51 protein-coding genes (2 of these 51 cut by a window edge) are annotated in these 57,671 nt (G+C 53.3%); 29 read left to right on the top strand and 22 right to left on the bottom strand.

The window, feature by feature from the left end; genetic code table 11:
- On the top strand, positions 1–35 hold the end of the coding sequence (locus FEM03_RS14705) for a hypothetical protein (RefSeq protein WP_138087038.1). It extends 418 nt beyond the left edge of the window; only the last 35 of its 453 coding nucleotides appear in the window; its start codon lies off the left edge, out of view; its stop codon occupies positions 33–35.
- Positions 36–83: 48 nt separating this feature from the next.
- Here the strand turns inward: FEM03_RS14705 and FEM03_RS14700 are convergent, their stop codons facing one another.
- The 4 genes from FEM03_RS14700 to FEM03_RS14685 all read right to left on the bottom strand — a co-directional run bounded on the left by FEM03_RS14700 (position 84) and on the right by FEM03_RS14685 (position 4,312).
- The gene (locus FEM03_RS14700; protein WP_138087037.1) at positions 84–794 is read right to left on the bottom strand and encodes a phosphoribosylformylglycinamidine synthase subunit PurQ; all 711 of its coding nucleotides are present in this window, start codon (positions 792–794) and stop codon (positions 84–86) included.
- A 54-nt stretch (positions 795–848) separates the two neighbouring features.
- Positions 849–3,287, bottom strand: coding sequence for a phosphoribosylformylglycinamidine synthase subunit PurL (gene purL / locus FEM03_RS14695; protein WP_138087036.1), 2,439 nt, complete (start codon positions 3,285–3,287; stop codon positions 849–851).
- A gap of 74 nt (positions 3,288–3,361) precedes the next feature.
- The gene (locus tag FEM03_RS14690; protein ID WP_138087035.1) at positions 3,362–3,805 is read right to left on the bottom strand and encodes a hypothetical protein; all 444 of its coding nucleotides are present in this window, start codon (positions 3,803–3,805) and stop codon (positions 3,362–3,364) included.
- A 60-nt stretch (positions 3,806–3,865) separates the two neighbouring features.
- Complete coding sequence (locus tag FEM03_RS14685) at positions 3,866–4,312, bottom strand: hypothetical protein (protein WP_138087034.1); 447 nt, start codon at positions 4,310–4,312, stop codon at positions 3,866–3,868.
- A gap of 146 nt (positions 4,313–4,458) precedes the next feature.
- Between FEM03_RS14685 and ppk2 the strand changes: the two genes are divergently transcribed.
- Positions 4,459–5,370 (top strand): polyphosphate kinase 2, encoded by a 912-nt coding sequence (gene ppk2 / locus FEM03_RS14680; RefSeq protein WP_138087033.1) that lies wholly within the window; start codon positions 4,459–4,461, stop codon positions 5,368–5,370.
- 52 nt (positions 5,371–5,422) lie between these two features.
- Here ppk2 and FEM03_RS14675 read toward each other — a convergent pair whose 3' ends face one another.
- The 11 genes from FEM03_RS14675 to FEM03_RS14625 form a co-directional block, all read right to left on the bottom strand.
- A complete protein-coding gene (locus FEM03_RS14675; protein WP_138087032.1) occupies positions 5,423–5,770 on the bottom strand; it encodes a hypothetical protein in 348 nt (115 codons plus the stop codon).
- 161 nt (positions 5,771–5,931) lie between these two features.
- Positions 5,932–6,564: a toxin-antitoxin system YwqK family antitoxin gene (locus FEM03_RS14670; RefSeq protein ID WP_138087031.1), complete on the bottom strand. Its 633-nt coding sequence runs from the start codon at positions 6,562–6,564 to the stop codon at positions 5,932–5,934.
- A 66-nt stretch (positions 6,565–6,630) separates the two neighbouring features.
- Positions 6,631–10,221, bottom strand: a complete 3,591-nt coding sequence (gene uca, locus FEM03_RS14665) for an urea carboxylase (protein ID WP_138087030.1) — start codon at positions 10,219–10,221, stop codon at positions 6,631–6,633.
- 39 nt (positions 10,222–10,260) lie between these two features.
- The gene (locus tag FEM03_RS14660; RefSeq protein WP_166442875.1) at positions 10,261–10,584 is read right to left on the bottom strand and encodes a DMT family transporter; all 324 of its coding nucleotides are present in this window, start codon (positions 10,582–10,584) and stop codon (positions 10,261–10,263) included.
- Positions 10,581–11,213, bottom strand: a complete 633-nt coding sequence (locus FEM03_RS14655) for an urea amidolyase associated protein UAAP2 (protein ID WP_138087028.1) — start codon at positions 11,211–11,213, stop codon at positions 10,581–10,583. Before FEM03_RS14655 ends, FEM03_RS14660 begins: the two co-directional genes overlap by 4 nt.
- Complete coding sequence (locus tag FEM03_RS14650; protein ID WP_138087027.1) at positions 11,210–11,935, bottom strand: urea amidolyase associated protein UAAP1; 726 nt, start codon at positions 11,933–11,935, stop codon at positions 11,210–11,212. Before FEM03_RS14650 ends, FEM03_RS14655 begins: the two co-directional genes overlap by 4 nt.
- A gap of 35 nt (positions 11,936–11,970) precedes the next feature.
- Positions 11,971–12,489: a nickel-responsive transcriptional regulator NikR gene (gene nikR, locus FEM03_RS14645; RefSeq protein WP_138087026.1), complete on the bottom strand. Its 519-nt coding sequence runs from the start codon at positions 12,487–12,489 to the stop codon at positions 11,971–11,973.
- Between the two features lie 93 nt (positions 12,490–12,582).
- Positions 12,583–13,482: an ABC transporter ATP-binding protein gene (locus FEM03_RS14640; protein ID WP_138087025.1), complete on the bottom strand. Its 900-nt coding sequence runs from the start codon at positions 13,480–13,482 to the stop codon at positions 12,583–12,585.
- Complete coding sequence (locus FEM03_RS14635; protein WP_138087024.1) at positions 13,479–14,981, bottom strand: ABC transporter permease; 1,503 nt, start codon at positions 14,979–14,981, stop codon at positions 13,479–13,481. The genes FEM03_RS14640 and FEM03_RS14635 overlap by 4 nt, the downstream gene beginning before the upstream one ends.
- A gap of 38 nt (positions 14,982–15,019) precedes the next feature.
- Positions 15,020–16,009, bottom strand: a complete 990-nt coding sequence (locus FEM03_RS14630; protein WP_138087023.1) for an ABC transporter substrate-binding protein — start codon at positions 16,007–16,009, stop codon at positions 15,020–15,022.
- 150 nt (positions 16,010–16,159) lie between these two features.
- Entirely contained in the window at positions 16,160–18,001 is a 1,842-nt protein-coding gene (locus FEM03_RS14625; protein WP_166442874.1) for a SulP family inorganic anion transporter, read from the bottom strand.
- Positions 18,002–18,423: 422 nt separating this feature from the next.
- Between FEM03_RS14625 and FEM03_RS14620 the strand changes: the two genes are divergently transcribed.
- Positions 18,424–18,756 carry a PHP domain-containing protein gene (locus FEM03_RS14620; RefSeq protein ID WP_138087021.1) on the top strand — a complete coding sequence of 111 codons (333 nt, stop codon included), beginning with the start codon at positions 18,424–18,426 and terminating at the stop codon, positions 18,754–18,756.
- A gap of 27 nt (positions 18,757–18,783) precedes the next feature.
- Here FEM03_RS14620 and FEM03_RS14615 read toward each other — a convergent pair whose 3' ends face one another.
- The 5 genes from FEM03_RS14615 to FEM03_RS14595 form a co-directional block, all read right to left on the bottom strand.
- The gene (locus tag FEM03_RS14615; RefSeq protein WP_206171018.1) at positions 18,784–19,947 is read right to left on the bottom strand and encodes an MFS transporter; all 1,164 of its coding nucleotides are present in this window, start codon (positions 19,945–19,947) and stop codon (positions 18,784–18,786) included.
- 197 nt (positions 19,948–20,144) lie between these two features.
- A complete protein-coding gene (locus FEM03_RS14610; protein WP_138087019.1) occupies positions 20,145–20,639 on the bottom strand; it encodes a hypothetical protein in 495 nt (164 codons plus the stop codon).
- A gap of 166 nt (positions 20,640–20,805) precedes the next feature.
- Complete coding sequence (locus FEM03_RS14605) at positions 20,806–21,306, bottom strand: hypothetical protein (protein WP_138087018.1); 501 nt, start codon at positions 21,304–21,306, stop codon at positions 20,806–20,808.
- Between the two features lie 169 nt (positions 21,307–21,475).
- The gene (locus FEM03_RS14600) at positions 21,476–21,880 is read right to left on the bottom strand and encodes a hypothetical protein (protein WP_138087017.1); all 405 of its coding nucleotides are present in this window, start codon (positions 21,878–21,880) and stop codon (positions 21,476–21,478) included.
- Between the two features lie 589 nt (positions 21,881–22,469).
- Positions 22,470–22,949 carry an RNA pyrophosphohydrolase gene (locus FEM03_RS14595; protein ID WP_240772789.1) on the bottom strand — a complete coding sequence of 160 codons (480 nt, stop codon included), beginning with the start codon at positions 22,947–22,949 and terminating at the stop codon, positions 22,470–22,472.
- Positions 22,950–23,193: 244 nt separating this feature from the next.
- Between FEM03_RS14595 and FEM03_RS14590 the strand changes: the two genes are divergently transcribed.
- Entirely contained in the window at positions 23,194–23,856 is a 663-nt protein-coding gene (locus FEM03_RS14590) for an HAD family hydrolase (protein WP_138087015.1), read from the top strand.
- 2 nt (positions 23,857–23,858) lie between these two features.
- On the opposite strand, the gene FEM03_RS14585 is transcribed toward FEM03_RS14590, so the two are convergent.
- A complete protein-coding gene (locus FEM03_RS14585; RefSeq protein WP_138087014.1) occupies positions 23,859–24,917 on the bottom strand; it encodes an NHL repeat-containing protein in 1,059 nt (352 codons plus the stop codon).
- A 223-nt stretch (positions 24,918–25,140) separates the two neighbouring features.
- Between FEM03_RS14585 and FEM03_RS14580 the strand changes: the two genes are divergently transcribed.
- Positions 25,141–25,863 carry an N-acetylmuramoyl-L-alanine amidase family protein gene (locus FEM03_RS14580; protein WP_138087013.1) on the top strand — a complete coding sequence of 241 codons (723 nt, stop codon included), beginning with the start codon at positions 25,141–25,143 and terminating at the stop codon, positions 25,861–25,863.
- Between the two features lie 32 nt (positions 25,864–25,895).
- Here the strand turns inward: FEM03_RS14580 and FEM03_RS14575 are convergent, their stop codons facing one another.
- Positions 25,896–29,522, bottom strand: coding sequence for a PVC-type heme-binding CxxCH protein (locus tag FEM03_RS14575; RefSeq protein WP_138087012.1), 3,627 nt, complete (start codon positions 29,520–29,522; stop codon positions 25,896–25,898).
- Between the two features lie 191 nt (positions 29,523–29,713).
- On the opposite strand from FEM03_RS14575, the gene trpE reads away from it, so the two are divergent.
- The 24 genes from trpE to FEM03_RS14450 form a co-directional block, all read left to right on the top strand.
- Positions 29,714–31,222: an anthranilate synthase component I gene (trpE, locus tag FEM03_RS14570; RefSeq protein ID WP_138087011.1), complete on the top strand. Its 1,509-nt coding sequence runs from the start codon at positions 29,714–29,716 to the stop codon at positions 31,220–31,222.
- A 532-nt stretch (positions 31,223–31,754) separates the two neighbouring features.
- Positions 31,755–33,257 carry a lipopolysaccharide biosynthesis protein gene (locus FEM03_RS14560; RefSeq protein WP_166442872.1) on the top strand — a complete coding sequence of 501 codons (1,503 nt, stop codon included), beginning with the start codon at positions 31,755–31,757 and terminating at the stop codon, positions 33,255–33,257.
- A gap of 123 nt (positions 33,258–33,380) precedes the next feature.
- Positions 33,381–34,130: an FkbM family methyltransferase gene (locus FEM03_RS14555; RefSeq protein WP_166442871.1), complete on the top strand. Its 750-nt coding sequence runs from the start codon at positions 33,381–33,383 to the stop codon at positions 34,128–34,130.
- 6 nt (positions 34,131–34,136) lie between these two features.
- Complete coding sequence (locus FEM03_RS14550) at positions 34,137–35,267, top strand: glycosyltransferase family 4 protein (protein WP_138087007.1); 1,131 nt, start codon at positions 34,137–34,139, stop codon at positions 35,265–35,267.
- Positions 35,268–35,329: 62 nt separating this feature from the next.
- Positions 35,330–36,568, top strand: coding sequence for a glycosyltransferase family 4 protein (locus tag FEM03_RS14545; protein WP_138087006.1), 1,239 nt, complete (start codon positions 35,330–35,332; stop codon positions 36,566–36,568).
- A 50-nt stretch (positions 36,569–36,618) separates the two neighbouring features.
- Positions 36,619–37,539, top strand: coding sequence for a glycosyltransferase family 2 protein (locus tag FEM03_RS14540; RefSeq protein WP_138087005.1), 921 nt, complete (start codon positions 36,619–36,621; stop codon positions 37,537–37,539).
- 47 nt (positions 37,540–37,586) lie between these two features.
- Positions 37,587–40,472 carry a hypothetical protein gene (locus FEM03_RS14535; RefSeq protein ID WP_138087004.1) on the top strand — a complete coding sequence of 962 codons (2,886 nt, stop codon included), beginning with the start codon at positions 37,587–37,589 and terminating at the stop codon, positions 40,470–40,472.
- 72 nt (positions 40,473–40,544) lie between these two features.
- The gene (locus FEM03_RS14530) at positions 40,545–41,813 is read left to right on the top strand and encodes a glycosyltransferase family 4 protein (protein WP_138087003.1); all 1,269 of its coding nucleotides are present in this window, start codon (positions 40,545–40,547) and stop codon (positions 41,811–41,813) included.
- Positions 41,814–42,605 (top strand): FkbM family methyltransferase, encoded by a 792-nt coding sequence (locus FEM03_RS14525; protein ID WP_138087002.1) that lies wholly within the window; start codon positions 41,814–41,816, stop codon positions 42,603–42,605. It begins immediately after the preceding gene.
- A complete protein-coding gene (locus FEM03_RS14520; RefSeq protein WP_206171017.1) occupies positions 42,550–43,605 on the top strand; it encodes a glycosyltransferase family 2 protein in 1,056 nt (351 codons plus the stop codon). The genes FEM03_RS14525 and FEM03_RS14520 overlap by 56 nt, the downstream gene beginning before the upstream one ends.
- Before the next feature lie 37 nt (positions 43,606–43,642).
- On the top strand, positions 43,643–44,398 hold the full coding sequence (locus FEM03_RS14515) for a class I SAM-dependent methyltransferase (RefSeq protein WP_138087001.1): 756 nt from the start codon (positions 43,643–43,645) through the stop codon (positions 44,396–44,398).
- Entirely contained in the window at positions 44,287–45,264 is a 978-nt protein-coding gene (locus FEM03_RS14510; protein WP_138087000.1) for an FkbM family methyltransferase, read from the top strand. The genes FEM03_RS14515 and FEM03_RS14510 overlap by 112 nt, the downstream gene beginning before the upstream one ends.
- A gap of 11 nt (positions 45,265–45,275) precedes the next feature.
- Entirely contained in the window at positions 45,276–46,460 is a 1,185-nt protein-coding gene (locus FEM03_RS14505; RefSeq protein WP_166442869.1) for a glycosyltransferase family 4 protein, read from the top strand.
- 66 nt (positions 46,461–46,526) lie between these two features.
- Positions 46,527–47,840: a hypothetical protein gene (locus tag FEM03_RS14500; RefSeq protein WP_138086998.1), complete on the top strand. Its 1,314-nt coding sequence runs from the start codon at positions 46,527–46,529 to the stop codon at positions 47,838–47,840.
- Positions 47,841–47,915: 75 nt separating this feature from the next.
- Positions 47,916–48,839: a glycosyltransferase family 2 protein gene (locus tag FEM03_RS14495; protein WP_138086997.1), complete on the top strand. Its 924-nt coding sequence runs from the start codon at positions 47,916–47,918 to the stop codon at positions 48,837–48,839.
- A 42-nt stretch (positions 48,840–48,881) separates the two neighbouring features.
- Complete coding sequence (locus FEM03_RS14490; RefSeq protein ID WP_206171016.1) at positions 48,882–50,075, top strand: glycosyltransferase family 4 protein; 1,194 nt, start codon at positions 48,882–48,884, stop codon at positions 50,073–50,075.
- The gene (locus tag FEM03_RS14485) at positions 50,072–51,286 is read left to right on the top strand and encodes a glycosyltransferase (RefSeq protein WP_138086995.1); all 1,215 of its coding nucleotides are present in this window, start codon (positions 50,072–50,074) and stop codon (positions 51,284–51,286) included. Before FEM03_RS14490 ends, FEM03_RS14485 begins: the two co-directional genes overlap by 4 nt.
- A gap of 9 nt (positions 51,287–51,295) precedes the next feature.
- Positions 51,296–51,868, top strand: a complete 573-nt coding sequence (locus FEM03_RS14480) for a YdcF family protein (protein ID WP_138086994.1) — start codon at positions 51,296–51,298, stop codon at positions 51,866–51,868.
- Positions 51,865–52,410, top strand: a complete 546-nt coding sequence (locus tag FEM03_RS14475) for an LbetaH domain-containing protein (RefSeq protein ID WP_138086993.1) — start codon at positions 51,865–51,867, stop codon at positions 52,408–52,410. The genes FEM03_RS14480 and FEM03_RS14475 overlap by 4 nt, the downstream gene beginning before the upstream one ends.
- Before the next feature lie 64 nt (positions 52,411–52,474).
- Positions 52,475–53,314 carry a glycosyltransferase family 2 protein gene (locus tag FEM03_RS14470; protein ID WP_138086992.1) on the top strand — a complete coding sequence of 280 codons (840 nt, stop codon included), beginning with the start codon at positions 52,475–52,477 and terminating at the stop codon, positions 53,312–53,314.
- A 5-nt stretch (positions 53,315–53,319) separates the two neighbouring features.
- Positions 53,320–54,072, top strand: a complete 753-nt coding sequence (locus FEM03_RS14465; protein ID WP_138086991.1) for a glycosyltransferase — start codon at positions 53,320–53,322, stop codon at positions 54,070–54,072.
- A 45-nt stretch (positions 54,073–54,117) separates the two neighbouring features.
- Complete coding sequence (locus FEM03_RS14460; protein ID WP_138086990.1) at positions 54,118–55,335, top strand: glycosyltransferase family 4 protein; 1,218 nt, start codon at positions 54,118–54,120, stop codon at positions 55,333–55,335.
- A 55-nt stretch (positions 55,336–55,390) separates the two neighbouring features.
- A complete protein-coding gene (locus FEM03_RS14455; RefSeq protein ID WP_138086989.1) occupies positions 55,391–56,815 on the top strand; it encodes an MraY family glycosyltransferase in 1,425 nt (474 codons plus the stop codon).
- An 11-nt stretch (positions 56,816–56,826) separates the two neighbouring features.
- Positions 56,827–57,671: the 5' end (the start) of an O-antigen ligase family protein gene (locus FEM03_RS14450; RefSeq protein WP_138086988.1), read on the top strand. The gene runs 1,609 nt beyond the window's last position; the window shows 845 of its 2,454 coding nt (coding positions 1–845); the start codon lies at positions 56,827–56,829; its stop codon lies beyond the right edge, outside the window.

Here is a 57,671-nt window from a genome sequence, read left to right as displayed (position 1 = left end):
TCAACGATGTCCGCACCACCATCATGGTCCCCTGATTCTGATTCAGGGCGCATTGAACGTCCCACCCGGTGGTGAATCAAGAATCAGCCAATCGCTGCCCGCACGCTCTTGAAAAGGTAGTGCCCCCAGCCGTGCTCGGCTCCTGTCCAGTCGGCATCGTAGTGATGTTGTTTTATCATGAAACGCTCCGGATGCGGCATTAATCCAAACACTCTTCCCGTCTCATCCTGCAAACCGGCAATCTGATGACTGCTCCCATTGACATCGGCATCATAAAGAAGCGCAGCCTGCCCGTTTTTTACATAGTCACCCGCCACATCATCCATCCCGACAAAGCGGCCCTCCGCATGCGCCACCGGAAGTTCGAATTCATCAGGCAGTTCACTGAGATAAGGGCTCTGCGCATTCTTTTTCAACCCCGCCCAGCGGCAGATAAACCGGCCACTGGTGTTGTGAATCAAACTTCCCTCGGGCAACAATCCCATCTGGGTCAAAATTTGAAAGCCATTGCAAATGCCAAGCGCATAGCCACCCTTTTCAACATACTTTTTCAGACCATCGCCGAGCTTTTCTTTTGCCGTGAGTTTCGCAAAACGACCGGACATCACATAATCGCCATAGCTGAATCCGCCCGAGAACACCACCAGTTGGATGCCCTCCAGCGATTCGGGTTCCAACAGTGCGCTTGGCAGGACCTGCGTCTCAAATCCCACCTCCTGCAACGCAAGAGCGGTTTCGGCATCACAGTTCGTGCCGGGAAATTTTAGCAGAAGAGCTTTGGGAGCGATGGACATGTCGTTTCGTTTGAGAAATTTTTGAAATGGTGAGCTTGGGAAAATCGATCAACATCAATAAAAAGCTTTCAGACCGTCCTTCCACAAAGGTTTCAATTCCTCCATCGGCGCATCAATGAAGTCCATGTCGCCGTTGGTGATCAATAGACGTTTTTCGTCGGTGGTCTCACCGATCAGAGTAAAGCCCAACTCGGATGCAAAAGCCGCCTTCTCCGGATCGACTTCAAAAATAATCCGTCCAGGTGTTTCACCAAACAAATGCTCTGCAGGTGGCGTATCGTCCAAGGTAGGAATGTCCGCGAGATCCACCGCGATGCCTGACTTGCCCGAGAACGCCATTTCTGCCAGCGCCACAGCAAGACCACCTTCACTCACGTCGTGAGCCGATAGAATCACTCCCTTGCGCACCAACTCATAATAACGGCGATAGTCTTCCAGCGACGTTGCTTCCTCAAACACCGGCCCTTGCGTGAACTCCAGAGCCTCTTCATCGCCCTCGGCCGACCCTTTGACCAGCACCCGTGCCAACACACTGCCCGCCAGACCACTCGAAGCCTGACCCAACAGGAACAACTTGCTCCCCACCTTGCGAATGCTCGATCCCACGATGTGTTTCGAGTCCTCCATGATACCAAACCCACTCACCAGCAAGGTCACCGGAATCGATACCGGCCCCTCATCCGTCTTGAAGTAGTTGTAGAACGAATCCTTGCCCGAAACAAACGGCGCGCCATAAATCTCTGCCGTTTGCGCCATGCCCTTGGTCGTTTCCACCAGAGCCCCAAGCTCTTCTGGTGCATCCGGATTGCCCACACAGAAATTGTCCAAAATGGCAATCCGCTCCGGATTGGCCCCCATCGCCACCAGCTGCCGCACGCATTCGTCCACCGTTGCCCGACCCATCAGATGAGGCATCGTCTTGCCCCACTCGGGCAGGAGCGCCACGGACAGAGCCACCAGTTGTTCGCTGCCATGAATGCGGATCACCGATCCATCCTGGGGCGCATCACCACTCGCGCCTGCCAGTGGTTTCAGCAACGTGTTGCCCTGCACCTCGTGGTCATATTCACGAATGATCGGTTCACGTGAAACAATCGCAAAATCTGCCAGCAGAGCTTTCAAAATTTGGTTACCCGACTCCGGCCCATTCTCAAAACCATAGTCCAATTCAAACTCCACCCCACTGCCCACCTCAGTGCTCCATTCCGACGTCATGTGACGGCGCGGAGCCTCATGCAAATGCTTGTTGTCCAACCGGCAAACCACCTCGCCGTGATGCTTCACCGTCAGAATTCCCGTGCCATCTGCCTTGGCAAGTATGCAGATTTCGGTTTCAAAAATGTCCGCCAGCTTTTGCATCTCTGGCAGATCCTTTTCCTCAATCGCCATCACCATCCGCTCCTGACTCTCGCTGATGAACACCTGCCAGCTTTCCATCTCTCCCACCTTTAATGGCGCATTTTCCAACCAGACTTCCCCACCCACCTCGCTCAACATTTCCCCGGCAGCACTGCTAAAACCACCTGCACCGCAATCGGTCACAAACTGAATCAAGCCTTTTTCACGCGCAGCAAGAATAAAGTCGGCCACCTTCTTTTCTTCAATCGGGTTGCCAATCTGCACTGCCGTCTGGTCTTCTTCATGACTCGAAGTCGTCAGCGAGACACTCGAGAAAGTTGCCCCCTTCAGTCCATCCTTGCCAGTCCGTCCGCCTGCGGCGATCAGCAAATGCCCCGGCTTTACCTCCTTCTCAATGTCCTTGATCGGAATCACCCCCATCGTTCCGCAAAACACCAGCGGATTGTAAATGTAGGTATCGTCAAACTGAATGGCTCCGCTCGTCGTCGGAATGCCCATGCGATTGCCATAATCCCGCACTCCACGAACCACCCCGCGCATGACGCCCAGCGGATGGATCACGTCCTTGGCTTTGATGTCTTCCTGCTTCGTGTCCGGCGGACCAAAACAAAATACATCCAATGACGCCACCGGTTTCGCCCCTTTGCCCGCCCCGAGAATATCCCGGATCACCCCGCCCAACCCAGTGTTGGCTCCGGCATAAGGTTCAATCGCACTCGGGTGGTTGTGCGTCTCCGCCTTCAAACACACCGCCAGTTCATCGTCCAGCTTCACAAAACCCGCGTTGTCTACAAAAGCTGACAACACAAAATCCGGTTTCTTCTCACGAATCCGACCCGTCACATCTCGGACATAAGTTTTATACAAACTGTCCACCACCTCCGTTTTGCCATCAATCGTGTGGGTGATCTTCGCCCCAAAAATCCGGTGTTTGCAATGCTCACTCCAGGTCTGAGCAATCACCTCAAGTTCCACATCCGTCGGCTCCCGCTTCTCCTCAGCGAAAATTGCCTGCACCGCCAGCATGTCCTCCTTCGAAAGGCTCAGCTTCAACTTCTGGCTCAGCGCCAGCAATTCCTCGGCATTCAGGTTGAGGATCGGAACGTGTCGAAAAACGGCTTTGGAAGTGAACATACGCGAGCCTATCCCCTATGCCACGCCACGCCCTCCGGTCAACGAAAAGCCATCAGAATCACCCTCCGCGCACCTCATTGCACCGGCACCACCCCCGCAGGCAGCGTCGGATACTTCTTCAACAATCCCTGCCGCCACGTGGTGTAAGCCGCATCCGCATCATCCGCCGTCATCACCTCCTCAGGAATCCCCGTCATGATCGACCACTTTCCCTCTTTCTTGCGCAACAAATACAGCAATCCTTCCCCCATCCAGCTCTTGTCCCTCGTCTCTGGTTGGGCAGAAAACCACGCCCACTCCCCGCCCTTTTGCACAAACACCTCGTTCATCAAAATGTCTTTGCCCAGATCTTTCGCCATGCCCGTCACCAGAGGCAGCGATTTCACCACCTTCAGGATCGCCGCCCGATCCGGGTCCCCTACTTTCAGCAATACTGGCTCGGCTGAAATCGCGCTGACCACACTCCAAAACGTCACACAAAAAATCCCGACTCTCAACCAACGTGTTTGGCTTATCATGACGGCTATGATGGTCGATGTGTTGTCTTTATTCAACCCAAGCCATTAATCGATGTTTACTCACGCAGCCCGCAACACTTCCGAATTCTGCACCGCCGGATTCACGATGTCCCGCTCAAACACCGCTGGATCAGCCCCTTCACCAAAAACATAGATCCGCGTCCGCAACGCCAGTTTCTTCAACTCAAACCCCGGATTCTCCAACTTTCGATAATAGCTCAATATCGCCTCCTTCTCCAAATCCAGGGCCCCGCCCTTCATGCCATAATCCAAAATGAATGCCGATCCGCTCCACAAGGGATCGCTGTCCTTGTGCGACTTCTGACTGATTCGGTCCACAAGCACCTCGTGAACAAAAGCATCCAGAGCCGATTCACCCCCCTCATAATCAAAGACATAGCGCATCGACTTGCGAAAATGCAGCGGTTTCGCCGGAGGTGCATAAAGAAGCGATTGCGCGTCAGCTTCGGTTTCGAAAATATTGGTGATTTCGTAGGTGGTCGTCAAAGCAGATCAAAAATGGGATGAACCTCCATCCTTGAGCAAAACCCCGTCTTCGCAAGCAGATTCCTCCACCCAAGCCTCTGCAATCCGCATCTCCTGCAACAAAAACGTCACAAGCAATCCTCCGCTGATTCGCTCATGTTGCACCCATGACGACACCCATCGACCAGGAAATGTTTGCCCGCCTCCACGCTGAGGCCATCGACAGCTTTGATGAAGAACTGGAAATGGAATTCGACGACCTCGCCGGATTTCCACCCGGCGATCCCGCCGCCAGCGAGGCCGATTCCAACTTCCGTCGCTTCTACTTCCGCGAACTCCTTCGCCTGCAATGCGAACTGGTCAAACTGCAGGACTGGGTGATGCACTCCAAACACAAGCTGGTCGTTCTCTTCGAAGGTCGCGATGCCGCAGGAAAAGGCGGCGTCATCAAACGCATCACCCAACGCCTCAATCCCCGTGTCTGCCGCGTGGCCGCCCTCCCCGCGCCCACCGAACGCGAACGCACCCAGTGGTATTTCCAACGCTACGTCGCCCACCTCCCCGCCGCTGGCGAGATCGTCCTCTTCGACCGCAGTTGGTATAACCGCTCCGGCGTCGAACGCGTGATGGGATTCTGCACGGAAGAGGAGTCCGAAGAGTTTTACCGTTCGGTTCCCGAGTTCGAAAACATGCTCACCCGTTCCGGCATCCAGTTGGTGAAATACTGGTTCTCCATCACCGATGATGAACAGGAATTCCGTTTCCAGAGCCGCATTCTTGACCCACTAAAACATTGGAAACTCAGCCCCATGGACCTCGAAAGCCGCCGGCGCTGGGAGGACTACACCAAGGCCAAGGAGATCATGCTCGAACGCACCAGCCTGCCCGAAAACCCCTGGGTCGTGGTGCCCGCCGTGGACAAAAAACGCGCCCGACTCAACTGCATCGCCCATCTTCTCAGCAAGGTGCCTTACACCGAAGTCACCCGCCCGCTCATTCAACTTCCTTCGCGTGAGCGGCACGACGACTACCACCGCAAACCAGTGCCTGAGGAACTCATTGTCCCACAGGTTTACTGAAATTCAGATCAGTTGCGCAAAGCATCTTCATCTCTGAGCAACCGGTGAAACACTACTCTTTGTCCGCTTCGGCGGACTTCGGCGCTTTTGCGTTTGGTTTTGGTTTGGATTGAGTTTTGGGCTTCGTTTTTGGCTTCGCCGTTTTGGCGGCTTTCTTTTTGGAAGTCGCCACTTTCTTTTTCTGAGAGCGGCTCGCTTCCTTCAGGTTTTTTTCCGCCTCTTTCGCCGATTTCTTGGCGTCCTTAAGCGTTTTCTTTGCCTTCTTTAGCCCCTCTTTGGCTTGCTCAGCCAGTTCAATTTTTTCGGCCAGCAGAAGTTCGGCATCCGCCACATTGGCGACCGCTACGGGTTCAGTTTTCGCCACTTTTTTATCCGCTGGCGACTTTTTCTTGTTACTCATGATCAATTCTGCGTGTTGTAGGATCATCAGACGGGGTCACCCCGATGAATCACTTGGTTGGTTGGTGTGTGACAAATTCGTAACACACGCCATCCCCCCTGTGCAACATCGCCAATGTGACATTTACAGATGCCTGGTGCCGCTCAATTGACCAGCTGCACTCACTCCTCTTCCGGTGCATCGGCAGGCGGGGGCGTCACCTTCTTCACCTCTCCGCTCCCTTCAGGCGGTCTGATCCCCTTCACGAAAACTCCATCCTTGAATTCTCCATCCCACATCAACTGACCCGCATCATTGTAATCGAGCACATGCCCCTGCCAGAAAAACTTCTCATCATAACGCGCTTTGAACTGAATCTTTCCACTGTCAAACCACTTTACATAGCTCCCATAAGCAATGTCCGCCCGGCCAAATTCCTTGCCTGACCGTTGCGATGCAAGCTCCCTCATCACTCCGTTGGGCCACCACGACCAAAAGAACGCCGGTTCGCCACGCACCCAGAGCCACTGACGATGCATCTGATCCAGATTGTCTCGATACCAACGGCGGTCCCATCCATGTTTCTGACCGTTCTCAAACTGGGTCTCCGCCCTCAATTTGCCACTCTCCTTGTCCACCTTGTTCTGAGTTCCCGTGAACGGTTTTTCTGCCCCTTTTTCATAAAACAATCCATCCGCACGCTCCTCCAAGCTTGGGCCATGGACAAGCTTCGGCCCCTTCGGACCGCCCTCTCCACAGGCAGACAAAGCGACCACCAACCCCAGCAAAAGCGCGACAAATGAAAACTTACTCATTTCGCACCATTGCTCAGGACCTCCGGCGCGCAAGCGTCAAGAACCGACAAGACATCCTTGCTTCGATCAAGACGCAATCACCACCATCGTCTGTCCCGGCGAAACTGACTGCCCCTCCCTGCCAGTGACCCGCGTCACTTTGCCCGTAACAGGGCTGTTCACATGAATCTCCATCTTCATGGCCTCAACAATGGCAACGGTCTGACCCGCCTCCACCTGATCCCCCACTCCAACATTGAGTTTCCACAGATTCCCTGCCACCTCGCTCTGCACCGCCAGCTCGTTGTCCGCCAGCGCCACCTCATCATTCGCAATCACGACTTCTTCAATCGTCGCCGCGACATTGATGCCTGCCTCCTCCCATCGCTGACGTTCTTCACCAAAAGCCTTTTGCTGCTTGTTCCTGAATGCCTCAATGCTCTCCGATTCCTTCTCAAGAAACGCCTCGTAATCACCCAGTTTGAACCTGGTCTCCTCAATCTTCGGCACAAAACGTCCCTGAGGAAAATCGATCCGCAACTGCACCAATTCTTCCGCCGTCACCGGATAGAACCGCACCTGATCAAAGAATCTCAACAACCAAGGCTGCCCTTCGATAAAACTCTCGGTGACTTGATAACGATTCCACATCTGCACCGTGCGTCCAACAAATTGATACCCACCCGGCCCCTCCATGCCATAGACACACATATACGCCCCGCCGATCCCCACTGCATTCTGTGGAGTCCATGTCCGGGCCGGATTGTATTTCGTTGTGACCAGTCGATGCCTCGGATCCATCGGCGTCGCCACCGGAGCCCCCAAATAAACATCCCCCAATCCCAGCACCAGATAACTCGCCTCAAAAACCATCCGCATCACCTCGTCCACCGACTCAAGTCCATTGATCCGTCGAATGAATTCAATGTTGCTCGGACACCAGGGCGCATCTGCCCGCACCGAATCCATATACTTCTGAATCGCCTCACGCGTCGAAGGATCATCCCAAGACAACGGCAAATGCACCACCCGAGCCGGCACCTCCATGTCAGCCACCGCGGGCAGCGTCTCGCAAATCTCCACCACCGCCTTCATCATCGACTCATGCGATTGCAGCCTGGCATCAAAATGAATCTGCAACGACCGGATCCCCGGCGTCAAATCAACCACCCCTTCCAACCCCAGTTCCTTCAATTTCAGATACACCGCATGCACCCAAAACCGCAAAAAGATATCCAACTCCAGCGGTCCGAACTCAACCAACAGATAATGATCTCCCGCAGGACGAAACACCACATCCGGCTGATCATCTTTCGCGGGCAACATAAACAACACCGCGCTCTTCTTCGGAATCTCCGCCAACGGCAACAACTCCAAATCAAGAGAGGTCAATTTTTCAATCGCCGACTCCTGCGCCAGTTCCATCTCACGCGCCGTTTCCACTGCCACCGGCACGAATTTCACCGTGTCGCCCGGACGCAACTGCCCCAGTTTCCACAGCTCCGCCTGCACCACCACCACTGGACAAACAAATCCCCCCAAACTCGGTCCATCCGGCCCAAGAATGATCGGCATGTCCCCCGTGAAATCGACCGCCCCAATCGCATACGCGTTGTCATGAATGTTCGACGGATGCAACCCCGCCTCCCCACCATCACTGCGTGCCCACTTCGGCTTCGGACCCACCAATCGAACACCGGTTCTCGCCGAATTAAAATGCACCTCCCAGGCTTGCGAGAAAAACATCTCCATGTCCTCCTCCTTGAAAAATTCCGGTGCCCCATGTGGACCATACAACACCCCGATCTCCCACTCATGCGAGTAACTCGGCGCTGTCACCGACGCATCCACCATGACCTCACCCGATTCACCAAACGGCACCACATCACCCACCCGTAAAGCCCGCCCTGCATGTCCGCCAAACCCGCCCAATGTAAACGTCGACTTGCTGCCCAAATAGTCCGGCACGTCAATGCCACCCGCCATCGCCAAATAAGCACGGCAGCCCGTCCCTTTCGCCTGACCGATCTTTAAAATCTGACCTGTCTTCACCTTCACTGGACGCCAGAACTCCAGCGCTGCGCCATCCACCGTGCTTGCCATCAAAGCGCCCGTCAGACACACCCAGGTATCCACATTGAACCGCAAGGTCGGACCGCTCATCGTCATCTCCAAACCTGCGGAGCGCTCCGAATTTCCCAACAGCCGGTTCCCCACCCGCAACGCCAATGGATCCATCGCCCCTGACGGCGGAACCCCCACCTCCCAGTAACCAACGCGCCCAGGGTAATCCTGCACCGTCGTCATCGTTCCCGAAGCCAGCACATCAAATGTGCGCGGACGATAAACAAAGCCGCCCAACGCCCGCGTGGTCATCTTGCCGCTGACAAAAAGTTCATCCTTCAAGATCTGCCGGAGATACTCCAAGTTCGTCTCGATCCCCGCCAGCGTCGTTCCCTGCAACGCCGCTGACATCGCCGCCAACGCTTCTTCGCGTGAAGCCGCATGCACAATGACCTTTGCCAGCAAGGGATCATAATAAGGCGTCACCTCCGTGCCCGAAGCAATCCAACCATCACAGCGCACCCCATCCGGAAACGCCACATGCGTGAGCACTCCGCTCGAAGGTTGGAAATCCTTGTTCGGATCTTCCGCATACACCCTCGCCTGCATGGCCCAACCATTGCGCTTCACCTCCACCGATTCCAATGCCAGGTCCTCGCCGCCCGCCAGTCTCACCATCCAACCCACCAGATCCAACCCCGTCACCTCTTCTGTCACGGTGTGTTCCACCTGCAAACGAGTGTTCACTTCGAGAAAATAAAAGTCGTCGACATCCGCATCGTAAACAAACTCCACCGTTCCTGCAGAGCGATAACTCACCGACTCACAAAGCTTCACTGCCGCCGACCAAAGCCGTTGCCGCATCTCTTCCGTGATGTTCGGAGCCGGCGTCTCTTCAATCACCTTCTGGTTGCGCCGTTGCGTCGAACAATCACGTTCACCCAACGCCAGCACCCTTCCTTTTCCATCTCCAAACATCTGCACTTCAATGTGCCGGGCATTCACCACAAACTTCTCCAAGAACACGCCTCCGTCTCCAAAGCTCGCCGTCCCCTGCCTCACCACCGAAGCGAACGCCGCCGACAACGCATCCGCATCATCACAACGCCGCATGCCAATCCCGCCACCGCCCGCCGTGCTCTTCAGCATCACCGGGTAACCGATCCTCGCCGCCTCCGACAAAGCCTCCTCTTCCGACTTCAACAAATCCGTTCCCGGCACCAAAGGCACCCCACAGGTCACCGCCTGTTCACGCGCCGAATGTTTTAATCCAAACACCCGCAACTGCCTCGGCGTCGGCCCAATGAACTCAATCCCCGCTGCCTCACAAGCCTCCGCAAAGCCCGCATTCTCACTCAACAATCCATAGCCCGGGTGAATCCCCTGGGCCCCGGTCTGTTTCGCCACCGCAATGATCTTCTCAAACCTCAGATAACTTTCCGAAACCGCCGCCGGACCAATTAAATAAGCTTCATCCGCGAGCGTCACATGCGGCGCTTCACGATCCGCCTCCGAATACACCGCCACCGACTGAATCCCCAGCTTCTTGAGGGTCCGGATCACACGACAGGCAATCTCACCACGATTGGCAACCAGCACTTTTGAAAATGACATAATGGATATCTAAAAAATTGAACTCAAAAACTTAACCACCTATGAAGCGCTGCTGAACTTCAGCCCCACCACCCCTGCCAGGATCAACAACATCATCGAGATGCGTATCGCTCCATGCGATTCCCCCAGCACGGTCATCCCATAAATCGCCGTTCCCACCGCCGCCAGTCCACTCCACACCACAAAAGAAACACCCACCGGCAAACCCTTCATCGCAAGGCCAAGCAGAATGGTCGTGGCGATGCCCGAGATGACGGCAAACACCGAAGCCCATAACACGGTAAACCCTTTCGAGTAATACAGGCCAATGCCATACATCGCCTCGAACACCGCCGCCGACAGCAAATAGATCCAGCTGATCATTCCCATAGAAGAACCCTCACTGGTGTAGGGTTGTAGGCGTTACACGGATTGTTTAACTGCGGGCAGTTGGAGATCAAACACATCACGTCCATCTCCGCCTTCATCTCCACATATCTCCCTGGACCGGAAACCCCATCCGCAAAACTAAGTCCACCTTCCGGCGTTACCGGCACGTTCATGAAGAAATTGATGTTGCACGCAAGATCACGCTTGTTCATGTCATGGCACCAGCACTGGATGCCGCGAATAAAAATGTCCCGGCATGCATGCATCGGTTCCCGATCAAACGCATACCGCATCACATTGCTCTCCCTGGAACACGCCCCGCCCAGGGTATCATGTCTGCCACAAGTATCCGCCGTGATGGTCAACATGGTCCGCCCGCGATTGGAAATCAGCTTCGTTCCCGTGCTTAAATACAACGCCCGCTGCACCCGAATCGTGTCGCTCGCGCTGTAACGTTCTTCCGGATCATGCGCGTTGTAGAACAGCGTGTCCGCCGCCTGATTCCCCTCCAGGTCTTCAATGCGAAACGTTTGTCCCGCCTTGATCTCATGCACCCAGTGATCGCCCGCGAGCACCACCTCGTCATGCACCGCATGGGTTGATTGATAAGTCGACTCGATCATTCGCTTAAAAGGTAAAAATCTTTGGTATTCTGATAGGCCCTGGCATTTTCCGGTCTCACCATCAAACTGGCATCTCCATCCATCGGCGGATCATTGGCAAACACCTCCAGCCTGACCCGTTTGGGCTGATAAGTCATCGCCGGATCAAACGGATGCTGACAGGTGTTCAACACCACCAATGTGTCCATCTCAAATCTCAGTTCGACCAGGTCGCCCGCCTTCGAATTCCCAGCAACATAACTCAGCTTCCCCTCTTCATCCGCCACCACCTTGCTGAACCAGTTCAAGTTCGGAATCCAATCGCGCTCCCCCAATCCCCACTTGCACAGTTCAATCAAAAAACATTCCCGCGCATTGCGATAAAATTCGTTCCGCGATTTCTGGTAGTTGTTTTCGCCAAACTGCTGAAGCACCGACTCCGCATCGCTCGCACCACAAACCGTATCATGCCAGCCCACCGTGTCTTTGGTGATTGATGCCATCAATCGGCCCATGTCGGAGTGCAGACAATACGGTGCACGCAGATAAAAAATGTGCTGACCCTTCAAGGTGTCGGGCATGTTGTAGCGCTCATGCCGTTCCGTGGCATGATACAACATCATCCCGACATTCGCCCCGCCTTCCAAGTCGGTCAGACGCAGAGTCTTATTGCGCCCGATGACGCGGGACCACATCCCCGCGCCTTCCAGCTCAAGTTGAAAAATGGGAGAATCTAAACTCATGTGACAAATCGATCCGTAAATTGAATTAAACTAAATCAAGCTTCCGCCGTGGACGCTTCGACACCGCCATGCTTCGCGTGAATTGGAGGCATCACCGTGCGCGTCAGATTGAGCCGCCCCGCCTGCACGCCTTTGCAGGCAAGAAAACGATTGGTGATCGCACGCAACACATTCGCCGGTCCCTGCATCAGGATCACATCCATGGTGTGATGATTTTCCAGCAACACCCGGAAAGAACTGATCACCTCGTTCACATGATGATGCTGAATGTCCGCCAGCTGCTGCATCAAGCCAGGTTTGCGATGTTCGTAAAGCAAGGTCAGGGTCCCCGCCATCACACGATTGCCCTTGAAGCTGTAGTAGTCTGAAATGTGCTGATTCAAGATCTCCGAGATTGCCTGGGAACGATTGGCAAAACCACGTTCCTCCAGCATGTTTTCGAACTGACGAAACAACTCGTCGGGCAACGAGATGGTGATCCGCTGAACATTTTCGCTTTGCCGGGAGCTGACGCTGACTTCCGTCGGTGGTGGTGTAGGCGATGTGACTGGCATGACCTAAAGTAACACCGAAACTCCTCTCGTCATACTCTTTACAAGAATAGTATGACGATTGCGGTTTAACGGTCATATGCTCATACCATCGACTCACTCCACATCATCCCCCGCTTCTGTCATGCGCAGCATCGGCAGCTTGTCCAACTGCGGTTTTTCATGCGTGTCCTCTGGGTGAATGATCGTTTCCAGATGACGTTTCGTCGCCAGGAACTCAGGGGAACGCAATTGTTCATGGTCTCTCGGACGCGGCACTGGCACTTCGACAATCTCCCTCACCCTTCCCGGTCTCGGGTCCAGCACCAGAATGCGATCCGACAAAAAAATCGCCTCGTCCAGATCATGCGTGATGAAGAAAATGGTGATGTCGATGTTTTTCCAAATCTGCAGAAGATAAGCCTGCATTTGCTGACGCGTCTGTGGATCAAGCGCCCCAAACGGTTCGTCCATCAACAGGATGCGCGGACCATTCGCCAGCGCGCGAGCAATCGCCGCCCGTTGTTTCATCCCGCCGCTCAACTGATGCGGATACGAATCCTCAAACTTATCGAGGCCCACCAGCGCCAGCCACTGCCGTGCCTCGGCCTCATTGGTGCTGCGATCCTTGCCCGCCATGCGCGGACCAAACATCACGTTCTCCTTCACCGACAACCAGGGGAACAACGAGTAACTTTGAAACACCATGCCCCGATCGCGTCCAGGCCCCGTGACCGGCTTGCCATCCACCAGCACCTGACCTTCGCTGGGCGTCTCCAGACCTGCCAGGATTCGGATCAACGTCGACTTGCCGCAGCCCGACTGACCCAGCACGCACATGAACTCACGCCGATGCACATTCAAATTGATGTTTTGCAACGCCGTCACCTCCCCCGCCTTTGACTGAAAGCGTTTATACAGCCCCGATATTTCCAGCAAATGCGGACGCGCTTTCAAGCGGTCGAACCGAGCTTTGACGGCGGGAGACTGTTCGTGATAGGAAACGGTGGCAATCATGGCTCAGATTTTTTCGCGACGGCACCAAGCGTGGCCTCGGATTCTTCTTCAGGTTCTTCAGGAGGCTCGGTGCTTTGCAAAGTCAGGGCTGCCTTGGCGGCCTCTTCTGCTTCGATGGCCGCGGTGGCGGTTGGTGCTGCTTCTTTGGTTGCCGTCAAACGACGCAAACCACCGGCAATCTTGCTGGAGATCGAAGCCAAGAAACCCTGCGCAGGCTGGTCGACCCATGGAAAGAAAAACCGTCCTAAAAATCCGAGCAATTGATCCATAATGAAACCCGAGAGCCCAATCATCAAAATCGCAGGATAAACGATCTCAAATTGAAACCGTCGTCCATGGGTATCGATCACCTCAGCCAGTCCGCTTTTAAACCCAAGCAACTCCGCAATCACCAACCAGGTCCAGGCCGTGCCGAATAGGAGCCTCAAGTCATTGTATAAATTCGGCAACACTCCCGGCACCACCACATTCGCCAGCATCTGACGCTGATTCGCCCCCAAGGTTTGCGCCGCCTCCAGCAATGCCCCATCAAGCCGCCGCGTCGTTTTTGCCAGCATCAACACCGCTCCTGGCAAAGTGCCCAAACACACCAGCATGATCTTCGGACCAGAATCCAACCCGAAGATCGCCATCAACACCACCCCGAAAGCCGGAGCCGGCATGTAACTGAAAAAATTCACGAACGGCTCAAACAGCTTGGAGAAAAAATCATAAGTCCCCGCCAGCAAGCCTAGCGGCACCGCGATCACGATCGCCAGCAAAAACCCCAGCACAATCGTTCGCCACGACTCTGCATATCTCTCCAGCAAGGTCTTCTTCATCGCCCCCTCATCCCCAGATTCGGTCGCCTCCGGCTTGGTTGCCGTAATGCCTTTCCAGAACGACGTCGCCACCACATCCGGCGGCACCAGATACACCGGCCTCGCCACTTCCTCCGATGCCTCAGGCAACAATTTCAACAATGATTGCGTCGGCCACTCTGCACCTGATGCCTGCAAAAGTTTCGCGTTCTCCTTGACGATCTCGAGGTTCTCACTGGAGATCTCCTGTCTGCCTGCCGTCAGCTCCCCCGCCGCCAGTTTCAACCATACTTGTCGAATGGCCTCATCATCCGTTTCCTGACCGCGTGCCAGCCAGCCATTGATCATGGCAGGTTGATAAATTTGCCGCAGCACCTTCTTGTTCTGCCGCGTGCTGCTTTCCAATGGCGTCCGGCTTTCTTTCGCCTTCAAGATCTCTTCATTGTCCAGCTTGATGGCGTTTTGAAACTCCTCCCAGGTTCCCGGTTCGAGCCGGTTGCCCACAATGTAGATGCTCTGCAAACGCGGACTTTCCGCAGAGATCTGCACTTGGTGAGCCACCTCCCACCAGGGGCCGTAGGAGGCGATACACCAAATCAGCAGCGGCAGCAAAAAGGACAGCGCCATCAACAGCGAACTGCGCTGCTGATCCAAATCCTTGCGGACCCCAAACCAATGTCTGCCAGAAGAAGTCGCCACAACAGGAGAGGGTGGGTGGGGTTTGCCATCCAAGCTGCCTATTTGCCCAACGCTTCCTTCGCGATGGAAGGGTCGATGTAAGCGGCGATATCTGCGGGTTTGGCATACACCCCAAACTTCACATTGAAGTCATCCACCACTTTTGAAGATCCATAGATCGACCCCAAACCGTCCGCTTTCTCCCACACTTTTAGCGCCTCTTCAGCACTTAACAGCTTGGTTCCGGCAAGCAACGGCTCATATTCCGCAGGAGTGACTCCCACACGACCCGCCAGAATTTCCAGTGCATCATCAAGATTGTCGTCATCCGCCATGTATTCGACAATTTTGTTCCACACCTTGGCCACCTTCAGCCACTCTTCACGACGACTTTTCAGGCTGTCGCGATCCACATACAGCGCATCATAAATCAATCCGGGAACATCCTTGGAAGTGAAGATCGCCTTCGATCCCGCTACCAGCTTGAGCGCCTGCCCCGAATTCGGTTGCCATGCCCCGATCGCATCCACCTCACCGGAAGCAAACACCTGGGGGGTGCTGTTGGTCGGCGTGTTTTTGATCGTGATGTCGCCTTCCGCCATTCCATTCAACTCAAGGCCCTTCAGCAACAACAGGTGCTCCACAAATCCCTCTTCCAGCGCAATGGTCTTGCCCTTCATGTCCTTCAACGACTCGATCCCCGGCTTCGCCACAATCATGTCGTTTCCGTTCGAAAAGTCATTGATCACAATTGCCACCGAAGGTTTCCCAGTAGCTCCCGTGACCAAGGCGTCGCCGTTGGTCATCGTCACGCCGTCCAACTGACCGGCCGCATAAGCCTCCATCGATTTCACGTAATCCATCCACACAAACTCCACCTCAACCCCCGCTTCCTTGAACCAGCCTTTTTTGATGCCAATCTCCCAGGCCACCCAACCCGGCCAGTCTGAATATCCGATTTTCAAAGGGGCACCCATCGCGTGAAATGCTGAGCAGGCAAGCGCGAGGGACATGGTGAGACCGACTTTAAGCAGATATCTTTTCAGCATGATGACAAATCCTTTCGATTGAGGTTTGGGTGCAAATATAGATGACTTCCATTCATCAGAGCACTGCCCATGCCAAGGATTCGCCGCAACGTTTCATCGTATGAAACTCAGGGTTCACCGATAAGACGGACTCCCTCTTGCCCAACAATGTTAGCCCTTCGTCGCCTGATGCCGCGGATCGTAGTAGATCTGCACGTTTGCCTCTTTAACCCCAAGAATTTCCTGCGCCCGCTTCAACGCATTGCGGGTTGAGATGTTTGGATTGGCCGCGCTGCCCATGAAGATGTTGTCGCGTCCTAGAACCTCGATCAACCCCGAATCCCGCAACACCCGGTAGACATCCTTCATCGCGCCACTCACGATCAGGTCCCGTCCATTCGACCGCATCACTTTGATCAACTCCTCCAACGCCATGACGCTGGTGGCGTCGAGATGCCTCGCGTTTTTCAGCCTCAAAATGATGATCCGCAGATTGGGATCGGAACACGTCCTTTGAATCTGCGTCCGGAACAACTCCGCCGCCCCAAAAAACAAATCGCCCTCCACATGCACAATCGAGATCGATGGATGCTGCCGGTCCGCATTCTCCAGCTCCGCCAGATTGCCTTCCTGATTGAAAGTATACTCCACCAGCGAAGGCTGACTCGCCTTGCGGATATACAACATCACCGACAACCCAATGCCCGTAAAAATCGCCACATGCAACGGCACCATCAACGTCGCTGCAAACGTCACCACAAACACCACCGCATCCGACTTCGTCGACCGCATGCAAATCCGGATTTGGCGCTTGCTGATCAACGACAGCGCCACACAAATCACCAACGCCGCCAGCACCGACTTGGGCACATATTGAATAAACGGTCCCAACACCAACGCCCCAACCAGACAAAGCGCGCCACTGATCATGCTCGACATCGGCGTCCTCGCTCCGCTCTCATAATTCAAAGCCGACCGTGTCAGCGAATTGCTGGCCGGCATTCCACTCAAATAAGCACACGCGAGATTCGACGCCCCCAGACTGAACATGTCCTGATTGCCATCCACGCGGTAGTTTGCCCTCGACGCCAGGGACTTGGCCATCGCATTGCTTTCCAGCATCGACACAAACGCCACCGCCACCGCCACCCCAAACAACTGACTGAACTGCGCCGCCGCATTCCACGAAGTAAAATCCGGAAACGGCGGAATCATGTCGCCCCAATCAAAAACCCCTTCTGAAAAAGTCGCCACCGGCGCATGCAGCCGGCTCAACAACAGCCCCAGCAAAGACGACGCCACCAGCACCATCGCAAAACGTGGCCAGTTCGGACGCAACCGCTTCAATCCAAAATACCCCGCCACCGAAAACACTGTCAGCAACAAACTCGCCCAATTCAGTGCCGGAATCTCTGTCACCACCCGATAAAGCGTCCCAAGGAAAGTGCGAGGCGCCAGCCCATCCCCCATCTGCACCCCCAAAGCCGGCACCAACTGATTCACCATCATCTGCACCGCCGCCCCGGTGATGTAAGCCACCATCACCGTCCGACTGATGTATTGCGCCAGATCCGCGACCCTCAACACCGATCCCAGCATCAGCAACACCCCCACCAAAAACACCAGCATCGGCATCTGCTCCACCGGCTCCATCCTCGGATTGGCCGCAAAGAACGAGAAAATCATGAACGCCGTCGCATTCGTTGGCCCCAGGATCGTGTGCCGCGAACTGCTGAACAAAGGTGCCACCAGCGCCGCCACCGCCGAACAGGTGATCCCATAAACCAGCGGCAACCCCGCCACCACTGCAAAGGCCATCGCCTGTGGAAACGCCAGCAGCGCCGTCGTCAATCCCGCCCGCGAATCCGCTTTCAAATCCGCCTTCCGGTAGCCCCGCAAATGGCGCGGCAGCATCAGCGGCTCAATCTGATTGGTCGCCAGAAAATCGCGAGCATGACCCCATAAACTTGTTCCCATCGAACCAATGTCCTGGAGTTGCCGCCGCAAGTTCATCTTCTTAATCCCAAGCGGAACATCCAACCCCCACCCCATGCAAGCGAAATCATCCTAAACTCGCAAGCTCTACCCCATCGCTTAAAGGGGGGCACCTGCTCGGGTCCTCTTCATCATTTGCAAACCATCACGGCGATGAGGGCGCACCTTGAACCAAAAACACAGTCTCTGCCCACCTCTGCCGCTCTTTCGAAAACAAACGGTAGGGATGCGCTGCGCGCGTCCCAAATTCAAGCGGGCGGAGGCGATGCCGATTTGCCATCCGAGCGGAAGTCGAGCATTGGAGTCTGGATCGAAGGAGATGACTTTAGTGTGTTTGAGAATCTGGCGGGAAAGAGCGGATGGATAGACGTGCTTGAACGTCTAGCCGGTAGTCAAGCGGATCACCTCAAGACTTGTTTCGTTCGCGTCGTGAAAGTTCTATGGAACCGACCGTGCTCCCCCAATATGATAGAGCAAAAACAGCCATTGTGATCGGAAACCAAAACGCTGGGACCTTCCACAATCCGTCATCGTCAAACCAACTGAGTATGGAGATCAATGTGCTGAAGATGAAGCCAAGGGAAAATGCCGAGGCCGCCATTGACTTGGGGCAGCTCGAGCAGATCAGCCTTCGGCCTGGAAACGAAATCACAAAGGCGGTGATCGCACATCCAAGACCTACTGCAATCAGCTGCGGCCAAACATCCCTCTCGGAAGCGCTATGGCTGGCGAGCCAAAAGAATATGAAACACCCGAGGCCAACCACGATGTGAAGTGCGATGTCAACGTCCAAAGGTGACTCACGGCTGCCCGTGGTGCGTCTCCTGCTCTGCAGGAGGCGCGACGCGGGTAGCCGTTGAGTCGACTGCCTTGTTCGACGTTTGTGGTTTTGCAACGATTGGCCCCTTGCCTCGGGCTAAGAGGGCAATTCTTCCAGATTCCAAATGCATCAAGCAAATCTGATCGTCGCCTAGCTGTGTAACAACGTAATCGCCTGCAATTTGGGTAGCGTTGCGCACTGGCCAAGCTGCAAACGGAAGCTCAAGGGCGTAGTGCACCTCTTCCCCTGTCTTCTCGTTCTTTCCGCTTATTCCCTCGGTCGGCCAAAAACCGGTTCGGAACGCCCAGTTGGATTGTGGGCCGATGGCGGGAACCGGGCCAAAGTTGAACCACGAACCCTCGGCCTTTTCAGAATGTCCTTCAGCAATGCGCCACTCAACAGGGGCTTGCTCTGAAAAGTCCTCCAAAATCCGTGATTCTGTCTCAGCGCCCCCATCCTCCGAATCGAGGTAAACGAAAAGGTCAAAACCTGATTCATCACGTGGACGAACGAAGAGACGATCATTCCGGTGATGCGCTGTTAATTCTGAAATAGGCTGAGGGGCACTAGAATCACCGATATCCATGCGTAAAACCTGATTGCCTTCTCGGGATATGAAGTAGAGTAAATGAGGCTCCGAAATCGCCATCTCATCCATTGGCACTACTTCGAGTCTAGTGATCATCGAAGTTCCACTCGCCATCCAATACCAGCCAAAAAGCAACACGTAACTGATCCCATGGATCACTGGGGTTGCAACTAAGGCTCTTCGCCAAGAATAATTTTGTGGACGCAGAGCGAACCAGAAGAAGGGGAGTTCAATCAGGAGCGTGACGATAAAAGCAACAATAACGAAAACCAGAAACCAATACTGGAGTGTATGAATCGTAATGTCCGGCAGGGCGGCCAAGTAACCGACAACGAATAAACCTCCAGCCCAGGCAGATGCGTAATTTGCCACAATCAGGGTCAAAATCGCCTTCCGCTTTGAGCACTTAAACATCCATGCGAGTAACAATCCCTCAAGGATTCCAATAATGGCATTCCCGATCGCCAAGTGAAGCATGGATGCCCACATTAGGGGTGTTCCCGCATTGGCCGATGCGGCAGATGGAAAAAGCGCCAACGCAACGATTGGTAGCATGTAGCGCGAACTCTTCATTGTCTTGTCGAACCTCTAAGCGATGGCACCGCTGGAGCGGGGGTGAGCGTGGAGACGGCAGGAGGGCTAAAGTTATGGAAAGCATGGCCAACATAGCAGCCCCAGCGGTTGTCCAGCCGCGCCTTATTCGCCTTTGTCTGGCCAATGGTCTGCTCAATAGTCATGCTCTAGACAATCTGCTATGGAAAGTAGTTCTTCGCATAGCGATCAATGAAACCCCATTCGGGATCCTCCCGGGTGTCAAAATCAATCATCTCATCTGGAAAGAGAAGTCTAGCTTTCTGGAATTGTCGCTTTGCGCTGTGGCGATCAACAACGTAGTGATAGTAAATGCACTTTCCTCCGAACGTCTCAATCAGCACGGGCGAACCGATTCGGCGGTCTCGCATGACTGTGATCATGGCCAAGTCCAACTCCGCCAGATCGTCATTGTATGCGGGTTCAGGAAGTTCGTCGGGTGATCGCTCTGAGAACGTGTGAGTTATGATGGACAACGTTGGAAGCTCCTTGCGGCGAGAAGGAAATGGCAATCGATCAATATGACGAAGCAGCAACGGGAATCCTTCATAGGTGTGGATCGATATGACCCACATGCGCTGAGCCCTGATCTCAATCCAGACAACGTAGCCAATCAAGGCAGCAACAACTCCAGCAACTGAGTATAAGACAAACATACGAGTGGCGCTGTTAGCTAGGCGAACGTCAAGGTCAAAGAGCACGCACCCCTACCAGCGGCGGCGCGCGTCGAACGCGGGGTTGAGGTTGTAGTGGCTGAAAAGCATCTTAGCAGAACGGCTGGTAGGGGTTGTCATGTCGCGCCTTGTTGGCGTTGTGGTGGAGCTATTTGCGCTCAGCAATGATTTTGTCACCACTGTGTCCGCGCCCTATCAGTTTTCCATTGCGAACTGGAAGCTTGAAATCGGTCGAGCCGTCAGGGTATCGGATTTTCAGAGTGTTGCCCTCGATTTTCCATGTTCCTGTTCCTCCTCCCTCCTTGGTTACGGTCCCATCTGGTTTCAACTCGCGGTCGACAGGGGGCCGTGATGCGGGGCGGAATGTCCATTTGCCGATGACGCTCCCGGCGTCCATACCTTGAACGACGCCGAGGGCAGCCAGCGCTTCTTGAATCTGGACGGCAGTTTGAAGATCGTTGCTTTGAGTTGCACGCCGTAGCAACTGCTCGAGTGCAGCCTGATGACGACGATTGACTGGATCTACGGCTGCTGCCACTGCCTTTTCGTGCTGCTCATGCAACTGCTTTAACTCGCGTTGGAAAGGCGAATCCGCAAGCAGCAGGTTTGCACCACATAGGAGCGTGATGATAACGCAGAGTTTTTTCATGGTTGTATTGGTGTGGATTGAAGAAAAACGTGACGATGCCGAACGTCAAAGAGCACGCACCCCTATCAGCGAGGGCGCACATCGATCACGGGGTTGAGGTTGAAAATAAGGGAGAGCATGTAAACAGGGCGGCTGATAGGGGTTGCTGTGTCTCGGCTTGTTCTGCATCTTAATTATTCTTCTGTGGCGTGGAAGCACTATTGTTGATCGTCCCCCGTGGCTTCTGGAAGACGAGACAGTAGCCATCAGCAGGCGACGTCATGATCTTCACCTCAAGATAATCGAATCCATCCTTCTTAAATGTTTTATCAAAAGATTGCGAACGATCTCCGTAGCCGTCCACTCCAGTGTTCCCAGCGTGAACGGTCAAAGATCCACTGGCGTCGGAATGTCGAATCTCCCTCATCACAGGAGTTGAATGGGCTTCACCTACCATCTCGACGAAATCCCATCCTTGATTCCTCTGAAGTTCGATCTCGCTCTTAATCTCCGCTCGATCAGTGTGTTCGCGCCCGCATGCTCCGAGGAGAAGCATCACTATGCTGAGCGCACATGCGGAAGCAACGGTCTTCATTTCTTGGCAGAACAGAGGATTAATATAACGTTTTGAAGGATAGAATCACCCTATATGCTTCAAATTTGAAGGTTTTTCGAGAGGTGATCTGTTTTGGCATGTTAAATAACACCGATTTCCGGGTGTTATTCTTCAAATTTGGAGATTTAGGCGAGAATAGAGGTGTTATTTTACACCATAAATAACAGAATTTTCCAATAGGGGTCCCCATCGGACGGCAGCAATGGATCGATCACGAGCAAGGGGAGATCGTCTTGAGTTGGCGAATCCGGATCAGCCTCCCCGGTCCCGGAAACCGCACACGCCTTCCCTAACACTGTATTTGCCTTCCCGGACGCTGCACAGACCTTTCTGGACACCTGAAGTGCCTTCCAAAACACTTCAATTGCCTTGCCGGAAATTGCACGCGCCTTTCCGGACACTGCACGCGACATCCTAGACGCTGAAAGCGCCTTCCCGGTTGCACGACGCGCCAAGCCGGACACTAAACGCCTCCTCCCGGACACCGAAAGCGACTTCCCGAACGCTCCACCCAGCTCTTCAATCCTGGGGCACCACTCTCCACCTTATCGCAGGTCCCACCCCGTCATCACTTCTCAATCCCAAAAAAATCCTTGAACACCCTTTGATACACGTGGCGCTTGAACTTGGGCACCCATTCCATGTCGAATTTTTCGGGTTTCAACCAGCGCCAGCGATCAAATTCGCGACACTTGTGATCCAGATTCACATCGCGATCCTTGCCGAGAAACCGGCACAAATAATACACCTGCTCCTGCCCGCCGTAGACACCATATTTCAATCGGCCCTTGGGAAATTCATAGCGATAGCCGCCTTTGCGGTCCAGCAGCTGCAGCAACTCGGGTTTCAAACCCACTTCCTCTTCCACTTCGCGATAGAGCGCTTCTTCCAAAGTCTCGCCGGTATCCACTCCACCTTGCGGGAATTGCCAGGAAGTCTTCATCCCTGAACGCTGCGCGACCAGCATGGCATTGTCCATGTTCAAGATGATGGCCGCCACATTGGGACGAAACAACACCGGGGCCGCCCCCAAGAGGGGTGTGGTCACTTCTTCAGAAGCAGGCGCCAACGTTGATTCAGCTGCCAAAGCAGATGCATCATCAAGCAAATCTGAAGGGGTTACAGGCATAGACGGAAAGGCAAAATACAGAGTTCCTCAATCACTCCTTTTAGCAACGAAATAATTCGCAAAGCTGAACAAATGATATCGCCGCTCTCGCAGTGCAATCATCATGCCGAGTCTGAATCAAAATTGCCTACGATCACACCCTCGCTAACGTCCAAGACTGACCATGCCTCTTTCCACTTTCATTTTCGATCTCGACGGCACCCTGCTCGACTCCATTGCCGACCTCGCCGATGCCATCAATCGCATGCTCGCCGAGCACCACTATCCCACCCAACCAATGGAGGTTTTCCCCCTCTACATCGGAGACGGGGTTCGCGCCCTGGTTGAACGTGCCCTGCCGCCCGAGGCCTTGGCGCGTGGTGAACTCGATGCCCGCGTCGCCGACTACCAGCGTCACTACGCCGACACCTGGAACCTGCAATCCAAACCCTACGAAGGCATGCTTGACGCCCTCCATCAAATGCACGCCCAAGGACATGCCATCGGCGTCCTTTCCAACAAACCCCAAGCCTTCACCACCCTCTGCTGCGATCACTTCTTCCCGGGTATTCCCTTCTTTGAAGTCCGTGGTGCCCGCGACGACGTTCCGCGCAAACCCGATCCCGCCGCCGCGCTAGACATGCTGGCTTCTCTCGGCGTCGCGCCAGAAGACGCCGCCTATATCGGTGATTCGGGGATCGACATGGAGATGGCCACCCGCGCGGCCATGATTCCCATCGGCGTCCGATGGGGATTTCGCGACGAAGCGGAATTGCTCGCCAACGGTGCCAAAATCCTCATCGATCACCCGAGAGACCTGCTGAATCCTTCTCTCCTCTCAGGCTGACCTCACACCTTCGTCAACTTCGACACCCGTCCGCCCTCCACCCACTCGGCGATAAACAAATTTCCGTCGCGGTCAAAAGTCGCGTCATGAGGATGCACAAACATGCCCGCTTTCCACTTCGGGCGATTGGCCAGCGCACGGAATCCTTTCGTTTCTTTGATCATCTTGTTCCACTCCGCATCTTCACTCAGACGCGCAATCACTTGATGTTTTTTGTCCAGGAATGCCACGCGACCAATAAAGATCTCCGTGCACACCATCACATCCCCTCGGATGTCCAGTGACGCCGGCGACTCAATCGCTGGTCCCTGCCCCAGCACCTCGCCGTCAACCGTCATCAATTGCAGCCGCGCATTCGCCCGGTCACAAACCACCAGTTGATCCACCCCTTCACGATCATCAAACCAATGCCCATGCGGTGTCGCAAACTGCCCCGGTTCCTTGCCTTTCCCGCCGAAACTTGCCAGATACTTTCCATCCTTGTCGTAGCGGTGCAGAAAGTGGCTTCCATAACCGTCGCCCACATGCCAGCCACCATCGGGACAAAAACTGGTGCTGGTCAGGTTGAACGGCTCCTTGTTGTCATACCGATGCGATTCCGGCGGCGGACCGCCCTCCCAAACCACTTCACCCGACAGCGTCATCTTGGTCGCCTTCATCGGTGCTGGCGCATTTTTCGGCGTATTGGGCGAAAGATAAATAAAGTCCACCCCACCCTCGTTGCGAATGTCGAGGCCATGACCGTTGCCCTGATGCTGCGGTGCCAGCGATTTCATGAACTTCCCAGCCGGATCAAAAACAAAAACACTCCCCGGCCCACCGGTGTGCGAAATGTAAACGTTCCCCTGACTGTCGAAAGCCACCCCGTGGGACGCGCCCCCGTAGGTATGCCCATCCGGCAAGGTCCCCCAATCATGCTCACAGGAAAATCGCAGATCCCCCTCGCCAATCACCGGCCTCTCCGACTCCGCCCCCTTCAAAATCGCAGGAAACCCCAAAACCGAACCCGAACCTACGGCAAAAGCCGCACCCGCTTGTTTGACAAATAATCGACGTTTCATAACACAAAATCAAATTGGACCTACACCACTGAACCTAATCAAACAACCCTTCCCGCGTCCATGCAAAATCGAGACGCGAGATCAAGTCGCCTCTCAAATACCTCCCGTCTCCACAGCAACTTTCAACCCCTTGTTCAAAACAACGCACTTTCCAAAGTCACTTGAGCACGGAAAATGCGAACCACTGCTCATTCAATCCCCGCGTCCCTATTTGCTTTCCATCGTGCCAATTTCCCAATTCTTCCCCCTGCTGTTCCTCACCTGCCTGCTTTCCTCCTGCGGCTCCATGCAAATGGGCGGCAACCGAAGTCAATACGGCGACCGTCCAGGTCCCCAAAACTTCTCCACCGTCATTCTGGATGCAGGTCACGGCGGACGCGACACCGGTGCGGTGGCCAATGGACTACAAGAAAAAGCCGTTGTCACCGACGTCGTCCGCAAACTCAAAGCCGACCTGCAAAATCAATTCAAGGTCGTGCTCATCCGCGACAGCGACCATTTTGTCGACCTCGATGACCGCGTCCGCAAAGCCAACCGCTATGGCGACGCCGTCCTCATCAGCATCCACTTCAATCACGGCCCGCGCCGCATCGCCGGACCCGAAACCTACTACTGGCGCAGCGATAGCTACTCCCTCGCCAAACGCATTCAACGCGAACTCAGCGCCGTCACCCCCTACAAAAACGGCAATCGCGGACTTGTGCGACGCCGACTGCGCCTCACCCGCAACCCCCTAATCCCCTGCGTGCTCCTTGAAGGTGGTTACCTCACCAACTCAAGGGAAGCCCAACTGCTAAAAACCGAACGCTACCGGGCAACTCTCGCCAAGGCCATCGGCAAAGCCATTCGCGAACAATCCGCCGCAGGCGATGCCGGAATGGGCCCCATCCCCAAACCCATCTACATGCCGCCCAGCAAAGCCAGCGACCGACGAGGTAGTTTTTAGGAGGAGGGACATTCCTGTCCCTCACCACTCCCTCACTTCCCTTTGTTCAGCTCCTCCACCGTCCACATCGCCGTCCTGCCCGCGGTCGCCGCCCGCACCTTGGCCACATCATCGACCGTCACCGCCGACGCCTCATTGCCAAACTCGGCTGTCCGCAAATAGCTCAGCACATCCGCCATCTGCTGATCATCCAGCCCCATCGGCGGCATCGGAATCGGCACCGCCGCGCCATAAGTCGTGCCCTTCACCTCAATCGGCCCGGTCAACCCGTGCAGCGTGATCTTGATCAACAACTCCTTGTCCCCCACCATCCATTCGCTGCCCGCCACAGGAGGATAAACCCCCGGCAACCCCACCCCACCAGGTTGATGACAGTTCAAACACAACGCATCATAAACCACCTTGCCCGGATGCTCCTGAACCGGACCACTGCCCGCAATGGCGCTCACATAAGTCTTCTGCTTCGCGCTTCCGCCGAACGTCAACTTCCCGTCCGCCAACGCCTTGCGCCAAATTTTCTCAGAGCCTCTCACCGACTGCGCCAGCGCATAGTCCAAGAACCGGTCCGACGGCGACTCCAGCACCATCGTCGCCACCTCCACCGCCTCGGGTTTCTCCACATAACTACACGCAATCACCGCTTCCAGTCGCACCCGTGGATGCTCGTCCCTGGCAGCCGTCTTCAACAGCTCCAGCGCATTCGGCAACTCCGCGTTCCAAGCCCCTGCGACGCGCGCTCCATAAGCCCTCACCCGCGCATCCTTCGCTTTCATCAAGCGCTCCACCAAGGCAGAACGAACCGCGCCATGAGCTTCAAACACCCCCACCGTTTCCAACAACACCCGCTCATCCTTCACCTCTTTGGCGAACTCATCCGCCGCTTTGATGACCGCCTCTTTGTCCATGTCAAAAAGCAAACGCTTGGCCTGATAACGCGTCCATCTCTCCGGCGAATGCATCTGCTGCAACAACGCCGCCGCATCCATTGATGCCAGATCCGGCTGCTTCACTTTTGCATACCCCTTCGCACTGATCCGCCAGATCCTGCCATGCCGACGATCCCGTCGTGGATCCGCGTAACTTGCCTGATAATGGCCAATCACCGGATTGAACCAGTCCGCCAGATACATCGCCCCATCCGGCCCCACATTCACATCCACCGGACGAAACGCATCACTTTCCGAACGCAGCAATTTTGGCAACTGCTCCGTCTTGAACCCCGATCCATTGTCTACAAATCGATGCAACTCCACCACACTCCCAAAATAGCCACCGATCAACGCCGTGCCCTGAATCTCCTCTGGCAAAGCCTTCGTTCCAATGATCTCCAACCCCGTCGTCTTCGGACTCGTGTCAAACAACGGACCCACCGGGTGATACTCCTCGGGTGCCGCATTCTTCGCCAATCCCGGCACCGTCCAGTAGCCATGCGGACGATCCCCCGATTTGTGAAACACCTGCCCAAAATCATCAAACGCCACACCCCAGCAATTGTGCCCCGCCTTGCCGCCATTAAAGAATGACTCAAGCCGCTGCGAACGGCGATCCATCCGCCACACGCCCGATTTCTCCAACACCGCCAGCCCATGCGGTGTCTCCACCCGTGAATAGGCATGCAAACCTTGCGTCATCCAAAGACTGCCATCCGGACCATACGAAATCGAATTCACCAGCTGATGCGTGTCGCCAATCCCAAACCCCGCAAATACCACCGTCGTCACATCGGCCTTCCCATCCCCATCGGTGTCCTTCAAATGCAACAAGCGGTCAAAATCGCACACATACAACCCACCTTTCCCAAACTCCAATCCCTGCACCATCGTCAAACCCTCGGCAAAGCGCCATGACTTGTCCGCCTTGCCGTCTCCATCGACATCTACAAGCACCAAAATAAAATCGCTCGGTTTGCGACCCGGCAATGCATGCGGATACGAGGGCGAACACGCCACCCACAATCTGCCTTTCTCATCCCAAGCAAACTGCACCGGCTTCGCCACGCCCAGCTCTTCCGACGCAAACAAGTTCACCTCATACCCCTCCGCCACATTAAAACCTGCCATCTCGCGCTCCGCCGTCATCATGTTTTCCGTCTCCACATACTCACGCGGCTCAAGATCGACCGGAATGTCCTCACCCTTGATCAATCCCGCAATCCGCGCATCCCATTTGGCAATCATCGGCTTGTGTTCCTCAAACGCCTCACGCAACGACGGCTCATTGCCCCCCGACTTCCCAAACCGCTGCGTCACCCGGTCCCCATAAACAAACGACCAGTTGGCCGGTCTCCAGCAATCAAACCACAACCGGTTTTTCTCAACGATCGCCGCCTTCAACTTCGCCAAGTCCCCCGAACTCGAAGTCGCCCCCAGTTCCTCCGCAATCTTCTCCGCCACCACCGTCAGCCCCCGTGCATTCAGATGCCAGCCATTGTCGGTCAATCCACCATCACCACCATCTTTCGGCATCGCCGACATCAAATCCACCAACACCGCCCCCCGCTGTGCCGCAACCTCGCCCACCGCTTTTGCATAAGCCGCCACGTCCGCATTGCGCTTCACCAAGTCCGGCAAATTCCCGTCCGACACCTTCTCAAACGGCATCGGCGAGATCAACACCACCTTCTTTGTGACCGTTCCCACCTCGTCCAGAAATTTGTGATACGCCGACTTGAACTCGGCAATGCGCCCTACCCCGTCAAACGACTCGGTCTGGCCAAATTGCACCACCACCACATCCGCCCCCACCGTCTGCAGCTGATTGGCCCACGATCCAAAATTCAAATCGCGCCACTGCTCATAAACCGTGTCCCCTTCCCAAGCCATTGAACGCACCTTCACCCCCTGCGCCCCCAATCCCGTCAGCAACCGGGCCTCCAGTTCCCCGCTCTTTTGCTCGCGCACCAAATTCTCCTGACCCACCATCACCACCACCTCGTCATCGCCCAGCTCAAACTTCCCGTCCTTGAATCCGGCCACCGGAGCCCCCACCACCGAATCACCAAACCGCTGCAAAATCTCCGTCTGCTCCGGCACCATGTCCGCCGCCAGTTCTTCAATCGAGATGTTCCGGAACGCGATCACCGCCTTGCAATCCCCGTGGATCTGCAAGCCAATCAACCCATTCTGCTCAATCCCCGGCTCACGCTCCGTGAAATCAATCGTCCTCTGACCATTCAAAAAAATCCGCACCCGCTGGCTCTCGGCCACCACTTCATAAGTGTTCCACTCGCCCTTCTTCTCCAGTCGCTCAATCAACTCCTTGTCCGCCACCGCCAGCATCTTTTTGCGGCGCGACTCATCATAAAGGCATCCCGTGTAACCCGCACCGATGTCCGCCTGATACCCGATCATTTCATTCGGCGGCGTGTCCGTTCTGCGACTCCGAATCTGCACCCCGCCGTTCACAAACCCCTCCGTGCCCACCAGCATATACTCCAGCTTCAGGCGGAAATTTTTATACTCTTTCTTTGTCGTCAGAAACTCATTCTGCGGATTCCCCTCCATGGATCCCCCCACAATACTGCCGTCCTCAACCCGCCACACCTTCGTCTTTTCCCCTTCCCATCCATCCAGCGACTTGCCATCAAACAACGAAACCGGTGCCGCAGACGCCGCCAAAGCCACGCCGGAAAAAAACAAAGAAGTGAGAAACACACGCATACAATACAAAATAGGAAAAAATCTGGCTTAAAAATACACCGGCTACCAGCGCAGTATTGCAGCGCTGTCACAAAATCGATTCCATCCTCCACGATCAAGCACCACACCGCCAGTTCATCAGTCACTTCCTTCTCATTTTTTTCATCACCACGGTTGAGTGTCCACCTGTTCACCGTATCATCCATGCTCCCATGATCCTTCGTCATCTTCAGCCAGACTTCGACACCTTCAAAAGCCGCGCAACCCAGGGCAACCTGGTGCCGGTCTGGGTCGACCTCGCGGCCGATTACGAAACCCCCCTCTCCGCCTTTCAGCGACTCTACGACGGACGCCATGGTTTTCTCCTCGAATCCGCCGAACTTACCCAGCATTCGGGGCGTTATTCCCTGCTCGGCAGCGACCCCCGGCTCATCTTCACCGCCCGTGGCTCCCAGATCACCATCGAAGAATCGGGCAAAACTCGCAGCTACACCGCCTCCAGCGACCCCCTGCTCGAACTCGAAACCATCATGGCCGCGTTTCAACCCGCCGGTCCCCCGCCCTCTCCCGTATTCCATGGCGGTTCCGTCGGTTACCTCGGGTATGACATGGTGCGCTTTTTCGAGCCCACCCTTCCCCCGCCCCCTCCTGACAGCCTGGATGTCCCCGAGATGGTCTTCATGCTTGCCGACACCGTGGTCATCTTCGATCACAAACATCGCAAACTCACCGTCGTCGCCAACGTCTTCATCCCCGACCACGAAACCCTCGAAGCCGCCTACCACTGGGCTGGCCAGCGCATCCTGCAAATCGTCGCCAAGCTCGAAGCCCCGCTTCAAATGAAGGCCCTCCAAGCCTTTGCGCCCGACTCCGGCAAGATCGACCTCGACCTTAAGGCAAACACCACTCAATCCGAATACGAAGCCATGGTCACGGCCGGCAAGGAATACATCCGCGCCGGTGACGTCTTCCAGTTTGTCCCCTCCCAACGCTTCGAAACCGACTACACCGGCAGCCCGCTCGACCTCTATCGCGCCCTCCGTCACGTCAATCCGTCCCCCTACATGTTCTGCCTCTGCTTCCCCGACGGTTTCTCCCTCGTCGGCAGCTCCCCCGAGGTCCACGTCAAATGCCTCGACGGCCAGATCGAAATTCGCCCCATCGCCGGAACCCGCTGGAGAGGTGCCACCCCAGGCGAAGACGATGCCCTCGCTGAAGAACTTCTCGCCGACCCCAAAGAACGTGCCGAACACATCATGCTCGTCGACCTCGCCCGCAACGATGTTGGACGTGTCTCTGAATACGGCACCGTCAAGGTCAACGAACTCATGATCATCGAGCGCTACAGTCATGTCATGCACATCGTCTCCAACGTCACCGGCACCCTCGCCCCCGGGCGCAGTGCCTACGACGTGATGCGTGCCACCTTCCCCGCCGGAACCGTCAGCGGCTCCCCCAAAGTCCGCGCCATGGAAATCATCAACGAACTCGAAAAGAACAAACGCGGTGCCTACGCCGGAGCCGTTGGCTATTTCGGCTTTGATGGCGGCCTCGACAGCTGCATCGCCCTGCGCACCTGCGTTCTCAAAAATGGCAAAGCCTACGTCCAGGCCGGTGCCGGTGTCGTCGCCGACTCCGATCCCACCTACGAATACAACGAGACCGTCAACAAAGCCCGCGGCATGCTCCGCGCCCTCCAACGCGCCAAAGAACTCGCGTAAGCCCAAAGTGGTAGCGGGTGTCCCACACGCCCCATCCAGCCACACGCCCCATCCAGCCACACGCCCCATCCAGCCACACGCCCCATCCAGCCACACGCCCCATCCCAGCACCGCACCCCTCCCACTTCCCCAATCCTGCACCCACAAAGTCAATACTTTTCTTTCACAGGAGAAAATTAAAAAACTCGCAATATCAGGTAAAGTTGTTCACTTTTTTCATTCAAAACCGCTAGTATGGCTTTTGGTGCCAAACGCCGTTTGATACGCTTCCCCCCTCGCACTTGCCCCCGTGCAACTTGCCAGTTTTCCATCTCAATTCACCGGGTCGAACGACCATTGGCGGTAGCTTGCTCTTGTTCCGCGCCGTCCGATGCAGCAAACTCCCCGCTCCGGGATGTCACCCACTCGGCACTGAGAAATCTCTCCGGATTCGCGGCACTCGCCCACCCTCCTAGAGTAAAGTAGAATGTCGTCATCCCGTCGCATCGCATTCGGAGCCGCCGCGCAATGGGGCAGCCGTGGCGTTTCCATTGTGCTGGGTTTGGTGATGATGCCCATACTCCTGGGACATCTGCCGAAAGAAGAAGTCGGACTCTGGCTACTTTTGGGCCAAAGCTGGGCCGTCATGGGAATTCTTGACTTGGGATTCGGAGTGGTTTTAACCCGTCGAATCGCCCTCGCCAAAGGCAAAAGCGGCGGCGACCCGGACACCCCCTTAACTGATCAATCCCTTGAAGAAATTGCCGACCTCATCGCGATCGGTCGAAGAGTCTACCGGATTATGGCAGGGGGAGTTCTGGTTGTTTCGTGTTCACTCGGTTTCTTCTACTTAAACAATCTTGAACTTGCCACGGTCAGCCACAGCACCGTCTGGATCGCCTGGATCGTTCTTTGCCTGTGCCAGGCACTCAATGTATGGTCTTCCACCTGGACCTGCCTGCTGGTGGGCATAGGATACGTTGGATGGGATGCGTTGCTCGCCACGTCCATCAACACGTTGACTTTGCTGGCCCAGATTGCAGCGGTGTTGTTTGGTGGTGGATTGATCGCCTTGGCTTCGCTCGCCACGGCTGGATCCCTCATCCAGCGTCTCATCATCCGTGGTTTCTGCGTCAAACTTAACCCGCGCGTCTTCAATCTGAAAGGGAAGTGGAACCCCGCCGCATTCGTCGGAATTCCCAATCTCGCACTGAGGGCCTGGTTGTCCACCTTGGGGACGGTTCTGGTATTCAACACGGATGGGTTTTTCATTGCATCAGCATCCGGCGCAGACAACATCCCGGCCTACCGCGCCGCAGCCCTTGTTGTCCTCAATCTTCACATCCTCACCTCCGCATTTGCCCAGTCGTCGTCCGTGTTCATCAGTCAGTTGTGGCAGGCCGGCGAAGTTCAGGAAGCGCGGCGCATTATCCAAAGGAACTTGCGAATTGGCACTTGCTTCACGCTTTGCGGCGGCGCAGCCATCCTGTTTGCGGGAGAGTCTTTGTTCAACCTCTGGCTCGGGCCTTCCAACTACGTCGGTCCGCTGGTTTTAGGAGTTCTTGTGATGGTGATCGTTCTTGAACAACAATCTTTCATCATTTCAACCAGCTGCCGGGCTACCGATCACGAGCCTTTTGCCATCTGGATGATGCTCGGGGGAATTTTGAAACTATGTCTTGCCTTGCCGTTGATCCATAAGTTCGGATTGCTGGGCCTTGCCCTGTCAACCATCATCGCCCAACTGGCCACCGCTCATTGGTTCGTCGCCAAACATGGTCTGCGCAGAATCGGAATTCCATTCTCTTCTTACCTTAGATCGGTGACGCCAACTGCCCTTGGAGTCGTTGCTCTCACCTGTGGCTTCTGCTTGCTGGCGAAATACACGTGGCAGTCCAGTTCCGACCTCGCCTATTTCCTATCTGTCTGCATCGCTTCGGCTCTGGCCTTGATGTTATCGTCCTGGATTTTCATTCTTGATGGTCATCAACGCAGAAGATTCCTCACCATGCTCGGTCTAGCACGATTCATCGACGGTGTTCACTACCGGCCATGATCTCTTTGTTTGTTACCTTTTCGCCCCCCTGATCAACACGTGTTGCCGACCCAATTTATCCGCAAGTGGACGCCTCGAAACCTCCGCAACTGGCTTCGAATGCCATCGCGATCAACCGAATATTTGTGGCATCGCATTCAATTCTCGACGGGGCTGACCAACACCGTCACCATCCGGGATCAATGGACTGTCAGATGTCACCCAACCGCGAAAAAACACTTCGAAGTGTTTCAAGACGATCCCGTTCAGTCTGCCGAGTTGGACGCATTTCTCCAGAACTGTCCCCCCGGAATTCAACTTCTGGATATCGGTGCCCACTACGGATTCTTCGCCGCAGCGGCAATCAGATTCGGCGGACCAGCAGCAAGGGTTCTCTGCATTGAAGCGTCCCCGAAAGCCGCGAAAATCCTCCAAACCACCATCGCTCTCAACCAACTTGAGCATTGCGTCCAATCCATCAATGTCGCCATGGGACCTGAGGATGGTCTTTTGCCCATGCTAACCACCGGCCCCCTCGCCGGAGATTACTTTGTCGTCCCAGCGGAAACTCGCGCCGATGTCACCATGGTCCCCCAGCGAAGCCTCGCTTCGATCATTCAAGAAACAGGATTCTCCCCCACCCATATCAAATTCGACATTGAAGGTTTTGAATACGAAGTCATTGAAGCGGCCATTCAAACGCTTCAGCAACATCATCCCATTATCTTCCTTGAATTGCATGGCGATGCATTGCACGCTCGCGGAAAAAATCCCGGCGACGTCCTGCAAATGCTGCAAAATGCCGGCTACAATCATTTCTTGCTGAACGATTCGGAGATCACCGAAAAAGATCTTCATCACCTGGGTTTCAATTGTCGCTTAATTTGTTCCTAGATTGAAATGCGGATCGTTCTCGCAGGCACACTTAATGGACATGGAGGCATCCAGACCCACCTCTTTTGGCTCGCCAGAGCATTGCTGGAAGCAGGCAACAAAGTGAGCATCATCTCACTTTCAGGTGCTCTCACTGACTACGACATCGAACGTGCCGACCAGCTTCAAAAGTTCGGCGACTTCTCGCTGCTTACCCCACGTCGAACGAACTCCAATCAACGTCGGAATGGATTGGCAACTTTCATCACCATCATCAAAGATCTTCGGCAACTTAAACCAGACATCTATCTCGCCTGCGGCACCGGTTGGAATTTGTTTTTGCCCGCTATTTTGAGCCTGTCCTGCCCTGTCAGAGTCTTTCACGAAGTCATGTCTGGCCATTCTGTGGGCTCGTTGGATTCACGACAAGCGGTTCGCTTCGGCTTTCACCATGTCGTTGCCCAGGCATCAGCAGTTGCCCGCGTATTCAAACAACAATTTGGCTGGTCAGCACCTGTTCCTGTCTTGCCAGCTTTTCCTGAACCTTTGGAAATCACGGCCTCCCTCCCTGCTGTCAGTCAACAATCGATCCCGGCGGGCAACATTCGAGCGGCATTCTTTGGTCGTCTGGTTCCTCACAAAGGCGCTCTTTGGCTCGCGCAACAGTGGCCCCGATTGAGCAGGTATCTCTCTGAACTGCACATCTACGGAACTGGCCCCGACCAGCAGCCGATCAAAGAACTCATCGATTCGAATGGTTGGAGCCGGAGCGTTGAATGCAAAGGTCAGTATCCCTCAGGACAAGCCTACGCCAATCTGCTCTCATCTTACGACCTCACTCTGCTGCCGACGACTGGCAATGAAGGCGCACCTCTGGTTTTGTTGGAATCCATGGCATGCGGGGTTCCATTTGTTGCTTATGGAGTCGGCGGAATTCCAGACTACGCCAATCCCGACTGCCTGATCGCCGACTCAACCTCGCCAGAGTCCTTTCTGGATGCGGTGTTCTGTATTTCTGACCGTTTCGCTTCCAGAGAAATCAATCAGTCACGCCTCCAGCTTCATTACCTGGAAAACTTTTCTTTTCAGAAGCTCGCCGATCAATGGTTAAATTATATGGCCTCAACAACAGCCGGCCTTTCCGATGATCAACACTGACTTTTTGGCTTCTTCGATATTTTGATTAAACGCCGTTGAAGACCGGCAGCCGTATATTTCTCATGCGTCATGAAAAACCTGGTGACTGCCGTGTTCTCGTTCTTCAGAACGGTGCCCGCCATAACTATGCCGTCCCATTGGCTCTTGCCAGGAGTGGCATGCTCGGAGGCTTTTATACCGACGCCTGCGGAAATGAGGGACTGGGAAAAAGAGTCTCGCTATTGTCACACCTTCCAAAATTTGGCACTTCGTTTAAACTCCTGAAAAATCGAACGGTGCCCCATGAAGTCCTCCCCTACACGCGCTCATTTCCTGTAGGGGCGATGGTGGAAAACCTCATCACAGCCAAGATTGCAAATTACACCGACGCCCACGCATTGGGACTGTTAATGGCATGGGAGGGGGATCGCGATTGTAACATGATCTATTCTTCCCAGGGATGGTCCCCACAATTTTTAAGGCGTGTTCAGACGAAAAGAAAACACGTTGTCTCAGAAATCTACGTCAAGCCAACCTTGTCCCGCATTCATGAACAGGAGCAGGTCCTTTTTCCAGATTGGGAAAACATCAAACCTCCGGCATCAACGATCGCCTTGGAGAAATTCCGTGATGGTTTGTGTAAATTTTCCGATGACTTGATAACACCGTCGATTTCAGTCAAAGAGGATATCATCAAAGAGCGCCTGTTTCCTGAGGATCGAATTCATGTGGTTCCTTATGGAATAGGCGACGAATTTTTCAGCATTGAGAATCAACCAGTTGCTGGAAAGATCTTATTCGTCGGAAGCTGCACCATCTCAAAAGGGTTTCATTATTTTGCGGAGGCCACGCAGATCGTTTCCAAGGTTTCTCAACCCAGCCCACATCAGTATACTGCGGCGGGCAATGCGACTCAACTGGTGAAGCAGCAACCAGCTTGCAACCAAATCAAATTTTTAGGACGGGTTCCAAGGTTTGAAATTGATCAGCTCTATGCTGATGCGGACATCCTGGTCTTCCCCACCCTCTCCGACTCGTTTGGAAGCGTTGTTCTCGAAGCCATGGCAGCCGGTGTCCCGGTCATCTGTTCCCCGTATTGTGCGGACATCGTTGAGCACGGCGTCTCCGGTTTCGTGGTGGAACCCCGGGATATTGAGGCGTTGTCGGCTGCCATGATCAAATTGACAACTGACCGCAATCTCAGACGAAGCATGTCAGAGGCAGCCCGCATTCGCGCCCGCCAGTATACGTGGGAAAACCATCAGAAAACACTGACTAAAACCTTGTTGTCCCTGCACGATGCTGGTCGTTCAGACAAGTAATGTTGAATCTGATCAGCCCGCCAAATCGAACCTAAAACCTGGACCCTTGTATGGATGTCACGGTCATGATCACCAGCCGAAACCGTTGCGAAGTGCTTCGGCGGACACTGCTGCGCCTTTCCCAGATGAATCCCCCGCCAAAAGAGATTCTTATCACGGCGGATGGATGCACTGATGAAACGGCAGTCATGGTTCAACAAAACTTCAGTCACTGTCAGCTCACCATCAACTCTTCCGGTCTTGGCTCAATCGCTTCGCGCGATCACATGCTGCGACGGGCCACGGGCGAACTGGTGTTAAGTCTCGATGACGACAGCTACCCTCTTGACGATGATTTTTTCGCTCGCCTGCCCATTCTCTTTGAGGCTCATCCTGAAGCGTCCGTCATCACGTTTCCAGAACTGCGTGATGGGGGGGGTTTCGCGAATTCATCCCAGTCTCCAGACAGCGAGGGTCATTATGTGTCTGCATACGCCAACGCGGTTGCGGCCATGCGGCGAAGTTTCTATCTAAAATCTCCCGGCTTTCCGGGTATGTTCTTCCATTGTTACGAAGAGCCAGACTATGCCTTGCAATCTTATGGCCAAAAGAGAGGCGTTTGGTTCGAACCCTCCATGGTGATCCGCCACCACTACACAAGCGTCAACCGAAGTGAACTCAAGAATCACCACTACAATGCGCGCAACGAGCTTTGGAGTGTCTGGATTCGGTGCCCTCTGCCATGGGTGTTTCCGGTTTCCTTTTATCGAATCGTGCGGCAGCTTTTGCACTCGGCCACCCAAGGGCCCCTTTGGATTGCCAAAGAGCCAGTATGGTGGTGGTCAGCCCTCAAAGGACTCGGAAGATGTTTGCAGCTTCGTTCTCCCATTGCTTGGCCCACCTACTTCAGATGGATGCGTCTTGCGAGAAATCCCATCCATCATGTCAGCGATTTTAGAGAGAAATTTGGCCTCGCCACGGAGATTGCATAAACCTCGGTGATCGAACAAAAAATTTCTGCTTAGCAAAATATATTGTCATGCCCGCATTTCCATTCTCACCATCGAAGCAAGGTCATTCGCGGTCTGGGGCACGCTCGTTCATCGTATCAATTTCGATTGCCCTCGTTTTCGCTTTCGCGCTGGCTCAAACCAATGCAGAAATGAATCTTCTGCATCGCGAGCTCTTTTCCACCACGGGATCACTAACCTCTGCTCAGCCTGGGACAAACTTTCATGAAGTGACAGGAACTTTGCACATGCGCGCTGGTGGACCGCGTCTTGTGTCAGGCTCGCCCGCTAGCGCAGATCTTCGAGAACAAGCATCCTCCGCCTTCGGACGCTTCATTTTTGATTCTCAACTAGAAACAAAAATTTTTGTTGGCGCATGGTTCTATTTGAAAGAAGTCAGTGGATCACAAGCCGATATCTTATGCCAGCTGAGCGCTGAAGGAGTCTTGTCTCCTCTAATTTGCATTCGTAATGACAAACTAACCGCAGCCATCCACTTCACCAACGTGTTCATACCTGTTGACGTCGAGTGGAAAAATCGTTGGATCTATCTTGGCGTGGCCACACACCTCAAAAACGGCTCAGTCGCGGACCTGAAATATTACTACAAATACCCAGGTCAGCCAATGCAGAATTTTGCAAACTTGAACGACGCAAACATCGGCATCTCGAACCTAGGACAAATGTTTGCCGGAACCCGAACTTTCGGGACTGGTCTCAAAGGACGTTTGGGCGCCCCTTCCGTTTACACGTTCAGCAATCCAGATTTTAGTGATATCGCCTACCCTCAAGAGCTGATCGAGCCCACCACAAACTTTACTTGGTATTGCGATCCCCTTAACGGAAATGATTCTGCGGACGGCACCACGCCCGCCAAAGCTTGGAAAACTGCCGAGAAGCTTAACATTGAGGGACAATTCACAGGAATGTTTGCAGCAGACTCCTATGAACAAGGCAATGTTCTTATCATAGACACCGGAGGAGAGGAGTTGGATCTCCAAGGAACCTCTTTCCGTATCTCCACACCGGGCCTGAATGTCAAAGCCGCTGAAGGTCAGGAATGGATTCGCATCAAGGCACAGAGAACTTTGCCAAACAATTCGTGGAGTCCGACTGCAACATCGAAAGTTTTTTCCACCGCTGACACCCAAGACCATGTCGTTCTGTGGGAAGACGATAAATTTATGCATCATCCGACAGGAGCAACCTTCGAATCGGTAAAAGATCAATTGGCGTCCACCCCAGGTTCCTTCTGGACTGATGGTTCTACGCTTTATGTTCATCCGTTTGGGAGCACAGATCCCCGAATCGATGGAAAAAAATATGAACGAAGTTACTACTATGCTGATGGAGGGGCGATGATCCTGAGTGCCCCTAATTTGCACATTGAAGACATCCATCTCGGGAAAACTTGCCTGGCTCGATCCACGGATAATGACCCAATTGGAGGCTACTGCGTGGGATTTGGAGCCCCCCCCGGCAGGACCGTCTATAAACACTCATATCTCTACTATGGATCCAAACACAATCTGAGCATTGTTCAGGGAGGGCCTGGAGATGATGTCTTGATTGAAGATGTTCAATGCGAACAAGGATCGCCATATGCTGGAGCCGGAGGGCAGACTGTCTTCGTGTCGTTTAATCACCAGCCACTCGATTTGGGAATTACCCACCGATTTCATCGCTGTCGATCTGTTGCCAATGCAGGGGTGATAGGATCTACAGAAGGAGTAATGACCCAATTTTATCCAGTGTTTTACTCGCACAATCTTGGAACTCCCAACGAACCTGATCAGTTCGAGCTGTTCGAATTTATCGACTGTGATTTTGGTATCGGAAACATCCAAGGAGATGGCGTTAAGACCGTTTATCTCGAGAGGACGCGATGCGGATCTCTGGACATGCATGCGGCTGTCATTGCTCATGAGAGCTATTTCCATGGAATGAACAGGGTGATATTTGGTCGCTCGCTCACCGAGCGAAACTGTATCCACCTTATTGAAGGCAGCCTTAGAGTGAACCCTGTTGCCGGAAATGTGGACCTTCAAGGTTGCACTATCGATGCAAGGGGAGTAGTCGATCTTCACGGAGGGGTCCCTCAAGCCGCACTCTTCACAAGGCAGAACCAATTGGAGTTAACTTTTGTCAACAATTTGGTTTTGATGCCCTTCAATGTTTCTGGTGCCAATGTGTTTGCCAATCTTCGGCAAACGGACCAATTGACTTTAAGCACCAATGCCTACCAGCTAGGAACAAGCAACCTCGTTTACCAGTATTTCAACGGAAGCACATCAGCAAATCGCAGCCATGCCCAATGGCAGAGCTTGGGTTTCGACAGTGGCAGCTTCCTCGCGACAAATCTTCAATTGGATTTACTCCGCCCTACTCTTGGAAGCCCTCTTATCAATGCGGGGGCTAATATCGGCCCACTTAAAGACTACACAGGAGGCACGTTCAAAAAAAGGAACGATATAGGTGCATTTGAATCTCCCCCAGTGACTTTCGAAGATTGGCAAACAGAAAACTTCACAGAAGATGAATTGCAGAATCCTGCCATTAGCGGGCCTGGATCCTCGTATTTGAACGATGGGAATTCAAACCTTCTCAAATATGCATTCGGGCACTCTGCTATCACCGTGCTACCACAACCATTCGAGTATGCACTTGTTCCAGGACTCGATGAGTTCCCCCCAGTGTTCGAAATTACTTACGAGCGCTCCCGATGGAATTCTGACATCTCACTGACTGTTGAAACCAGTATTGATCTCGTCGATTGGTCGGACGCCGACATCGATGAACAACAGATCTTGAGTCAAACTTTTTCGAGTCAATTCATCAAGACTTACGCTTGGTCACCGTCCGGCGACATCGGGTTCGTCAAAATCACCGTTAAGAAAACTTCTTCTCCCGATTAGTTTTTGCACTGATGTTTTGACTGCGGTCTTGACCATATCAGCAACCAAAATCCGCCCCCAATCCCCGGCACCATGTCACGGATAAATTTACCCGCCCCGCGCTACATCGTGGCTCAAACTGGGGCACGACGAGGCTACGCTGTCCCCTACATTCTGCATCAAGCAGGATTGCTGGAACGCCTGTATACCGATGTCTCAGGTAATTCCGGTTGGGGGAAATGGCTGGCTTGGGGAAGATTTCTTCCTGTGGCCGGAGAGAAATTCCGTCGATTGATTAATCGAAGAATTCCGGAAGAATTGCTCCCAGTTACTTTCACGTTTGCACGCCCCAATCTTCGTTGGGTGTGGAAAAGTGTGTGGAGCCGCAAAGATCCAGACACTCGATCCAAGTTAGACTTGGAAAGAAATGTCGATCTTGGCCTGGCGGCTTCGACTTACGGTTACGGAAAAGCAACTCATTTATACATCATGTTGAGCGAGTTTACTCCAATGTTGCAGGACGCCCGGCAACGAGGGCTAAAAGTCGTTTCTGAAGTCTACATCCTTGTCAGCACCAGCAAGCTTATCTCGGAAGAACGCAGAAAATTTCCGGAGTGGGAACCGAAATCTGCGGACCACGAGAAGATTGTCTACAAGTATGGCTTTGAACGCTCACCTCTTACCCATGCGGATTTTTACATCTGCCCTTCAGAGTGTGTCGCCGATGACTTGGTTGAAAACTGGAACATTTCGCGCAACTTGACGGCCATCGTTCCTTATGGAGTGAAGGCCGAATGGTTGACCCTGCAACCCAATCCCATTCCAGGGAGGATTTTGTTTGTAGGAACTGCCGAACTAAGAAAGGGTATTCATTATTTGGCTATGGCTGCGGCTGAGTTGACTAGGCAAGGCTATCACTACGAATTTCGTGTTGCCGGACACGTCGAGGACTCAATACGAAATCAATCCATCTGCGACCACCTTACGTTCTTGGGTAGAATTCCCCGCTCACAAATCAAGGAAGAGTATCAGCAGGCGGACATTTTTGTGCTTCCATCATTGGCAGAAGGATCTGCGGAAGTGACTTACGAAGCTTTGGCTTCGGCACTTCCTGTCGTTACGACAATGGATTCGGGATCGGTCGCCCGCGACGGGATCGAAGGAATCATTGTTCCAAAGCGGGATGTGAATGCGCTTGTCGAGGCGATCAAATCACTGGTCGAGAATCGCGAACGCCGGGATCTACTGTCGGTTGCCGCCCGCAAGCGCGCCTCCGAGTTTACATGGGAGCAGTATGGTGAGAGGCTTGTGAGGGCTTTATTGTCCATGCCAGAGAAGCAAACTCAAGGATCAACTTATTAAATGAAGGCAACCCGACTGATACTACGAAATCAGGTTCGCTATTTTCTGGTCAAGATTGGACTTTTCCGGTTTGTCCGGAATTGCCTCTACCGACTCCGCAAAAACGATACCCATCATCAACTGCTTCAATTCTACAGCAAACTCATCGGTCCAGGTGATCTGGTTTTCGATGTGGGAGCCAACCGTGGACAGAGTGCCGAAGTCTTCTCAAATTTGGGAGCTCACATCATCGCTTTTGAACCTCAAACTGAACTTCACTCAGAAATCCGTCACGTCTGCCGTCCTACGAATCATCTATTGATTTTGCCCCTCGGACTTGGTGAGACCGAGGAATCTAGAACTCTCTTCATTTCCTCATTTGATCAAACCTCATCACTCAGAAGCGATTGGGAGGGAGACACCGTTGGATCGTCCACTATCTCAGTATCAACATTAGATCGACAAATTGCAATACACGGCAGACCTCACTATTGCAAAATCGATGCTGAAGGCTGGGAATTACAAATCTTGCGAGGACTAAGTCATCCAATACCACTGATCTCCTTTGAATTTCATAGTTCACCTTCTGAACTTCCATCCGCAAAATTGGCTCTTGATCAAATTTCCACTCTTGGAGCCTACGATTGCAATTTCAGAGAAGCAAGCTCCGCCAAAATGGCGTTGACTGATTGGATGCCAGTCAATGATTTTCAGCGGAGTTTTCCGAACTCTCTGGGAGTCGATCTCACGGAGGGGTATGGAGATATTTTTTGCCGGCTTCGATCAGAGAATGATCGAATCGCTTTCCATTAAACTGCTCCGCAACTATCTCGCACGTGATCGAATGAGATTCTTTAGCCTGCTACCTGTTCGAGACGAGGCCGAAATCATTGAACAATCGATAAGACATCTTTTGACGTGGTCGGACTTTATCTACGTGTTTGACACCGGTAGTGTGGATGGAACTTGGGAAATCGTTTGTGATCTGGCGCAAATTGAGCGACGCATTGTTCCTCTTCGAAGGGACCCGGTATACTTTAACGATACCATTGTAAGAGGTTGGATTTTTCATCAAGCACGACAAATAATGCGAACTGGAGACTGGTTTCTCCGAGTTGACGCTGACGAGTTTCATCATGTTCCCCCTCCCCTCTTTGTTAAGGAGCGCCTGCGTCCCTACGAAACAATAGTTTACCACCAGTATTACAACTTTGTTCTTCTGAAATCTGAAGTCGACGCATGGAATGAGGGGAAAGAGTCCATGACCGACCGGATTAAACCAATTGAAGAAAGGAGACGTTGGTATCAACCCAGTGTTTATTCGGAACCGAGGATGTGTCGTTACCGCGACACCATGCATTGGCCGCCGTCGGTGTCCTTTCCATACAACGCCGGTTATCTTGCCGCTGAACGTCTTCCAATTCGGCACTACGCCCACCGCGACCCCGTTCAGCTGGAGCGGCGCTGTTTTCTTCGAGCAATGATGATGGCCGATCAAGACAATCGTTCCAACTGGAGCGCACCCGAGTTGCATCATTGGGCAATGGGCGAATGGGAGAATCTCATCACTCCCGACGACGCCCCTGGTTTACACTACTGGCTGCCGGAAACGGAACTACCGGAGGTTCATCAATCCAATCATCTCGCAAAACCCGCCATCCGTTCTCTTCAGCGATTGGCCCATGCCTTTCTCCTTCCCATCCTTGATCAGACCCGAACCGGCTGGCCAGACGGTGCTTATCCCAAACAGATTCCAGCCGCAGTGGCAAGACGTATGGAAACCGAACTTGGCACAAACAGGACGGACGCTTGAGTTCTGTTTCGCTTAAAAAACCAGTTTAAATTTTTCAATGCTTGCCTCCTATCTTCGCAAAATCATCCCTGAACGATTTCGACCAATTGGATATTTGACCCACCTTACCCAGAAGAGATCATTCAACTCAGTAATGAATGGGCCTTTCGCAGGGATGCGCTACGCCAGGAAGTCCCAAGGCAGCGCCTATATTCCAAAATTGCTCGGCATTTACGAACGAGAGCTGGTCTCTTGCATTGAGAGCTTGATCGCAAATTCACCTTCGATGGTGGTCGATGTCGGGGCAGCGGAAGGTTATTACGCGGTAGGCATGGCTCGACGACTGCCCAACGCAAAAGTGGTCGCATTTGAAATGGAATTATCTGCCCATGACACCCTTCGTGAGATGTCGGAGTCAAATGGTGTTGCTGAGCGCGTTTCGATCCGCGGCAAGTGTGAAACTTCCGATCTGTTTAAACTTTTACAAGATGAGGACTCGGTCGCCGTGATATGCGACGTTGAGGGATATGAAAAACAATTGCTGGATCCAAGCGTTGTTCCCCAATTGATTCATTCAACCATTCTGGTCGAATTACACGATTTTTTGGTCCCCGACATCACTCAGACTTTGATTGATCGATTCAATACCACCCACAAAATTTCTCACATTTGGCAAGAGCCTCGCTCCACTGAGGATTTTCCATGGCGGACCATGGCCACATCGCTTCTTCCTCAATCTTATCTGGACTGGGCCGTCAGCGAGTGGCGCCCGGTCAAGATGTCATGGCTCTGGATGGAACCCAAAAAATTATGAGTCTCAATCAGCTAAAACGCATCACCAGAAGATTGCTTCCTGCACCGCTTTTCCAGACGATTCAGAAAATCCGGACATTAAGACATCGTCCAGATCCTGAAATTGCCCGCCTACGTCAGGCCTTTGAGCTCGCACAAACTTCCGAGGCGATGCAAGTCAGGCCGGACCTCAAATTGATTCTAGATCCCGAAAGCAAGGAACCTTTCAGTTGGTTTTGCTGGCGGTCACCTGAAATGGTGAAGGAACTTGATTTCTTCATATCTCTTATTGCAGGTGCAAATACCTTCGCCGACATCGGAGCAAGTCACGGAATCTTTTCATTGGTATTTCTCAACATCAATCCGAATGGCCGGGTGCTGTCAATAGATCCTTCGCCTCTCGCTCATCAGTATCGGACTACCAACGCCCAATTGAATGACATGAGTGAGTCGCTACGCTGTCTCCAGGTTGCTTGCGGAGCTTCAACCGGTTCTCTGGACATGCATTTCAACTGGCATCATCTCGATATTTCTGGAGAAGGGGATGAAAGACGGGAAAAAATTTCAGTGCCTCTCCGCCCCTTGGACCATATATGCACTGATTTAAACTTTTCTCCAGAAATCATCAAGATAGATGTAGAAGGTTATGAGTTGGAGGTTCTACAAGGTGCGGAAAATACTTTAAAGCATGCAAATACGCTGCTGATTGAAATTCATCCGGAATTTTTGGACAAACTCAATTTTTCTCAATCTGACATTTTTGACTGGCTGCACATACGAAAATGGCGGGTTCAATCGCTGGATAGGATTGACATGAAACGTGATAAGTTTGTCGATCAAATTCACACGTTTCATGTCTACTGTGAGCGGATCGGTGCAGTGGAATGAGCCCTACTTTAATGAACGGAAAGACCAATGCAGTCGCTGCGGACACGCCTATACGAGTGTTTTTTTGTTGCACGGGTTTGGGAGCCGTCAACCGAGGATTTGAAACGTTTTTCCGCGAGGCTTTTGACGAGCTGAAAACTGACCCGAAAATTGAGGCCCTGCTCATTAAAGGTGCGAAACAAGATCACACTGGTTCACAACGGACTCCCGATGAACATGCGATAAGGTTTTTCTCCCGAACTGGGAAGATCGCCACAGCAATTGGACGTCTCACTGGACGTAGTGCATATGCAGTAGAGCAATGGAGCAGTTTTCCGGCTGTGGTTCGACAAATTCGTAAATTTCACCCTGCCGTCGTCTTCTACAGCGAGGCTAACTTGGGATTTTTGTTGCATCGCTTTCGCAGACAGATCGGAGTTCCCTATCGCCTTCTCTTTTCCAACGGTGGTCCCTGTCACCCGCCCTTCACCCAATACGATTTTGTCCACCAAGTGGCGCCGGTCTATCACCAGGAAGCCATCCATTTTGGTGAGCCGCCAGCCAAACATTTTCTGGTTCCTTATGGAATCAAAGTGCCCTCAAGCCCCTTCCCTGACGCTGATGCGAAGCGCCGACTCCGTTCCACTCTCAATCTGCCTTTGAACCGCCCAATTGTGCTAAGCGTAGGGTGGATCTCCAAACATCACAAAAGAATGGACTTCGTGATTGAAGAGATAGCCCGGATGTCTGGGCCAAGACCTTTCCTTCAGCTCTTGGGTTCAACCGATAGTCAAAGCAATGAGATCATCACCCTCGCAAATGAACGACTGGGTTCAGACAATTACTCCGTCCTCTCCCTCCCAAAAGAAAGTGTCCATGACTATTATCAGGCTTCTGACGCCTTTGTATTGGCATCCCTGTCCGAAGGCTTTGGACGTGTTTACATCGAATCTCTGATGCATGGACTTCCGACCATCGCCCATCGGAATGAAGTGACTGAGTATGTATTGAGTGACGTGGGAACTTTGATTGACCTCACCAAGCCTGGACAGCTTGCGGCGCAACTGTCTGAAGAACTAGGGAAGACCCCTGTATCGTCTTTTGAGGAGATGAGTCGACGAAGAAACAGCATTGTGAGGCGCTTCTCATGGGATGCATTGCGCACGTCCTACATTGACATGTTTCGTTCCGTGGCGTCAACCTTCACACATTCATAGGAAAACCTACAACATAAATAAAGCTCAGATTGCCATTTTTAGGTGAATCTGCAGACCTGACACCATATGCCTTACTACTATCTCTATCTGTTGATTGCGACCTTGATCGTCTTTTTCCTGTTTGTTCTCAAATCGCCTGCGAAGATTTTCGAATATCCATATTTCATGGCCGCCGTCATGGCGATTTTCGTTCTCCCCCAAGCTTACTCGCTAATTCTTTTTCCTGGGGGCGTCAACATGCCGGAAATCAAAGACATGCTGCTAATATGCAGCCTATGTCTATGGTGCTGCGCGTTTGGCTACAAATTTGCACCTTCCGTTTCCATCATCCGCGACATCTCCCGCCCTGTGGACCTTGATCGTTTTTTGATCGTTGGCGTGGCCTTCGCTCTTGTGGGTCTTGCTTCGGGGGTATTCCTTCCCCGTGATCAGGTTGCATTTGGTAGTCGCGGTGGACTCACAGGCGTCGCAACGATTTACATGTTTTTCGGATCCTTGATCTATCCAGGATTCGCCATCTGCTATTATGTTTTCCGGAAGAAGATCAACTTCTTCACGGTTTCCGCACTTGCACTTTCGTCAATCAGTCCGCTGATAGCAATCGTTCAGGGGCGAAGGGAGCCAACCGCGACTGTGATTCTTGCGCTGGCAGTAACCAGTTATTTTTTGTTTCGAAAACCACCCAACCGTGTTGTGGTGTTTGTTGGACTATTCTTCGCAATGCTGGCGATTCCTGCAACAGGAGACTATCGCAGAATCATGCATGACGAGGGAATTAGTAAAATTCGCGAAGTCAACCTGGTTGAGAATTTTAAAAATTTTGTGACCCGGGAGTCGGTTCTTGAACTTCGAAATGGAGCTGCGATCATCGAATCGACGCGCATTCAACGTCGATACGGATGGGGCGCGGGCTATTGGAATTTGTTGGTGCATCGTTTCGTTCCAGCGCAGATTGTCGGAAGACAAACCAAAGAAGCCCTTCTAGTAGGAACAAACCTGGAGAAAATTTATTCTACTGAGCTGGCGACCAATTATGAAATCTCGCCCGGATCAACCATCACGGGAATGGGAGACTCTTACGAACAGTTCGGCTGGTTTGGCTGTTTGTTTTTTGCCGCCGTTGGCATGCTATTCAAATCGGTATGGACGGCTGCCATGCAGCCCAATGCCGCATTTGCCCAGATATTTTACATCATGATTTGCACGTCGGCAATGCGGGCGATCACGCATCAAACCGTTGATTTCGTTCCCGCTGTCACTTATCAACTGATTTTCCTTGGAGCCGGATATCTGTTTGCCAGAATCCCAGACGTTCCCCGGTTATCCAGGCGTGCTGGAGCTCGCCCTCCCTCTCCCGCAAAGGGGAAAATCAATCAGTGAAGTGCCTGGGGAATCGAGGCGGTGTGCAACAATGTTGTTTTGTTCATAAGTCGAGCCAGGAACGCTTTTCCCACGATGCACATGACCAGCAAGAGCCATGCAGTTTGTAGCGACCTGGCTGTTCTGATTCCTTCGCGGGGGCGGGCGGTCGAGTTGGCAGCGACTTATCGATCAATCAGAAGGCAGGCTTTGCTGCCCGCGCAGGTGGTATTCGCCGTCACCAACGAGTCAGACATCGTTCAAGTAGACAGGGAGTCAGGGGAAATTGATTTTTGCTATCACCAATCGGGGAAAACCGCACAACTCAACGCCGGAATTCGGAAGCTGCGTCCTGAGATAACCCTTGTTGCGATCATGGATGACGATGTCGAACTGTCTAAAGAATACCTTCGAATCGTCAGAAAAATATTTGGCGAGCATCAAGATCTTGTAGGTCTGGATGGCCACCTTTTGGCCAATGGTGGAGTTGATCGTCAGGAAGCATTGGACTTGGTCAACGCATACGACGGAAATTCGCCTAGGTCCCCCGATTCAGACTTTGCCATTCGGTGGTATCCTTCCGACAAGGGTCTCTACGGTTGCTGCATGACCATACGCCGGGAGGTGTTTAATCACATTCAGTTTGATGAGAGGCTGCCCATGTATTCCTGGATGGATGATGCCGACATTGGCATCAGGGCTCAACGATTCGGCAAATGCGCCTATAGCCCCAATGCATGCATGGCTCACCTCGCTGTGAAGTCTGGACGCGACTCAGGTATCCGGTTTGGATTCGCACAAATCATGAATCCATTCTATCTGGGCTCAACCGGGGTTTTTCAATGGAGCACTGTTCTAAAAAATCATGTGCTTAAAGCCGTTGCGGCGAACCTGTTTGGCGTAATGCGGCGGGACAAATCGGTCGACCGTTTGGGGCGTTTGCGAGGAAATTGGATTGCTCTATCGAACCTGGTGAAAGGGCGAATCGAACCCGAGCTCATCAGGGAAATTCGAGGCTAAGGACAGCTTCGGTCCCCCTTCTATTCAGTGAATACACTCCCATTGAAGCTGGCAGTTCTTTTTGATCACTTTGGTCCCTATCACTTGGCGAGGCTTGGGGCTGCAGCTGGCTTCTTCCGGGTGACGGGCATTGAGTTCTCCACACTTAGCAAAGACTATGCGTGGAACCGGTGTGAACATGGCGACCTCAAAATCATTTCGATGCGAACGTCGAATGCCGCAGGCAGTGACAACGGCATCAATGTTCCTTTCAGGGAACGCCTGAACACGACTCTTTCCCAACTCAATCCTGACGTGGTTGCGATTCCTGGTTGGAGCTCCAAGGAGGCTCTGGTCGCTCTTCATTGGTGCATGAATCGTGGTGTCCCGTCGATCATGATGTCTGAGAGCAACGCACACGACGAGCCTCGAGTTGAATGGAAAGAGTGGATAAAGAAATCGATTGTGGCCTGTTCATCCTCGGCGTTGGTTGGAGGTTCGTCCCACCGACAATATTTACATTGCCTGGGCATGCCTGGTTCTCAGATCGCGCTGGGCTACGACGCGGTGGATAATGACTTTTTCAACCGTCGCTCAATCAATATTCAAGAGACTTCTCCTGGCAATTCTACGGGGAGTTTTCTCGCCAGCGCCAGATTCATTGAAAAGAAGAATCTGTTGCGTCTCCTGGAAGCCTACAAGGTCTACCGCACACGTGGAACTGCAGATGGCAACTCATCAAGCCTGTGGAATCTTACCATTCTCGGTGATGGCCCGCTTCGAGAGAATTTGGAACATCAAGTGTCCGAATTGGCTTTAGGCAGCTTTGTTTCCTTGCCTGGATTTTTGCAATACGATGAGCTCCCGGATTATTATGCGAAAGCATCTGCGTTCATCCACGCCAGCACGACCGAACAATGGGGACTGGTTGTCAATGAGGCCATGGCAAGCGGCCTGCCTGTCATGGTTTCGAACCGGTGTGGTTGTGCCAATGATTTGGTCGTCGACGGTGCCAATGGTTTCGTTTTTGATCCTTATGATACCCAATCAATTGCGGATTGCTTGACATTGATGGCCAGCCTGACAGAAGCGAAACTGGCGGAAATGGGACGTCGGAGTCGGGAACTTATTCAACCTTGGGGACCCGAACGGTTTGGCGAAGGTATGAAGGTCGCGGTCGAAGCTGCCATCCGGGTGGGACCTAAACGACCATCCTTCATAAGTCGCGCGGTGGTTGGATTGTTGTCGTTGCGATGAAGGTGGCATTTGTTACCGACCGTGTCTCACGTCGCGCAGGCGGCTTGTTTGATGCGTGCAAACATCTCGCTCAATCGATTCACACGCAGGGTGTGCAAATTGAGACATTTGGCGTTTCAGATGTCGAATCGAATGAAGACGAGAAAAGTTGGGTTCCCGTTCCTCTTCATTTGGCGAAACCAACACCGGCGTTGGCGCGCAGTCTTGCATTCGCACCGGACCTGCGTAGTTCATTAGTTTCTGCATCGCCAGACGTTGTTCATTTGCATGGGCTCTGGAATTATCCTTCATGGGCGTCATGGCGTTGGCGCCGGACCACTGGAAGAGCAGAAGTGATTCACCCGCATGGCATGTTGGATCCGTGGGCGCTGAAACACAGCGGATGGAAAAAACAATTGGCATTGGCCTGTTTCGAGGCGGCCCATCTTAATGGAGCCTCTTGTATTCGGTCTTTGTGTGATTCGGAGTTGGAGGCCATTCGTAAAATGGGGGTGCGATCTCCGATTTGTGTCATTCCCAACGGCATCAATCTTCCGGCTTTGAAAGCTTCTAGCGATCATGCTGTGACGCGGTCTGCCAGCCGGAAACGGTTGCTCTATTTGGGCCGTCTCCATCCAAAAAAAGGATTGATGGAAATGATCAAAGCTTGGGAGGTTTTTGTGAAGCTTTATCCCGAAAGTGGCTGGACTCTTGAAATAGCAGGCTGGGATGAAAACGACCATGAATCCGAATTGATGCGATTGTGTGACGAGTTGGGACTCAAGTGGCAGCGAACCAAGAAAGACAAAAACTTTTCTGAAGCCGGTTCGAACGGGTCAGTAACGTTTCATGGTCCAACGTTCGGAGATGATAAAGACGCGTTATATCGCTCGGCGGACGCTTTCATCCTCCCCTCTTTGAGTGAGGGGCTGCCAATGGTCATACTGGAAGCGTGGGCCTACGCAAAGCCGGTGCTGATGACTCCGGCATGCAATCTTTCGGTAGGAGTTGAATACGGCGCTGCATTCTTGATCCATGCAAACAAGGCAAGCATTGCCGACAGGTTGGAAAAGTTGGCTTCATTAACCGATGGGGAAAGAGCCGCGATGGGTAAAAAAGGCCGGGACTTGGTGGAGAAACGTTTCACTTGGGATCACGTCGCCACACAATTGATACAGGTCAATGAATGGCTGATCAACGGACACGCCCGGCCCGATCATGTGCATCTGTGAATAAGTAAGATGTTGATGAGTTTCAGGCTGAAAACTTCGACCCTTTGCGTGACTGCTGTTTCAATCATCGTTGCTGCCCTAAGTTGGATTCAGTGGGGAAACTGGCCCAATGCCGTCCCTATAGACCCATCCTGGAAACCTGACCTTGTTCTGGTGCTTGGAGGCGGAGACGAAGCCAGGTCGAGGGAAGCGTTGCGCTGGCACTCGCGCTTTCCAGGTTTGCCTATCGTGGTAACCGGGGATGGAGGGACCATTCTACGCGAGTTGACTGAGGCTGGAGTTCCAAACGGTCTTATTCTCCATGAACAAAACGCGACAAGCACCCATGAGAATGCTGATTTCACCGACCCAATCATTGATGCGATGCCGGAGGTGCGACGGGTGCTTTTGATAACGAACTGGTTCCATGCTGCCCGATCACTTGCGGTGTTTCGTAAACGGCAGCCCGAACGCGAGTTCGCAGTGGCTTTCGAGACTGCATCACAGGTGCCGAATCCCTGGGAAGTGAAAAGTCAAAGGCGCGAGCGATTGGCGGCGCTTTTCTATCTTTTTAGATATGGCGTCAATCCGTTTTCACCATGAACACGTCTTCATCGGGTATTCAATCGAATCGGTCCAGTCGCAAGTGGACCAGGAATGAATTGCTGGCCCGAGCTCTATGGAGCTTTGTGCATCCTTTGTATCGATTCAGCCCCCGTCTTCTATGGGGGTGGCGACGCTTCATGCTCCGTTGTTTTGGGGCCAAAGTTGGCGATCAGGTGCATATCCATCCGACGGCAAAGGTGTTCATTCCCTGGAACTTGGAGATTGGGGATTGGAGCGCAATTGGGTTTGATGTTTGTGTTTACAATCTGGGGCCTCTCAAAATAGGACAAAATGTGACCATTTCCCAACGGGCCCATCTTTGTGGCGGTTCGCATGACTTCACGGATGCATCAATGCCCTTGATCAAAGCCCCCATCACGGTGCAAAATGATGTCTGGATCTGTGCTGACGCTTTCATCGGACCTGGAGTAATTATTGGAGAGCGGGCGGTCGTTGGCGCTCGTTCAGTGGTCGTCAAAAACGTGTCAGATTCGATCATCGTCGCTGGAAACCCGGCCAAAGAAATAGGTCATAGATAGACCTTCCGATGTTCGGGGAACACGGTCAAAGTTGGAAATGTTAGTTTAACGGATTCGCACTCGCATGTCATTGCCTGTTTCCATCTGCATCCCTGTGCGCAATGAGGAAAAGAACTTGCCTGATTGCCTGGCGAGTTTGGGAGAGTTTGATGAGGTGGTGGTGGTGGACTCGGGAAGTTCTGACAGGACGGTCGAAATTGCGCGGGCGGCGGGTGCTACGGTGTTGCGCTTTGAATGGGACGGAGGGTTTCCGAAAAAACGTAACTGGGCGCTTCGAAACCATGTTTTCAAACATCCATGGGTGCTGTTTCTGGATGCGGATGAAAGGATGAACACCGCCATGGTGAATGAGCTTGGGAAGACGCTGCCGAATACCACTCATTCAGGATTCTGGATTTCTTTTACCAATTGGTTCATGGGACGTCCGCTCCATCATGGTGATGTGTTTCACAAGCTGTCGCTCTTCCGGGTGGGACATGGAGAATACGAGCGGTTTCCAGAAGAGTTTTGGAGCCGTTTGGACATGGAAATTCATGAACACCCGGTGTTGCAGGGTTCCGTTGGAGAACTCCGCACACGACTCGAACACTACGACTACCGAGGTTTGGAGAATTACTTTGCCCGACACAATGAGTATTCCACTTGGGAGGCCAATCGCTACCAGTGGTTCAAAAGGCAAGCTTCAGCGGAAGACTGGGCAAAACTCAATACCCGTCAGCGATTCAAATATCGCCATCTCGACAAATGGTGGCTGGGGACCTTTTACTTCCTTATGGCTTACCTCGCCAAAAAAGGATTTTTGGATGGTTATCGAGGCTGGATTTTTAACCGGCTTAAACAGCGCTATTTTGCTGACATCCGACTTAAGATCCTGGAGATGGAAAGCGGAAAAAGCTCAAACTAGTCTCAATGACATCTGCTCACACCGTTCATCTGGTAGTCCCCTGCTTTCGCGAAAGCCAGCGCATCCCAAGTTTTCTGGCCGAGTTGGTGCGGGAAATGGATCGCCTGGGAGGGGTGGCGGTGCTGGTCGTTGATGACGGCAGTGGTGCCACTGAAGTAACCCGGATGAAGGCTGTGGTGGATGAATTGCGGCCGAAGTTCCTGTGTTTGCGGCCACTCCTGGCATTGCCTGAGAATGTCGGTAAAGGAGGTGCCGTGTATGCGAGCTGGGCGGCTCATGAGATGCAGGATTGGTTGATGTTTGTCGATGCCGACGGTTCGGTCACGGCATCGGAGGTCTCGCGTCTGATCGCGCATGTAAGATCAAACAACACTACTGCGCAGGCTTTTTTTGGTTCGCGGGTGAAGATGCTGGGGCGAAAGGTTGACCGTCTTCTGCAGCGTCACCTGATGGGAAGAATCTTCGCAACGTTGGTTTCGGAAATGCTAGACGTGGCCGTTTATGACAGTCAGTGTGGCCTCAAAATGGTGGAGCGAAACCTCTTTAGTCGGGTTCAACCCCAGTTGCAGACAAGGGGCTTTGCTTTCGATGTGGAGTTGATGGTGTCGGTGTTGGATTCAGGAGGTTCTATTGAAGAATTCCCGATTGATTGGCATGAAACGCCAGGTGGAAAGGTGCGATTGTTGGTCGACTCCTGGGGCATGCTCCTCGAAATTTTGGCGATAAAAAAACGCCGCGGTCGGGTGGCGTCTGTGTAGCCTTGCCTTGTCGAGTGCCTGCTTTGACGTGCCGAATTTTGTGCCATGCGAATCTTGTTTCTAAATCAGTGTTTCCATCCTGACGAAGTGGCCACGGCAGTCTATCTCAAACAACTGGCAACAGAGTTGGTGAGAAAGGGTCATGAGGTCACGGTGATTGCATCCAACCGGGGATACAACCACCCCGAGGTTCACTATCCATCCAGAGAGAACTGGATGGGAATAGAGATCCGTCGAATCTGGACGCCGGGCTTGGGCAAACGATCGATCTGGCGTCGTGTGGTTGACTCGGGAGTGTTCTGGTTGAATGCCGCGAGGATGCTGGTGTTTGCATCGAAGCCCGATGTCATAGTAAGTCTGACTTCGCCTCCCCTGATCTCGGTTCTGGGCGCACTTGCAGCCCGATGGCACGGCTGTCGGTCGATGATCTGGTTGATGGACATGAATCCCGATCAGGCCGTTGCCAATGGAGTTTTCCGTCAAGGGAGCTGGATTGAGCGCAGTTTGTCCACGCTGCTCAACTGGAGTTTTCACCAGGCTACGAGGATCGTGGTATTGGATCGATTCATGGCGCAGCGTCTTCGCGACAAGGGTGTGGCTGATGAGGCGATCCGAGTGGAGCCACCGTGGGCGAACGACCATGAACTCCGGATTGACGAAACCGGTCGGGCAGAATTCAGAAGTGAACATGGATTGCCCGACAAGTTTGTGGTGATGTATTCTGGCAATCACAGCCCCTGTCATCCTCTGGACACCCTCCTTGAGGCAACATTAAGACTGCGCGAACGTTCCGAACTCTGCTTTCTGTTTGTTGGTGATGGAAGTGAACATCGAAAGGTGAAGCTTTTTGCCGAACAACATCAGCTGCGAAACATCCTGTGCCTCCCCTATCAGCCATTGGAGCGGCTGTCGGCCTCTCTTTCTGCCGCTGATTTGCATCTGGTGGTCATGGGTGATCTTTATGTTGGCATCGTTCACCCCTGCAAAATCTACAACATTTTATCGCTGGGCCTTCCCTTTTTGTTCGTCGGTCCAAGTCCGAGCCATGGGAGCGACATGGTCGATGCCCTGAACCTTCCGAAATATGCCCGTCGGACTGGACATGGGGACATCGACAACATGGTGAAGTGTCTCGAAAAAGCCTTGGTATTGGGTCCCTGCCCGCCATCCGTGGAGTTGCAACACTACTCCAGTCAGTTTGCATTCAAGAATTTGTGCCCCCGGCTGGTTGCTGAAATCGAAGCTATGGCTATGAAGCTGTAATTTCGCTTGTATGCCTGATCAACCGCTTGCTTAGATAACCCCTTTTCCAAAGCCAATGTGGCAACTTGATACCATTTCCCTCCTCTTTGTCGGCGCACTGATTTTATCGGCGGCCACCACCTGGCTGCTGCTGCGTAATGGTGGAAAGTTTGGGATGGACAAACCGGACAGCTACCGCAAACAGCATGAAAAACCTATTTCACGACTGGGTGGACTGCCCATCGTGCTCGCGCTCGCGGCAGGGTTCGTGGTCCTCGCTTATCGGCAGCCAGAGTTTGCCCATAAGTGGCTGCCGATCATCGCCACCAATGTGTTGATCTTTATCGTGGGTTTTCTGGACGACCTGCATCCGCTCGGAGCAAGAATTAAGCTGGTGGGACAGATCGGGGTGGCCATGGTGCTTTACTCATTGGGCATCTCGATCGACATGTTGTCCAACCCTCTTGGTGCCGGAAATTTTTCGCTGGGTTGGTGGAGCCTGCCATTGACCGTGATATGGCTGGTGTCGATCCCCAACATCATCAACCTCATTGATGGGATGGACGGGTTGGCCACGGGATTCGGAATGTTCCTCTGCGTGACCCTGGCGTTCATTGGCCATTTTGCGAACATGGCTGATGTGGTGTTGATGTCGACGGTCATGGCGGGTGCCCTTGCAGGTTTTCTCATCTTCAATTTTCCTCCGGCGCGGATCTTTCTAGGAGATGGGGGAGCCTATCTGATAGGATTTTTTGTCGCTTCCGTGTCGCTGGTCAGCTCCAACAAAGGGGCGGTGATGGCGGGTCTTCTGGTCATGCTGATCGCCTTGGGGGTGCCCATTCTTGACACGCTATTTGCCATCATCAGACGCGCGGTTCGCGGGGTGCCAATTTTTCGGGCCGATGCTGAGCACATTCATCATCGCCTGATGGTGCTCGGGTTTAGCAAGGCCAAAGCATTGGTGGCTCTCTACAGTGTGTGCCTGGTGCTTAGTCTGATGGGCATCTCCGTCCTGTGGAGTCGCGGGATTTCTCTTCCCATTGTCGGAGCGGTGGTGTTCCTCCTCGCCTTGAGCGCGGCACGATATCTCGGCTATGTGCGTAGTTGGAGGACCCTGAAGGCGCAGTTTCAGGAAGCCATGGTGAGGCGCCAGCAGATGCTTTTCACCAATGCTTATACAAGAGTCTTGGAGTGGGAAATCGAACGCTGCAAAAGTGGTGATGAGTTTGAAACCTTGCTGATGCATACGATTGACCGGGTTGGACTCAGCCCTGATCCCCGGCCTGGATTCAAACCGTCGGTGTTGACGCTTTCCAACGACCGCATGGTGACGCTATATTTTCCGGGACCCGAGGATGCAGAACCTCTTTGGAGGGCGCGCACCGACTTGTTCACCATTGTCTTGAGCCTGGCTCAGGAAAAATGGGGCGAAAGCTGCACAAGCCGCCTTCATGCAATCCCGACTGAAGCGGCCATACAGCCGATCAATGCACTTCATTAAAATACCTCTTTGTGAATTCAGAATCCATCTCCAGCTCTCTTCCAAAAAAAGATCGCGACATCGTTGCTGCTGACACCGACGCCCTTTCAAGTGAGTCGCTTTCCGGCACGACTTCAGTATGGAAGCTGCTGCTGGTGGCTGCCGTGCCGGTGGTCACGGTATTGACCTGTGGAGCCAGAGCTCCTTGGGCGCTGGCAACGTTGGCGCTGCTGGTGGGAACGTGCATTTTGCTCATGCCTCCAATAGGGCGAATCCCGCTAAAGGTATGGGTCCTGCCGGCTCTGGCGCTGCTGTTGAGCCTCACTTTCGCCCTGCCGGTGGTCGGAGAACTGCCAGATTGGCGACAAGCGTTGCAACGGGATTTTCAGATTGATACAGGAAACCTCCATTCTCCCCAACCATGGACTAGCTCGGAAAAATGGATATTGGTGACCCTGGTTTTGGTCTGGATGGCATTTGTCATCAGTCGGGGGTTTGCTGATGGCGAGCGCCGCATCATTCTAAGGGCCATGGTCGTGGGTCTAACGGCCATCGCTGCGTTGGCAGTCTGGATCAAGTTGCGCAATGTTGCTGGGCCATCGTTCTGGGCTCGGGACAACCTTGAGCCCTTTCAATATGGACCCTTCCCCAACAGAAATCACTTTTCAGGCATGTGTGCGGTGACAGGCATTCTCGCGTTTGTCTGCACCTACGATTCGTTTCGACGCAGACACTTCGGGTGGGTATTGTTTGCCATCTGTCTTGCCATATGTTTTGCCGCCCTGATGCTCAACACCTCGCGGTTTGGGGTGGTCATGTTTTTTGCCGGATGCGGTGGTTGGATGCTCACTGCCACTTTGCGTAGTCAGTCAGCTCA

Source organism: Phragmitibacter flavus (assembly GCF_005780165.1).
Lineage (GTDB): Bacteria > Verrucomicrobiota > Verrucomicrobiia > Verrucomicrobiales > Verrucomicrobiaceae > Phragmitibacter > Phragmitibacter flavus.
This window is presented reverse-complemented; position numbering and strand designations above follow the sequence as displayed.

What these genes read in the sequence shown, in the direction of transcription:
- FEM03_RS14475 (WP_138086993.1), top strand. Translation starts at nt 51,865, where the DNA reads ATGAACACGTCTTCATCGGGTATTCAATCGAATCGGTCCAGTCGCAAG.
- FEM03_RS14520 (WP_206171017.1), top strand. Translation starts at nt 42,550, where the DNA reads ATGGAGATATTTTTTGCCGGCTTCGATCAGAGAATGATCGAATCGCTT.
- FEM03_RS14690 (WP_138087035.1), bottom strand. Translation starts at nt 3,805, where the DNA reads ATGATAAGCCAAACACGTTGGTTGAGAGTCGGGATTTTTTGTGTGACG.
- FEM03_RS14510 (WP_138087000.1), top strand. Translation starts at nt 44,287, where the DNA reads ATGGCGGACCATGGCCACATCGCTTCTTCCTCAATCTTATCTGGACTG.
- FEM03_RS14480 (WP_138086994.1), top strand. Translation starts at nt 51,296, where the DNA reads ATGTTGATGAGTTTCAGGCTGAAAACTTCGACCCTTTGCGTGACTGCT.
- FEM03_RS14535 (WP_138087004.1), top strand. Translation starts at nt 37,587, where the DNA reads ATGCCCGCATTTCCATTCTCACCATCGAAGCAAGGTCATTCGCGGTCT.
- FEM03_RS14550 (WP_138087007.1), top strand. Translation starts at nt 34,137, where the DNA reads ATGCGGATCGTTCTCGCAGGCACACTTAATGGACATGGAGGCATCCAG.
- FEM03_RS14655 (WP_138087028.1), bottom strand. Translation starts at nt 11,213, where the DNA reads ATGATCGAGTCGACTTATCAATCAACCCATGCGGTGCATGACGAGGTG.
- FEM03_RS14630 (WP_138087023.1), bottom strand. Translation starts at nt 16,009, where the DNA reads ATGCTGAAAAGATATCTGCTTAAAGTCGGTCTCACCATGTCCCTCGCG.
- FEM03_RS14545 (WP_138087006.1), top strand. Translation starts at nt 35,330, where the DNA reads ATGCGTCATGAAAAACCTGGTGACTGCCGTGTTCTCGTTCTTCAGAAC.
- FEM03_RS14605 (WP_138087018.1), bottom strand. Translation starts at nt 21,306, where the DNA reads ATGAAAAAACTCTGCGTTATCATCACGCTCCTATGTGGTGCAAACCTG.
- FEM03_RS14615 (WP_206171018.1), bottom strand. Translation starts at nt 19,947, where the DNA reads ATGCTACCAATCGTTGCGTTGGCGCTTTTTCCATCTGCCGCATCGGCC.
- FEM03_RS14485 (WP_138086995.1), top strand. Translation starts at nt 50,072, where the DNA reads ATGAAGGTGGCATTTGTTACCGACCGTGTCTCACGTCGCGCAGGCGGC.
- FEM03_RS14525 (WP_138087002.1), top strand. Translation starts at nt 41,814, where the DNA reads ATGAAGGCAACCCGACTGATACTACGAAATCAGGTTCGCTATTTTCTG.
- FEM03_RS14625 (WP_166442874.1), bottom strand. Translation starts at nt 18,001, where the DNA reads ATGAACTTGCGGCGGCAACTCCAGGACATTGGTTCGATGGGAACAAGT.
- FEM03_RS14600 (WP_138087017.1), bottom strand. Translation starts at nt 21,880, where the DNA reads ATGAAGACCGTTGCTTCCGCATGTGCGCTCAGCATAGTGATGCTTCTC.
- FEM03_RS14455 (WP_138086989.1), top strand. Translation starts at nt 55,391, where the DNA reads ATGTGGCAACTTGATACCATTTCCCTCCTCTTTGTCGGCGCACTGATT.
- FEM03_RS14620 (WP_138087021.1), top strand. Translation starts at nt 18,424, where the DNA reads ATGGAACCGACCGTGCTCCCCCAATATGATAGAGCAAAAACAGCCATT.
- FEM03_RS14515 (WP_138087001.1), top strand. Translation starts at nt 43,643, where the DNA reads ATGCTTGCCTCCTATCTTCGCAAAATCATCCCTGAACGATTTCGACCA.
- FEM03_RS14465 (WP_138086991.1), top strand. Translation starts at nt 53,320, where the DNA reads ATGACATCTGCTCACACCGTTCATCTGGTAGTCCCCTGCTTTCGCGAA.
- FEM03_RS14540 (WP_138087005.1), top strand. Translation starts at nt 36,619, where the DNA reads ATGGATGTCACGGTCATGATCACCAGCCGAAACCGTTGCGAAGTGCTT.
- nikR (WP_138087026.1), bottom strand. Translation starts at nt 12,489, where the DNA reads ATGCCAGTCACATCGCCTACACCACCACCGACGGAAGTCAGCGTCAGC.
- FEM03_RS14640 (WP_138087025.1), bottom strand. Translation starts at nt 13,482, where the DNA reads ATGATTGCCACCGTTTCCTATCACGAACAGTCTCCCGCCGTCAAAGCT.
- FEM03_RS14610 (WP_138087019.1), bottom strand. Translation starts at nt 20,639, where the DNA reads ATGTTTGTCTTATACTCAGTTGCTGGAGTTGTTGCTGCCTTGATTGGC.
- FEM03_RS14500 (WP_138086998.1), top strand. Translation starts at nt 46,527, where the DNA reads ATGCCTTACTACTATCTCTATCTGTTGATTGCGACCTTGATCGTCTTT.
- FEM03_RS14470 (WP_138086992.1), top strand. Translation starts at nt 52,475, where the DNA reads ATGTCATTGCCTGTTTCCATCTGCATCCCTGTGCGCAATGAGGAAAAG.
- ppk2 (WP_138087033.1), top strand. Translation starts at nt 4,459, where the DNA reads ATGACGACACCCATCGACCAGGAAATGTTTGCCCGCCTCCACGCTGAG.
- FEM03_RS14675 (WP_138087032.1), bottom strand. Translation starts at nt 5,770, where the DNA reads ATGAGTAACAAGAAAAAGTCGCCAGCGGATAAAAAAGTGGCGAAAACT.
- FEM03_RS14585 (WP_138087014.1), bottom strand. Translation starts at nt 24,917, where the DNA reads ATGAAACGTCGATTATTTGTCAAACAAGCGGGTGCGGCTTTTGCCGTA.
- FEM03_RS14660 (WP_166442875.1), bottom strand. Translation starts at nt 10,584, where the DNA reads ATGATCAGCTGGATCTATTTGCTGTCGGCGGCGGTGTTCGAGGCGATG.
- FEM03_RS14650 (WP_138087027.1), bottom strand. Translation starts at nt 11,935, where the DNA reads ATGAGTTTAGATTCTCCCATTTTTCAACTTGAGCTGGAAGGCGCGGGG.
- FEM03_RS14505 (WP_166442869.1), top strand. Translation starts at nt 45,276, where the DNA reads ATGAACGGAAAGACCAATGCAGTCGCTGCGGACACGCCTATACGAGTG.
- purL (WP_138087036.1), bottom strand. Translation starts at nt 3,287, where the DNA reads ATGTTCACTTCCAAAGCCGTTTTTCGACACGTTCCGATCCTCAACCTG.
- uca (WP_138087030.1), bottom strand. Translation starts at nt 10,221, where the DNA reads ATGTCATTTTCAAAAGTGCTGGTTGCCAATCGTGGTGAGATTGCCTGT.
- FEM03_RS14670 (WP_138087031.1), bottom strand. Translation starts at nt 6,564, where the DNA reads ATGAGTAAGTTTTCATTTGTCGCGCTTTTGCTGGGGTTGGTGGTCGCT.
- trpE (WP_138087011.1), top strand. Translation starts at nt 29,714, where the DNA reads ATGATCCTTCGTCATCTTCAGCCAGACTTCGACACCTTCAAAAGCCGC.
- FEM03_RS14590 (WP_138087015.1), top strand. Translation starts at nt 23,194, where the DNA reads ATGCCTCTTTCCACTTTCATTTTCGATCTCGACGGCACCCTGCTCGAC.
- FEM03_RS14575 (WP_138087012.1), bottom strand. Translation starts at nt 29,522, where the DNA reads ATGCGTGTGTTTCTCACTTCTTTGTTTTTTTCCGGCGTGGCTTTGGCG.
- FEM03_RS14460 (WP_138086990.1), top strand. Translation starts at nt 54,118, where the DNA reads ATGCGAATCTTGTTTCTAAATCAGTGTTTCCATCCTGACGAAGTGGCC.
- FEM03_RS14495 (WP_138086997.1), top strand. Translation starts at nt 47,916, where the DNA reads ATGCACATGACCAGCAAGAGCCATGCAGTTTGTAGCGACCTGGCTGTT.
- FEM03_RS14530 (WP_138087003.1), top strand. Translation starts at nt 40,545, where the DNA reads ATGTCACGGATAAATTTACCCGCCCCGCGCTACATCGTGGCTCAAACT.
- FEM03_RS14700 (WP_138087037.1), bottom strand. Translation starts at nt 794, where the DNA reads ATGTCCATCGCTCCCAAAGCTCTTCTGCTAAAATTTCCCGGCACGAAC.